The sequence below is a fragment of the Pseudomonas sp. Irchel s3a18 genome, from assembly GCF_900187535.1.
Classification (GTDB): Bacteria; Pseudomonadota; Gammaproteobacteria; order Pseudomonadales; family Pseudomonadaceae; genus Aquipseudomonas.
Genome location: NZ_FYDV01000006.1, coordinates 115,343 through 173,013, shown reverse-complemented (window position 1 = coordinate 173,013; position 57,671 = coordinate 115,343). Strand labels below are relative to the sequence as shown.

Annotated in this window: 45 protein-coding genes, 1 tRNA gene and 2 pseudogenes (2 of these 48 running past the window's edge); 13 read left to right on the top strand and 35 right to left on the bottom strand. The window is 58.4% G+C overall.

Annotation, left to right across the window (positions count from 1 at the left end; genetic code table 11):
- From CKW29_RS11215 to CKW29_RS11205, 3 genes are all read left to right on the top strand, one after another.
- Window positions 1-163, top strand: partial view of an ABC transporter permease gene (locus CKW29_RS11215; protein WP_095145032.1) — the final stretch only. It extends 491 nt beyond the left edge of the window; 163 of the gene's 654 nt are visible here — the last part of the coding sequence; the start codon falls outside the window, past its left edge; the stop codon is at window positions 161-163.
- A complete protein-coding gene (locus tag CKW29_RS11210; protein ID WP_095148485.1) occupies window positions 160-1,317 on the top strand; it encodes a betaine/proline/choline family ABC transporter ATP-binding protein in 1,158 nt (385 codons plus the stop codon). The genes CKW29_RS11215 and CKW29_RS11210 overlap by 4 nt, the downstream gene beginning before the upstream one ends.
- Before the next feature lie 471 nt (window positions 1,318-1,788).
- Window positions 1,789-2,952, top strand: coding sequence for a type III PLP-dependent enzyme (locus CKW29_RS11205; protein ID WP_095145034.1), 1,164 nt, complete (start codon window positions 1,789-1,791; stop codon window positions 2,950-2,952).
- Window positions 2,953-3,001: 49 nt separating this feature from the next.
- Here the strand turns inward: CKW29_RS11205 and CKW29_RS25790 are convergent.
- Together CKW29_RS25790 and CKW29_RS25785 are read right to left on the bottom strand one after the other, a co-directional pair.
- A pseudogene (locus tag CKW29_RS25790) lies at window positions 3,002-3,192 on the bottom strand (integrase core domain-containing protein); the annotation flags it as partial.
- Window positions 3,191-3,427, bottom strand: a complete 237-nt coding sequence (locus CKW29_RS25785; protein WP_176465307.1) for a hypothetical protein — start codon at window positions 3,425-3,427, stop codon at window positions 3,191-3,193. The pseudogene CKW29_RS25790 and the gene CKW29_RS25785, both read right to left, overlap by 2 nt.
- Before the next feature lie 319 nt (window positions 3,428-3,746).
- On the opposite strand from CKW29_RS25785, the gene CKW29_RS11195 reads away from it, so the two are divergent.
- Window positions 3,747-4,928 (top strand): alpha-xenorhabdolysin family binary toxin subunit A, encoded by a 1,182-nt coding sequence (locus tag CKW29_RS11195; RefSeq protein WP_095148484.1) that lies wholly within the window; start codon window positions 3,747-3,749, stop codon window positions 4,926-4,928.
- A gap of 61 nt (window positions 4,929-4,989) precedes the next feature.
- A complete protein-coding gene (locus tag CKW29_RS11190) occupies window positions 4,990-6,003 on the top strand; it encodes an alpha-xenorhabdolysin family binary toxin subunit B (protein WP_095148483.1) in 1,014 nt (337 codons plus the stop codon).
- Window positions 6,004-6,125: 122 nt separating this feature from the next.
- Here the strand turns inward: CKW29_RS11190 and CKW29_RS11185 are convergent, their stop codons facing one another.
- A complete protein-coding gene (locus CKW29_RS11185; RefSeq protein ID WP_095145037.1) occupies window positions 6,126-6,893 on the bottom strand; it encodes a tetratricopeptide repeat protein in 768 nt (255 codons plus the stop codon).
- Entirely contained in the window at window positions 6,890-7,570 is a 681-nt protein-coding gene (locus CKW29_RS11180) for a Fe2+-dependent dioxygenase (RefSeq protein ID WP_095145038.1), read from the bottom strand. Before CKW29_RS11180 ends, CKW29_RS11185 begins: the two co-directional genes overlap by 4 nt.
- 207 nt (window positions 7,571-7,777) lie before the next feature.
- On the opposite strand from CKW29_RS11180, the gene CKW29_RS11175 reads away from it, so the two are divergent.
- Both CKW29_RS11175 and CKW29_RS11170 read left to right on the top strand, forming a co-directional pair.
- Window positions 7,778-10,111, top strand: a complete 2,334-nt coding sequence (locus tag CKW29_RS11175) for a TonB-dependent siderophore receptor (protein ID WP_095148482.1) — start codon at window positions 7,778-7,780, stop codon at window positions 10,109-10,111.
- 209 nt (window positions 10,112-10,320) lie between these two features.
- Window positions 10,321-12,852, top strand: a complete 2,532-nt coding sequence (locus CKW29_RS11170) for a sulfite reductase flavoprotein subunit alpha (RefSeq protein ID WP_095148481.1) — start codon at window positions 10,321-10,323, stop codon at window positions 12,850-12,852.
- A gap of 71 nt (window positions 12,853-12,923) precedes the next feature.
- Here the strand turns inward: CKW29_RS11170 and CKW29_RS11165 are convergent, their stop codons facing one another.
- From CKW29_RS11165 to ptsP, 4 genes are all read right to left on the bottom strand, one after another.
- Window positions 12,924-14,465, bottom strand: coding sequence for an alkaline phosphatase (locus tag CKW29_RS11165; RefSeq protein WP_095148480.1), 1,542 nt, complete (start codon window positions 14,463-14,465; stop codon window positions 12,924-12,926).
- 129 nt (window positions 14,466-14,594) lie between these two features.
- Window positions 14,595-16,331 (bottom strand): PTS fructose-like transporter subunit IIB, encoded by a 1,737-nt coding sequence (locus CKW29_RS11160; RefSeq protein WP_095148479.1) that lies wholly within the window; start codon window positions 16,329-16,331, stop codon window positions 14,595-14,597.
- Between the two features lie 11 nt (window positions 16,332-16,342).
- Complete coding sequence (pfkB, locus tag CKW29_RS11155) at window positions 16,343-17,284, bottom strand: 1-phosphofructokinase (RefSeq protein WP_095145043.1); 942 nt, start codon at window positions 17,282-17,284, stop codon at window positions 16,343-16,345.
- Window positions 17,284-20,145, bottom strand: coding sequence for a phosphoenolpyruvate--protein phosphotransferase (ptsP, locus tag CKW29_RS11150; protein WP_095148478.1), 2,862 nt, complete (start codon window positions 20,143-20,145; stop codon window positions 17,284-17,286). Before ptsP ends, pfkB begins: the two co-directional genes overlap by 1 nt.
- A gap of 307 nt (window positions 20,146-20,452) precedes the next feature.
- On the opposite strand from ptsP, the gene cra reads away from it, so the two are divergent.
- Window positions 20,453-21,448, top strand: a complete 996-nt coding sequence (gene cra / locus CKW29_RS11145; protein WP_095081616.1) for a catabolite repressor/activator — start codon at window positions 20,453-20,455, stop codon at window positions 21,446-21,448.
- Window positions 21,449-21,451: 3 nt separating this feature from the next.
- The gene (locus CKW29_RS11140; RefSeq protein WP_095148477.1) at window positions 21,452-22,228 is read left to right on the top strand and encodes a TatD family hydrolase; all 777 of its coding nucleotides are present in this window, start codon (window positions 21,452-21,454) and stop codon (window positions 22,226-22,228) included.
- 42 nt (window positions 22,229-22,270) lie between these two features.
- Here the strand turns inward: CKW29_RS11140 and CKW29_RS11135 are convergent, their stop codons facing one another.
- The 4 genes and pseudogenes from CKW29_RS11135 to CKW29_RS11120 form a co-directional block, all read right to left on the bottom strand.
- Window positions 22,271-24,301 carry a methyl-accepting chemotaxis protein gene (locus tag CKW29_RS11135; RefSeq protein WP_095148476.1) on the bottom strand — a complete coding sequence of 677 codons (2,031 nt, stop codon included), beginning with the start codon at window positions 24,299-24,301 and terminating at the stop codon, window positions 22,271-22,273.
- A gap of 176 nt (window positions 24,302-24,477) precedes the next feature.
- Entirely contained in the window at window positions 24,478-25,314 is an 837-nt protein-coding gene (gene ampE / locus CKW29_RS11130) for a regulatory signaling modulator protein AmpE (RefSeq protein ID WP_095148475.1), read from the bottom strand.
- Window positions 25,311-25,871, bottom strand: coding sequence for a 1,6-anhydro-N-acetylmuramyl-L-alanine amidase AmpD (gene ampD, locus CKW29_RS11125; protein ID WP_095148474.1), 561 nt, complete (start codon window positions 25,869-25,871; stop codon window positions 25,311-25,313). Before ampD ends, ampE begins: the two co-directional genes overlap by 4 nt.
- 163 nt (window positions 25,872-26,034) lie before the next feature.
- Window positions 26,035-27,000 (bottom strand): annotated as a pseudogene (locus tag CKW29_RS11120) (DUF1631 family protein); the annotation flags it as partial.
- Between the two features lie 332 nt (window positions 27,001-27,332).
- Here CKW29_RS11120 and nadC point away from each other — a divergent pair.
- Window positions 27,333-28,181 (top strand): carboxylating nicotinate-nucleotide diphosphorylase, encoded by an 849-nt coding sequence (gene nadC / locus CKW29_RS11115; protein ID WP_095148472.1) that lies wholly within the window; start codon window positions 27,333-27,335, stop codon window positions 28,179-28,181.
- 76 nt (window positions 28,182-28,257) lie between these two features.
- On the opposite strand, the gene CKW29_RS11110 is transcribed toward nadC, so the two are convergent.
- Window positions 28,258-28,563 (bottom strand): DUF6388 family protein, encoded by a 306-nt coding sequence (locus CKW29_RS11110; RefSeq protein ID WP_095148532.1) that lies wholly within the window; start codon window positions 28,561-28,563, stop codon window positions 28,258-28,260.
- Between the two features lie 305 nt (window positions 28,564-28,868).
- Between CKW29_RS11110 and CKW29_RS11105 the strand changes: the two genes are divergently transcribed.
- Window positions 28,869-29,279, top strand: coding sequence for a hypothetical protein (locus CKW29_RS11105; protein WP_095148471.1), 411 nt, complete (start codon window positions 28,869-28,871; stop codon window positions 29,277-29,279).
- A gap of 229 nt (window positions 29,280-29,508) precedes the next feature.
- On the top strand, window positions 29,509-29,712 hold the full coding sequence (locus CKW29_RS11100) for a PLD nuclease N-terminal domain-containing protein (RefSeq protein ID WP_256584870.1): 204 nt from the start codon (window positions 29,509-29,511) through the stop codon (window positions 29,710-29,712).
- Between the two features lie 1,752 nt (window positions 29,713-31,464).
- Here CKW29_RS11100 and CKW29_RS11095 read toward each other — a convergent pair.
- From CKW29_RS11095 to CKW29_RS11085, 3 genes are all read right to left on the bottom strand, one after another.
- Window positions 31,465-35,277, bottom strand: a complete 3,813-nt coding sequence (locus CKW29_RS11095) for a hypothetical protein (protein WP_095148470.1) — start codon at window positions 35,275-35,277, stop codon at window positions 31,465-31,467.
- A gap of 694 nt (window positions 35,278-35,971) precedes the next feature.
- Window positions 35,972-38,305, bottom strand: coding sequence for a YecA family protein (locus tag CKW29_RS26030; protein ID WP_095148469.1), 2,334 nt, complete (start codon window positions 38,303-38,305; stop codon window positions 35,972-35,974).
- A 426-nt stretch (window positions 38,306-38,731) separates the two neighbouring features.
- Window positions 38,732-39,166, bottom strand: a complete 435-nt coding sequence (locus CKW29_RS11085; RefSeq protein WP_095148531.1) for a hypothetical protein — start codon at window positions 39,164-39,166, stop codon at window positions 38,732-38,734.
- 924 nt (window positions 39,167-40,090) lie between these two features.
- Here CKW29_RS11085 and CKW29_RS11080 point away from each other — a divergent pair.
- Window positions 40,091-40,375: a DUF3892 domain-containing protein gene (locus CKW29_RS11080; RefSeq protein WP_095148468.1), complete on the top strand. Its 285-nt coding sequence runs from the start codon at window positions 40,091-40,093 to the stop codon at window positions 40,373-40,375.
- A gap of 169 nt (window positions 40,376-40,544) precedes the next feature.
- On the opposite strand, the gene CKW29_RS11075 is transcribed toward CKW29_RS11080, so the two are convergent.
- From CKW29_RS11075 to nusA, 19 genes are all read right to left on the bottom strand, one after another.
- Window positions 40,545-41,042, bottom strand: a complete 498-nt coding sequence (locus tag CKW29_RS11075) for a hypothetical protein (RefSeq protein WP_095148467.1) — start codon at window positions 41,040-41,042, stop codon at window positions 40,545-40,547.
- Window positions 41,043-41,385: 343 nt separating this feature from the next.
- Entirely contained in the window at window positions 41,386-41,748 is a 363-nt protein-coding gene (locus CKW29_RS11070) for a hypothetical protein (RefSeq protein ID WP_095148466.1), read from the bottom strand.
- Window positions 41,745-42,611: a hypothetical protein gene (locus tag CKW29_RS11065; protein ID WP_095148465.1), complete on the bottom strand. Its 867-nt coding sequence runs from the start codon at window positions 42,609-42,611 to the stop codon at window positions 41,745-41,747. Before CKW29_RS11065 ends, CKW29_RS11070 begins: the two co-directional genes overlap by 4 nt.
- A gap of 277 nt (window positions 42,612-42,888) precedes the next feature.
- A complete protein-coding gene (locus CKW29_RS11055; protein WP_095148463.1) occupies window positions 42,889-44,694 on the bottom strand; it encodes a DUF927 domain-containing protein in 1,806 nt (601 codons plus the stop codon).
- Complete coding sequence (locus CKW29_RS11050; protein WP_095148530.1) at window positions 44,681-45,640, bottom strand: toprim domain-containing protein; 960 nt, start codon at window positions 45,638-45,640, stop codon at window positions 44,681-44,683. Before CKW29_RS11050 ends, CKW29_RS11055 begins: the two co-directional genes overlap by 14 nt.
- Before the next feature lie 6 nt (window positions 45,641-45,646).
- A complete protein-coding gene (locus tag CKW29_RS11045) occupies window positions 45,647-45,955 on the bottom strand; it encodes a hypothetical protein (protein ID WP_095148462.1) in 309 nt (102 codons plus the stop codon).
- Complete coding sequence (locus tag CKW29_RS25780; protein WP_177452427.1) at window positions 45,955-46,161, bottom strand: hypothetical protein; 207 nt, start codon at window positions 46,159-46,161, stop codon at window positions 45,955-45,957. The genes CKW29_RS11045 and CKW29_RS25780 overlap by 1 nt, the downstream gene beginning before the upstream one ends.
- Window positions 46,162-46,463: 302 nt before the next feature.
- On the bottom strand, window positions 46,464-46,940 hold the full coding sequence (locus tag CKW29_RS11035; protein WP_095148461.1) for a Rha family transcriptional regulator: 477 nt from the start codon (window positions 46,938-46,940) through the stop codon (window positions 46,464-46,466).
- Entirely contained in the window at window positions 46,937-47,230 is a 294-nt protein-coding gene (locus CKW29_RS11030; protein ID WP_095148460.1) for a helix-turn-helix domain-containing protein, read from the bottom strand. Before CKW29_RS11030 ends, CKW29_RS11035 begins: the two co-directional genes overlap by 4 nt.
- Window positions 47,231-47,482: an AlpA family transcriptional regulator gene (locus CKW29_RS11025; RefSeq protein WP_095148459.1), complete on the bottom strand. Its 252-nt coding sequence runs from the start codon at window positions 47,480-47,482 to the stop codon at window positions 47,231-47,233.
- 117 nt (window positions 47,483-47,599) lie between these two features.
- Window positions 47,600-48,568 (bottom strand): hypothetical protein, encoded by a 969-nt coding sequence (locus CKW29_RS11020; RefSeq protein ID WP_095148458.1) that lies wholly within the window; start codon window positions 48,566-48,568, stop codon window positions 47,600-47,602.
- A gap of 168 nt (window positions 48,569-48,736) precedes the next feature.
- Window positions 48,737-49,948, bottom strand: coding sequence for an integrase arm-type DNA-binding domain-containing protein (locus CKW29_RS11015; RefSeq protein WP_095148457.1), 1,212 nt, complete (start codon window positions 49,946-49,948; stop codon window positions 48,737-48,739).
- Window positions 49,949-50,156: 208 nt separating this feature from the next.
- Window positions 50,157-50,232: transfer RNA gene (locus CKW29_RS11010), tRNA-Thr, on the bottom strand.
- A gap of 261 nt (window positions 50,233-50,493) precedes the next feature.
- A complete protein-coding gene (gene pnp / locus CKW29_RS11005; RefSeq protein ID WP_095145053.1) occupies window positions 50,494-52,599 on the bottom strand; it encodes a polyribonucleotide nucleotidyltransferase in 2,106 nt (701 codons plus the stop codon).
- A gap of 196 nt (window positions 52,600-52,795) precedes the next feature.
- Entirely contained in the window at window positions 52,796-53,065 is a 270-nt protein-coding gene (rpsO, locus tag CKW29_RS11000; RefSeq protein WP_003197723.1) for a 30S ribosomal protein S15, read from the bottom strand.
- 259 nt (window positions 53,066-53,324) lie between these two features.
- Window positions 53,325-54,242, bottom strand: a complete 918-nt coding sequence (gene truB, locus CKW29_RS10995; protein WP_095148456.1) for a tRNA pseudouridine(55) synthase TruB — start codon at window positions 54,240-54,242, stop codon at window positions 53,325-53,327.
- A 3-nt stretch (window positions 54,243-54,245) separates the two neighbouring features.
- Window positions 54,246-54,647 (bottom strand): 30S ribosome-binding factor RbfA, encoded by a 402-nt coding sequence (gene rbfA / locus CKW29_RS10990; RefSeq protein WP_095145055.1) that lies wholly within the window; start codon window positions 54,645-54,647, stop codon window positions 54,246-54,248.
- 159 nt (window positions 54,648-54,806) lie between these two features.
- Window positions 54,807-57,335, bottom strand: a complete 2,529-nt coding sequence (gene infB / locus CKW29_RS10985; protein ID WP_095145056.1) for a translation initiation factor IF-2 — start codon at window positions 57,333-57,335, stop codon at window positions 54,807-54,809.
- Between the two features lie 27 nt (window positions 57,336-57,362).
- Window positions 57,363-57,671, bottom strand: the 3' end of a protein-coding gene (gene nusA / locus CKW29_RS10980; protein ID WP_047537517.1) for a transcription termination factor NusA. 1,173 nt of this gene lie beyond the right edge of the window; the window shows 309 of its 1,482 coding nt (coding positions 1,174-1,482); its start codon lies off the right edge, out of view; it ends in the stop codon at window positions 57,363-57,365.

Sequence of the window (57,671 nt, the reverse complement as noted above, 5' to 3'; positions counted from 1 at the left end):
CGGTGCCGGTGGCCTGGGTGTGCTCATTCTCGCTTCCATCAGCCGCAGCGACATGTCGATGCTGATCGTCGGCGCGGTGCTGGTCAGCTTGCTGGCCATCTTCGCCGACCTGCTTCTGCAGTGGCTGCAACGCTCGCTGACTCCAAAAGGACTGCTTAAATGATCGAACTTCAAAACCTGACCAAGACCTTTCAAAGCAACGGCAAAGACGTAAAGGCCGTGGACTCGGTGAGCCTGACCGTCAACGAAGGCGAGATTTGCGTATTCCTCGGGCCGTCGGGCTGCGGCAAGAGCACCACGCTGAAGATGATCAACCGCCTGATCAAGCCGACCTCGGGCAAGATCCTGATCAACGGCGAAGACACCACCGACCTCGACGCAGTCACCCTGCGTCGCAACATCGGTTATGTGATCCAGCAGATCGGCCTGTTCCCCAACATGACCATCGAGGAAAACATTGTGGTGGTGCCGCGCCTGCTGGGTTGGGACAAGCAGAAATGCCACGATCGCGCCCGCGAGTTGATGAGCATGATCAAGCTTGAACCCAAGCACTACCTGCATCGCTACCCACGCGAATTGTCCGGCGGCCAGCAACAACGAATCGGCGTGATCCGCGCCCTGGCCGCCGATGCCCCGTTGCTGCTGATGGACGAGCCGTTCGGTGCGGTCGACCCGATCAACCGCGAGATGATCCAGAACGAGTTCTTCGAGATGCAGCGGGCGCTGAACAAGACCGTGATCATGGTCAGCCACGACATCGACGAGGCCATCAAGCTCGGCGACAAGATCGCCATCTTCCGTGCCGGCAAGCTGTTGCAGATCGACCATCCGGACACGCTGCTGGCCCATCCTGCCGATGAGTTCGTCAGCAACTTCGTCGGCCAGGACAGCACCCTCAAGCGCCTGCTGCTGGTGAAAGCCGAAGACGCGGCGGACAACGCGCCATCCGTCAGCCCGGACACCCCGGTGGCCGAGGCACTGGAGTTGATGGACGAACATGACCGTCGCTATGTCGTCGTGACGTGCGCCGACAATAAGGCCCTGGGTTACGTGCGCCGCCGCGACCTGCACCGCCAGAGCGGCAACTGCGGGCAATACCTGCGTGAATTCAACGCCACCGCAGCCTATGACGAACACTTGCGCATCCTGCTGTCGCGCATGTACGAGTTCAACCGCTCGTGGCTGCCGGTGATGGATGCAGAGCGGGTGTTCCTGGGGGAAGTGACACAGGAGTCGATTGCCGCCTACCTGAGCTCCGGACGTTCCCGGGGTGGCAAGACCAGCATTGTCTCGCCAGCCGAGGCTGCGCTGGCCTGATTGAAACTGTGGAGCAGCCGGTCGACGCTCGAGAGCTCGCGATGGACTTGAAAACGCCGCGTTTATTCAGACAGCACGCGTTATCGTTAACCACCATCGCGAGCAAGCTCGCTCCTACCCACTCCTGAATCACCTTAAATAGCCCTTTAACGGGAACATCACACTGTCACGCAGGTCGGTTACATCAGTAGCTGTCCGGGACCGCACGACGGAAGCGTGCAAAAACGCGACATTTTTTGTTGATCTCAAGCCCCTCACGCCCTAAAGTTCGCGCCGAACGTCCATGCTGGAAACGATCCATCCGGCTCAAGTACTGACGACGAGACAGCAAGGCCAAGGGCTGCACCGCCTCCCGTGGCCTTTTTGCTTTCGGCGACATGCCTTGGGAAGTAGGCGAACCAAAGTGGGGATACGGAGGACGTTCATTTGCACCCATTGATTACTAACGTTTGCCAGTAGGAGCTCCCAAGTATGTCGATCCAGGTCGAAGACTATTTCGCGCGCGAAACCTTTCAAAAAATGAAGGCGTTCGCCGACAAGCAAGAAACCCCGTTCGTGGTGATCGATACTGCGATGATCAGCCAGGCCTATGACGACCTGCGTGCCGGTTTCGAATTCGCCAAGGTCTACTACGCGGTCAAGGCCAACCCGGCCGTCGAGATCATCGACCTGCTCAAGGAGAAAGGCTCTAGCTTCGACATCGCCTCGATCTATGAGCTGGACAAAGTACTCGACCGTGGCGTCAGCGCCGACCGGATCAGCTACGGCAACACCATCAAGAAATCCAAGGACATTCGCTACTTCTATGAGAAGGGCGTGCGTCTGTACTCCACCGACTCCGAAGCCGACCTGCGCAACATCGCCAAGGCCGCACCAGGCTCGAAAGTCTATGTGCGCATCCTCACCGAAGGTTCGACCACCGCAGACTGGCCTCTTTCGCGCAAGTTCGGCTGCCAGACCGACATGGCCATGGACCTGCTGATCCTCGCTCGCGACCTGGGCCTGGTGCCCTACGGCGTGTCGTTCCACGTGGGCTCGCAGCAGCGTGACATCAGCGTATGGGACGCCGCGATCGCCAAGGTCAAAGTGATCTTCGAACGCCTGAAAGAAGAAGACGGCATCCACCTGAAGCTGATCAACATGGGCGGTGGCTTCCCGGCCAACTACATCACCCGCACCAACAGCCTGGAAACCTACGCAGAGGAAATCATCCGCTTCCTCAAGGAAGACTTCGGTGACGACCTGCCGGAAATCATCCTGGAGCCAGGCCGCTCGCTGATCGCCAACGCCGGCATCCTGGTCAGCGAAGTGGTGCTGGTCGCGCGTAAATCCCGTACCGCGGTAGAGCGTTGGGTGTACACGGATGTAGGCAAGTTCTCCGGCCTGATCGAAACCATGGACGAAGCCATCAAGTTCCCGATCTGGACCGAGAAGAAAGGCGAGATGGAAGAAGTGGTCATCGCCGGTCCTACCTGCGACAGCGCCGACATCATGTACGAGAACTACAAGTACGGCCTGCCGCTGAACCTGGCGATCGGTGATCGTTTGTACTGGTTGTCCACCGGCGCCTACACCACCAGCTACAGCGCGGTTGAGTTCAATGGCTTCCCGCCTCTGAAGTCGTTCTACGTTTAAGTCCCGCGCGTATATCCAGTCCTGAAATAGGTTTACACCTATTTCAGCCTCAAAACGCCCGATGCACCGCATCGGGCGTTTTGTATTTCAGGGACAAATGCGGTCGCTCTCCGTTTATAGATCATCACCGACTCATCCACCCTTTGCTTCGCTTGCGCCAGATCCTTTGGATCGGTGCAGCAAGAGTTCCCTCTTCAGAATCCCGTTTACCCTCTCGGCCATAGCGTTCTGATAGCCGTCAACAAGTAACAGGCAAGCCCTGGTGATGCTCAGGTCTTCGATTTGCCCTTGCGAGAGGACTTGCCGAGTCGTTTTTTACGACGGAAATACCGTAGCCGTTTATAAAAATATTGACGACTGCTTCGAAAAACTGAGTCTCTTTATAACTCAACTCGCCTTTTACGACCTGTGCGACGAGCGACAGTTTAAAAACACAGCGTGTAATCCCGCTACTGCGCCTTTTACCTGAATCCATTGTGTCCTCCTGAGAACAGGTCATAAGGGATACACCTTATTCATGGCGGGACAGCAATACAAAAAACCCAGTAAATATTCACAGGTTGTTTTATTTCCACCTCGCCCATGTTTATTAGCATTTCAAAAACAACAACCCCACACACTTATTGACCACACATTAAATACAGCCACCTGATAAACCGGCCTGACAATCAGCAACACCTCCCGCCCGACACATTCTGAAAACATTATTCGCTTAACCTTTATTATAATCACCATTACTTTTCCCTAACAGAAAGAGCGCATCACAACAACGCTAAAACATAAAAGGGATTTTCATGTTAGCCACTCAAGACCTAAACATCACCGCCAAAGAAATTAATTCACTCACTTCTGATTTCATGAGTGCAGTTTCCGGCACCCTCGCAGGTGTCGAGCGCGAACAAGGGTTACTGATCACAAACGACGACATTAAAAAAATCAAACGCTACGTCAGTGCCGGACTGGCACTGCCTACCGACATAAATGAAATAGAACAGATACATAAGTACGACCAACTGGATATCGCCGGACTTAAATCAGCCGATATGCAGGTTCTGTATAAAGCCATGAAAAATCACGCTGAGACCTGGTCTGCACTTGAGTCCAGCATGAAAACGGTCGGCTCGGATCTTTACGTCTTTGCTGACAACTTTACTTCCAGCAGCAATTCCATCATCAACTACCTGAAAACACTGCCAAGCTACATCAGCGGCATCGGGAAAATCGGAAATTTGACCCCAGAGGAAATCGACAAGCTTCCAGAAATACAATTAACCGGGGAGGAGAAACAAAAAATCCCGGCCTTATTGGAGTTGGTCAGCGAGCTAAAAACAGTCATCACCGAACACAGCCAAAGCACACAAACCACCAAAACCAAAACAACCGAATTCAAGCGCACAATTACCAACACCCTGAAGCCAGCACTGGGTTTGAAAATAGCGCTTATCAATAGCCGCAACGTCAACAAAGAAATAAAAGAGCTCAACGAAAGACTCGACATCCTCAATCAACGAATCAACGAAAAAAATGCGGAAGTCGAGAAATATTCCCAGAGCAAATGGTGGGGACTGTTCGGAGGTGTAGTCGGTTTTATCGTCACTTCTACGATTTATGGTGACAAGGCCCAGCAGGCCCGACATGAACTTGGCCAGCTCACAGATGAACGACGAGACATCGAATCGAAAATTGCAACGACCCACGAGATCCTTGCCTCGTTGCTTGCGTTCGAAACCAGTCTCCAGGACCTGCAAGTCAGAGTGGAAGGCGCCGCTGGCAGCTCATCGAACCTCGAAAGCCTCTGGGAGTTAATACAGACGTATGTCGATTCTTCCAGCAAAAGACTGGATGGCGTTACCAATGCCATGTACCTGGTTTCTTTTGTTTCCAGGTTAACCTCGATGATGGAAAACTGGTCGGCGATAAAAAAACAGGCGGGCGATTTATTGACTGCCTTTAACAATGCCACGAGTAGCTCCTGACATTACCGAACGATACTCAAACACATTTACCACCACCTACACATTTAAAGGCAAGACAACCATGACCCTCCATACTCTCAGCACTTCATTCCAATACCCTGCACCCGACCTGAATAAAATTCAGAAAAGCAGGGAGGAACTCAATTATAAAATTCGCACCTTGAGCACTATTTATTTACCCGTCCTAGGGGAAGAGTTGAACGCGCTACAGATGGAAATCAATTCCACCGACGAACAGACACTGAAAGCCATCACCCAGGTACCCGCCGCACTACAAACCAGTGAAATTCAGAGATTTCATACCGTCATTGAAAAACTACAGCACGAAACGCCCACACCAGAACAGCAGGAGGCCATTGATAGTTACTACGGCGAAATCAAGTTACTGATTGAGGCCGGCACATCCGAAACATTGAAACTCGCGACAGGACTGAACAACAACCTGGCGAATTTGAAAGCAACCACACTCAGTGACAACCAATATCGGATCAGTGAACTGGATGTTTCAATCAACAATACCACTCCGCGCCTGGCCGAAGAAAAGCTCGCCATCGAGAAACTGGTGAAAAATGAAACAGAGCTGAACGAAGCGATCAAAATCATTGAAGCGACGGACACCTTCGCGCTGATCAAGGAACTTTTGCTCACTGCCGAAAAACTGTCCGCACTTAATCTATCAGCCCCTCAACTTGAACTCGTCAAGGCAGGCATTGCCGCAGCAGGTAAAGTCCTGGGGTTGATCAGCGACGCTATCAAGTATGACAATCTGATTGAGGCCAGACGTCAGATACAAACGCAGCTAGATGACCGCCGCAAGAGCTCGTCTCTCATTGACAAAAACATAGAAACCCTTCAAGACCGAAAAAAACAATTAACTGAATTTCAGGCAATAAAAACTCCGAGAGAAGATTACACACGTGAAATGAGCATCATCGCCGAATCCATTAATAAATTTTTGGAGCTTACCAGGCATGACGCTTCCGACGAACTGAAGTCTGTCGTTAAACAGTTCATCGAACAGTCAAACGTCTTCATCAAGCATTTGGATAACCTTCGCAAGGAGTGGCGCAGCTAAACCGGGCGCCATCCAGCTCGGTGGAACACACAGATTAAGGCGAGGGGGAAAGTACTCCGTGCTTTTTCCCTCGCCTTGGTGGCCATCGCGGCCCCTTGACACTCAGTCCCACACTTCTCTGCCTAGACCGCAAGCGCCTGTTTTTGCAATTGAACGACGCGCTGTTGATAGCGCTGCGCCAGTGCCCGGAAATCGGGATGGGGAGCATGCAACAGTGCCTGGCTACTGACTCGCAAGAAGTTCAAATTCCCTGCCGCCAATACCTTATGGAGCCACACTAAGGCCTCCTCGACTTTCCCCGCGTTCGCCAGAACAGCCGCATAGCTGAATTGCCCGCGAAAATCTCCGCCCTCGGCAGAACGCTGATACCACTGAAGGGCAGCAGCAGGATCGGCCGGGCAGTACTGGCCGTCTTCAAGGTAACGGCCCAGCAGGTTCATCGACTTCGCATGACCCCGTTCGGCTGCGCGGCGATAGAGACTCAATGCTTGCAACTGATCCTCAACCACGCCGCGTCCGGTGGCCAGCAGGTTGGCGTAGTTGTACATCGCCCAATCCAGCCCGCCCTCCGCTGCGATCCGGTAGTGCCGCGCTGCAACCGAAGCATCGGCAGCACAACCCCAGCCATGTTCATGGCAACGGCCAAACATGTTGCGCGCCATCAGGTGCCCTTGTCGGGCGGCAATGTCGAACCAACGCAGTGCCAGCGGTTGATCCTGGGCGATGCCCTGCCCGTCCAGCAGGATCTGCCCGAGCAAGGCCTGGGCCTCGAGTTCGCCTTCCCGGGCTGAGATCAGTATCGCCTGGGCCGCCCGCGCAGGGCTTTCCTTGAGCATGGCTTTGAGCCGATCACCGTCGAGGACTTCCTCGCGGCGCAGTTGATAACTCATACCTCGACCCAGCGACGCAGCAGGTTGTGATAGGTGCCGGTAAGGCGAATCAGCGACGGGTGATCGGGCATGTCCCGGGTCAGTTGCTGGATCGCTTCGTCCATCTCGAACAGCAAGGCACGCTGGCTGTCTTCGCGCACCAGGCTCTGGGTCCAGAAAAACGACGCATAACGCGCACCACGGGTGACGGCATTGACCTTATGCAGGCTGGTCCCCGGGTAGAGCACCAGATCGCCGGCCGGCAACTTCACCCGTTGGGTACCGAAGGTGTCCTGGATTTCCAGTTCGCCACCGTCGTACTCGTCGGGGTCGCTGAAAAACAGCGTGGACGACAGATCGGTGCGCACCCGCTCGATGCTGCCCTTGGGCTGGCGCACGGCGTTGTCGATATGAAAGTCGAAGCTGCCACCTTCGGTGTAGCAATTGATCAGCGGCGGGAAGACCTTGTGCGGTAACGCCGCGGACATGAAGCGCGGGTTCTTCCACAGCCGCTCCAGCATGGCGGCGCCGATTTCCTTGGCCAGTGGATGGCCTTCAGGCAATTGCAGGTTGTGCTTGGCCTTGGCCGATTGATAGCCGGCGGTGATCTTGCCGTCGGCCCAATCAGCCTGCTCCAGAGCCTCGCGAATGCGCTGCACCTCTTCACGGGAGAACAAGCCGGGAATATGCAGCAGCATGGGGCGGTACCTGAAAGCGAAGGGATCGTAATGGTATTGATTCTTATTGACTATGTAAAATCGCCATGACGAACGAGACTGTAAAAACCGTAAGGACAAATTGTAAAGAATGTAAATTCAATGCAAATAGCAATGTATCTCAATTGATACAAATACGTATTTACCCTATATTCCGCCGCCTCAAATCCTTGGGGAGGGGAATTCACCATGTCACGCCAACCACTACAATCACCCGTTAGCTCACCGCGTTTGCTCGCTTCTGCCATTGGCATGGCGATCACCGCCAGCTCCGCAAGCCAGATGGTTTTCGCGGCCGAGAAGACTGACGAGAAAGCACCGAGCAATGCGATTGCTCTGGATGCCACCAGCGTGACCGGTGAGGCCCAGGAATCGACGTCCTACCAGGTAGAAAAAGCCTCTTCGCCCAAGTACACCGCGCCGTTGATCGATACCCCGCGTTCGGTGACCGTGATCCCGCAACAAGTCCTCAAGGACACGGGCGCCCTGAACATGCAGGATGCGCTGCGTACCGTGCCGGGTATCACCTTCGGTGCCGGTGAAGGCGGTAACCCGCAGGGCGACCGTCCCTTCATCCGTGGTTTCGACGCCCAAGGCGATACGTACCTGGACGGCGTGCGCGACACCGGTTCGCAAAGCCGTGAAATCTTTGCCGTTGAATCCATCGAAGTCAGCAAGGGCCCGAACTCCGCCATCGGCGGTCGTGGCGCGGCGGGTGGCAGCATCAACCTGGTGAGCAAGAAAGCCCACCTGGGCGACTCGCTCGACGGCGGCTTCACCTGGGGCTCCGACCAGACCCAACGCTACACCATGGACGGCAACTACCAGTTCAACGATACCGCTGCCGGCCGCCTGAACCTGATGAGCCACGAAAGCAACGTCGCCGGCCGTGACAGCGTCGACTACGACCGTTGGGGCGTCGCGCCATCCCTGGCCTTCGGCCTGGGCACCGACACTCGCGTCAACCTTGACTACTACCACCTGGAAAGCAACGACACGCCGGATTCGGGTATCCCGTATACCGTGCCGGCGTCAGGCAAAACCGCTGACCGCACCAAGAGCAACCCGGACAAGCCCTACGCTGGCGGCGACAGCAGCAACTTCTACGGCCTGACCGATCGCGACTTCCGCAAGACCCGTACCGATACCGCGACCTTCGCCATCGAGCACGACCTGAGCGACGCGCTGACAGTCAAGAACACCCTGCGCCACGGCAGCAGCATGCAGGACTACATCCTGACCCAGCCGGACGACAGCAAGGGCAACGTGAACAACGGCACCGTGTGGCGCCGCGCCAACACCCGGGTCAGCAACACCGACACCACCACTAACCAGACCGACCTGTTTGGTGACATCTACATCGCGGGCTTCAAGAACAGCTTCTCCACCGGCATCGAGTTCAGCCGCGAAGAAAGCGAGAAGTCCTCGTACAACGTCAACACCGACACCGTGCCGGGGGGCAGTGCCAACAGCAATTGCACCCCATCGATGATCGGCGCGCCAAGCGGCTACAACTGCACCTCGCTGTCCAATCCGACGCCGAGCGACCCATGGAACGGTGCGATTTCGCGCAACTACGCCGGGACAGACACAAAAGCCAATACCCGCGCCATCTACGCGTTCGACACCCTGGAACTGTCGCAGCAATGGCTGGTGAACATGGGCCTGCGTTACGACCACTTCAACACCAAGTACCGCACCTATGACGCTTCTGGCGCGACGCTCGTGACCAAAGGCAACGCTGCCAAAGGCGAGGACACCAGCGAGTTCATCACCGGTCAATTCGGCGTCATCTACAAGCCGGCCGAAAACGGCAGCATCTACGCCTCGTATGCCACTTCCGCCACCCCACCGGGCAACTTCGTCGGCGAGGGCATGGAAGGCAACTCGTTGCCGGGTACCACCGACCGTGCCGGCAACCTGCTCAACAGCGACATGGAGCCGGAAACCACCAAGAACTACGAAATCGGTACCAAGTGGGACCTGCTGAATGATCGCCTGTCGCTGACTGCCGATATCTTCCGCACCGAGAAAGACAACGCCCGCGTCCAGGTCGATTCCACCACCTATGAAAACGCCGGTACAACTCGCGTCCAAGGTATTGAGCTGTCGGCCACCGGCAAGCTCACCGACAAATGGCAAGTGTTCGCCGGCTACGCCTACATGGACAGCGAGCAAGTCGATGGCGGCCCGATGAGCGTGACCGATGGCAACGAGCTGCCAAACACGCCTAAAAACAGTGCCAGCGTCTGGTCGACCTACCAGGTCACGCCGAAGCTGACGGTCGGTGGCGGCGCGTTCTACGTCGATGACGTGTTCGGCAGCGTGGCCAACACCACCATGGTTGATTCCTACGTTCGCTACGATGCCATGGCCGCCTACAAGCTGACCAAAAACATCGACCTGCAACTGAACGTGCAGAACCTGACCGACGAAACCTACTACGACAAAGCCTTCTCGACCCACTTCGCCAACCAGGCGGCGGGCCGTACGGCATTGCTGAGCACCAACTTCCACTTCTAATGGAAGCGGTTAGTGGCCTGTGTGGCCAGTTCTGTTAATCAACTTCGGCGCCAGCATCCGAATTTGAGCTAACGAACTAGCCGTACAAGCCACAAGGCCCCGTTCATCCTGATGAGCGGGGCTTTTGTGCGCAAGAAGGAAGGCTTCTCGACAACTCACGGCATAATGCGCGCCGTGAAACACATATTTGAACGAGCAAGGCGGTCGACGTGTTGAAGAAAACCCTGTTCCAGTTGCATTGGTTCTTCGGCATCAGCGCAGGCCTGGTGCTGGCCTTGATGGGCATCACCGGTGCCGCGGTGTCGTTTCAGGACGAGATCCTGCGGGCCCTCAACCCACAGGTCCTGCAGGTGGAAAAACGCCCGGCCGGTGTGCTGCCGCCCGTGGACCTGGTGGCCAGCGTCGAAGCCATCGAAGGCAAAAAAGTCGCGATGCTCTGGGTCGAAACCGACAGCGGCAACGCCGCGCGCGTGTACTTCACCCCGCCCCCCGGCGAACGCCGCGGGCAGATGCGCTACTTCGACCCCTACACCGGCCAGTACATGGGCGATGCCGTCGGCCAGGGCTTCTTCGACCTGATGCTGAAACTGCACCGTTTTCTGGCCATGGGCGACACCGGCCGGCAAATCACTGGTGCCTGCACCCTGATCCTGATCTTCTTCTGCCTGTCCGGGTTGTACCTGCGCTGGCCGCGGCAGTGGCAAAGCTGGCGGGCCTGGCTGACCCTGGACTGGAAGAAAAAAGGCCGCGGCTTCAACTGGGACCTGCACTCGGTCGCCGGCACCTGGTGCTTGCTGGTGTACCTGCTGGCCGCCCTGACCGGCTTGTCCTGGTCCTATGAGTGGTACAACAAGGGCCTGAACAAACTGCTGTCCGACTCGCCGCAGAGCGAGCGCGCAGGCAAGGGGCGTGGCGCTAAACCGCCGGCAGGTCCGGCACCAGTGGCTGATTACAATGCCATCTGGAGCAGCATCTACAGCACGGCAGGCCCGGGTTTGAGCACCTATAACGTGCGCATGCCGCCAGTGGCCGGCCAACAGGCGACGGTGTTCTACCTGCTGAAGGATTCACCCCATGACCGGGCACTGAACCAGATCAGGCTCGACCCGGCCACCGGCGTCATCCAGCGGCATGATCGCTACAGTGACAAAAGCTTCAAGGCGCAACTGCTGACCAGCATCTACGCGCTGCACGTCGGCAGTTACTTCGGGATCGTCGGGCGGATCGTACTGATGGTCGGCGCCGCGCTGATGCCGCTGTTCTTCATCACCGGCTGGTTGCTGTACCTGGACCGTCGGCGCAAGAAACGCCAGGTCAAACAGGCGCGCAAAGACCTGGCGCCCACCACCGGCAATGCACCAGCATGGTTGATCGGGTTTGCCAGCCAGAGTGGTTTTGCCGAACAACTGGCCTGGCAGACCGCCAGCCAATTGCAGGCCGCAGGGCTGCCGGTCAAGGTGCAGCCCCTGGCCAGCGTGAGCGAACAGGACTTGCGCGATTCAGGCAATGCGTTGTTCGTCGTCAGCACCTTTGGCGATGGCGAGGCGCCGGACAGTGCCCGTGGTTTCGAGCGTAAAGTGCTGGGCCAGGCAGCAACGCTTGCCAGCCTCAATTACGCGATCCTTGGCCTGGGTGACCGGCAGTATCAGCACTTCTGTGGCTTCGCCAGACGCTTGCACGCGTGGCTGGCAGAGCATGGCGGCACCACGCTGTTTGCCCCGGTGGAAGTCGACAGTGGCGACCCCTACGCCCTGAGCCATTGGCAGCAGCAACTCGCTCAATTGACCGGACAAGCACCGGTCGAGACCTGGAAAGCGCCCGGTTACACCCACTGGACCTTGAGCGCCCGTGACCTGCTGAACCCCGACAGCGCAGGCTCCGAAGTCTATTTACTGAGCCTGACCCCACCCGACACCAGCAGCTGGCTGGCCGGCGACCTGGTGGAAGTGCTGCCACGCAATTGCCCGTGGGCGGTTGAGCACTTCCTGGACGGGCTGGGTATCCCCGGCAACACCCAGGTGCAACTCGATGGCTTGCCGGAGTCCCTGGAACAAGCGTTGACCAGCCGCCAATTGCCGGGCAATCGCGCTCACTTGGTGGGCCTGCACGCTCAGGCACTGGTGGATGCCTTGGTGCCGCTGGCCATGCGCGAGTATTCGATTGCCTCGATTGCCGCCGACGGGGTATTGGAACTGATCGTGCGTCAGGAGCGTCATGCCGATGGCAGCCTGGGCATCGGCTCTGGCTGGCTGACCGAGCACGCCGCCGTGGGTTCGTCGATCAGCCTGCGGGTCCGGCGCAACAGTGGCTTTCATCTGCCCGCCTCCCCGGTGCCGATGATTCTGCTGGGTAACGGCACGGGCCTGGCCGGCCTGCGCAGCTTGCTCAAGGCGCGGATTACCGAGGGCCAGACCCGCAACTGGCTGCTGTTCGGCGAACGTAATCGCGCCCATGACTACCTGTGCCGCGATGAGCTGGAAGGCTGGTTGATCGAGGGTGACCTGGAACGCCTGGACCTTGCGTTCTCACGGGATCAGGCCGAGAAAGTCTACGTGCAGGATCGCCTGCGCCAACAGGCCGTCGAGTTGCAGAAATGGTTGGCCGAGGGCGCTTCGATCTACATCTGCGGCAGCCTGCAAGGGATGGCCAGCGGGGTGGATCAGGTGCTCAACGACGTGTTGGGTACAGAAGCGGTCGAACGGTTGATCGAACAAGGGCGCTACCGCCGCGACGTTTACTGACACCCGCCAGCCGATGTGGGAGAGAGCCAGGCGACGTTCCGCTGGCTCGCTCCCTGCATCAGGTCCGGCGCTCACACCGGCTGCAGCTTCTGCTCAAACACCCCCACCCCATCCAGATCGCGCAGCACCACGCTCATCTCCCCCGTCTGCCCATCGATGTTCACCTCGCCAAAAAACTGAAAACCGGCAAAGGGTGAGATGTTCTGCGCAGGCGGCGCTTTCTCGAACACCACTTGCGGGCCGAAGGTTTTATCCAGCGGGTTGGGCCCGAAGCTGCCCGCGTTCAAGGGGCCGGCGACGAACTCCCAGAACGGTTCGAAGTCCTGAAAGGCAGCACGATCCGGGTGGTAATGGTGCGCGGCGCAGTAATGCACATCGGCCGTCAGCCAGACAACGTTGCGCACGGTCTGCGCCCTCAAGAACCCCAGCAGCTCTGCGATTTCCAGCTCTCGGCCCTGAGCCGGGCCGGGGTCACCGTTGGCCACCGCTTCCCAGCGCGGTACACCAGGGCTCACTTCGCCGTCCGGTACACTCAGGCCAACAGGCATGTCGGCGGCGATGACTTTCCACTGTGCGCCGGACTGCTTCAGCTCACGCTTGAGCCAGTCCAGTTGCTCACGCCCCAGGAAAGGTTTCTCTGCGCCCAGGTTGTCATCGTTGGTCCCGCGATAGCTGCGCATGTCCAGCACGAACACGTCCAGCAGAGGTCCGTAACCCAGCTTGCGGTAGATGCGCCCGCCGTTGTCGGCTGTTTGCAAACGCATCGGCGCATATTCGAGCCAGGCTTGTCGCGCCCGACCGACCAGGCTGTGGATATCTTTATCTCTGTAGCGTTCGTCCAGCAACTTGCCCGGCGACCAGTTGTTGACCACTTCGTGGTCGTCCCACTGCCAGATCTGCGGCACTTCGGCGTTGAAGCGACGAATGTTTTCGTCCATCAGGTTGTAGCGATAATTGCCGCGATACTCATCGAGGGTTTCAGCGACTTTGCTCTTCGCCTCGCTGGTGATGTTGCGCCACACCCGGCCGCTTTCGGTAGTCAGTTGCGCCGGCACCGGGCCGTCGGCGTAGATGGTATCGCCGCAGTGGATGAAGAAGTCCGGCAGGCGCAAACGCATGGCCTCGTAGATACGCATGCCGCCGATGTCCGGGTTGATGCCGAAGCCCTGGCCGACAGTGTCACCGCTCCAGACAAAGCGGATATCCCGACGACTCTGCGGCACGCTGCGCAGGTGACCGAACCAGGGCTCGCTGGCCACACCGGTCCGGGCGTCTTCGAAGGACACACGGTAGAAAATCGCCTGGTCGGCGGGCAGTCCGGTCAACTCGACGCGCGCCGTGAAATCGGTGCGGGCGTCGGCCAGGGGCGAGACGAACCGGCGAGGGTTGTTGAACAGACTGCGGGTGTCCCACTCAACGACCATTCGCGCCGGACGATCGCTGCGGCTCCAGATCATTGCCCGGTCGCCCAACAGGTCACCGGACTGTACCCCGTCGGTCAGCTGCGGACGCTCCTTGACCGACGCGATGACCGCCGGAGCCAGGCCAGGCAACAACAGCCCGGCGCCAACGGCTTGCATGACTCGACGACGTCCCGGGTCGAATTCGCTCATGGTGTTCTCCCTGAAAAGGGAAACTTAAGCATGCCCGAATGAAACCGTTGTGACAGGCACACATCTGCGTGGCGAGGGAGCTTGATCCCTCGCCACAGGTCAATAGCAGCCGCCGAAACCGCCGACCTGTCAGGCCTTGGCGGGCTCCAGCGCCAGTTCGGTCACTTCCGGGCGCTTGACCACGGCATAGACCACCGCGGTCAGCAGACTGCCGGCGACAATCGCCAGCAGATACAACAACGCGTGATTGATCGCGTTGGGGATCAACATCACGAACAACCCACCGTGGGGCGCCATCAGCTTGCAGCCGAAGTACATCGACAGCGCGCCGGTCAACGCGCCGCCGGCAATGCTCGCCGGAATCACCCGCAACGGGTCCTTGGCGGCGAACGGAATCGCTCCTTCGGAAATAAAGCACAGCCCCAGCACCAGCGCTGCCTTGCCCGCCTCGCGCTCGGTCTGGGCGAACTTGCGCCGGGCGATGAAGGTGGCAATGCCCAGGCCAATCGGCGGCACCATGCCGGCGGCCATGGTCGCGGCCATCGGTGCATAACTTTGCGAGGCCAGCAGCCCCACCGAGAACGCATACGCCGCCTTGTTGATCGGCCCGCCGAGGTCGACGCACATCATCGCGCCCAGTAACACACCCAGCAGAATCGCATTGGTGGTGCCCATGCTGTCGAGGAAGTGCGTGAGCCCGGCCAGCACCCCGGCCACCGGTTTGCCGACCACGTAAATCATGATCAGGCCGGTGAACAGGCTGGCCAGCAAGGGGATGATCAGAATCGGCTTCAACGCTTCCAGGCTTTGCGGCAAGCGCGCATAACGATTGATCGCCTGGGCCGCGTAACCGGCGATGAAGCCGGCAATGATCCCGCCAATGAAACCGGCCCCCAGGGTACTGGCCAGCAGACCGCCGATCATCCCCGGCGCCAGGCCCGGACGGTCGGCAATCGAGTAGGCGATGTAACCGGCCAGCAAGGGCACCATCAACTTGAACGCGGTGTCGCCGCCGATCTGCATCAGTGCCGCGGCAAGCGTGCCCTCTTCCTTGAACGCGGTGATGCCGAACACAAACGACAAGGCGATCATCAGACCACCGGCCACCACCATGGGCAGCATGAACGACACGCCCGTCAGCAGGTGTTTGTAGACACCGGTCTTCTCTTGAGCGGCCGGCCCCTTGGAGCCGCTTGAGGCCGCTTCCTGCTTGCCTTCCGCCAGGGCCTTGTTCAGCGTTGCTTCGGCGTGCTTGAGGGCAATGCCGGTACCGCAATGGTAGATTTTCTTGCCGGCGAAACGCTCGGTGGCGACTTCAATGTCCGCCGCCAGCAGCACCACGTCGGCATCGCTGATGGCTTGCGCGCTCAATGGATTGCGCGCGCCGACCGAGCCCTGGGTCTCGACCTGCAAGTCATAGCCCAACCGCTTGGCCGCTTGCTGCAGGGCCTCGGCGGCCATGAAGGTGTGGGCCACACCCGTCGGGCAAGCCGTGACCGCCACCAGACGCGGGGCCGCCTGGCGGGTCGCCAGCGGTTCAGCCGCCGGCGGGGCAACGTAGACCTGGGCCTCTGAAGCGCCACGGCGCAGCACCGCGTCGACGTCCTGCAAGGCCTGGGACGGCGTGCTCTGGAACACGCGCTTGCCGACAAACCGCGACATGTCCAGCGGCCCGGTGCTGACCAGCAACACCCACTCGGCCTCCTCAAGGGTCGCGGTGGACAACTGGCGCTCCGGGTGTGCCGGGTCATGCACTTCGACACTGGTGCTCCAGCCCTGGCGCTGCGCCGCCGCCTCCAGTAACCGGGCGCACAGCACACTGGTGACCATGCCATTGGGGCAGGCCGTAACGATGGCTAACTTCATGACCTACCCTCTTATTGTTCTGTCAGGGGATGAACGCGCACCCCCTGTTCGAGCCGCGCCAACTGCGCCGCATCGCCGATGCCAAAGCCGATCTGGGTGACCGCCATGGCGGCAATCGCCGTGGCGGTGCGCAACGTCTGTTCAGGCAGATCGGCACTGAGCAGGCCGTGGAGCATTCCGGCCAGCAATGAGTCACCCGCCCCGACCGTACTGGCCACACGAACCGTCGGCGATGAGGCATGCATCGCCGAGCCGACACTGAACCAATTCACGCCATCGGAACCGTGGGAAATCACCACATGCTCGATGCCTTTGGCGTGCAGGCGGCTCGCGGCTTGGGCTTGGGCGGCCACTGAAAGCGTTTCGTAACCCAGTGCATCGGCCAACTCCTGGGCATTGGGCTTGATCAACCACGGGCCGGCTGTCAGACCAACGCGCAAGGCTTCGCCACTGGTGTCGAGCGCCACTTTCAAGCCCAGTTGCTTCAAACGCACGATCAAGGTCTTCAACCAGTGCGCACTGACGCCTTGGGGCAGACTGCCCGCCACCACCACCGCGTCATGTCCTGGTGCTATCTGCTCCAACCGCGCCAGCAGCGCCTGCTGCGCCACCCCACTGACCACCGGTCCCGGACCGTTGATGTCGGTGATGCGCCCATTGGCTTCGGCCAGCTTGATATTGCTGCGGGTCTCTCCCGGCACACGGATAAAGCCATCGACAAATCCACGCTCGGCGAACAACGCCTCGAAGGCCTGGAGATTGTCCTCGCCAAGAAATCCACTGACGGTCAGTTGATGACCCAGATCGGCCAGTACCTGTGCCACGTTCACCCCCTTGCCGGCAGCATGGGTGTGCATGGTTTCACTGCGGTTGAGCTGACCGGGCTCCAGGTGCGACAGCTGAACCGTGAGGTCCAGCGCCGGGTTGAGGGTCAGGGTTAGAATCTTAGCCATTACAGTGCCTCCACTAACGCGCGCACTTCCTGTGCGCTGCCCACGGCCAATGCCTGTTGGGCCAGATATGTTGCCTGCTCAAGACTCAACTCGCGAACCCGCGCCTTGACCTCGCCGATACTGCGCGCCCCTACGCTCAACTCATCCACCCCCAGCCCCACCAGCACTGGTACCGCCAGCGGATCGGCCGCCAGCTCGCCACAGACGCCGACCCACTTGCCATGAGCATGGGCGGCCCGCACGGTGATGTCGATCAATTGCAGGACCGCCGGGTGCAATCCATCAGCCTGTGCCGATAGCGTCGGGTGACCCCGGTCGATGGCCAGGGTGTATTGAGTCAGGTCGTTGGTGCCAATGCTGAAGAAGTCGACTTCCCTGGCCAGCACCGGCGCCAGCAATGCCGCCGACGGCACTTCGACCATGATCCCCAGTTGCAGGTCGGCCACCGGGATTTCCAGACGCAGGCGTTCGGTCATGTCCCGCGCCTGGCGCCATTCGTCCAGGCTACCGACCATTGGAAACATGATTCGCAACGGGCGGTTGCCAGCAGCGCGCAGCAAGGCGCGCAACTGCGCCTGCATGACGTGCGGGCGCTGCAGGGTCAGGCGAATGCCGCGCACACCCAGGAACGGGTTTTCTTCCTTGGCAATCGGCCAATACGGCAGCGGCTTGTCACCGCCGACATCAAGGGTGCGCACCACCAGCGGCCGCCCGGCCAGGCCATCGAGCACCCGACGATACTCGGCTTCCTGAGTGGCTTCGTCCGGTGCTTGTGGGTGCGCCATGAAAATCAGTTCGGTGCGCAGCAATCCAATGCCTTCGGCGCCCTGCTCCACTGCACTGTGCACGCCCGCGCTTTCACCGATGTTGGCGAACACTTCCACCGGATGACCGTCGAGGGTCAGCGCCGGTTGATGACGTTGTTCAGCGGCGACCTTGAGCCGCTGCTCGCGGCTGTCGCGTTCTTGAATCGCGCGCTGCAGGGTCGCGGCGTCGGCATCGACATGCAGTCGGCCGCGCTGGCCATCCAGCAGCAACGGGGTGCCCGGTGTCAGCAACAACACTGCCGCGCCCGCGCCGACCAACGCCGGGATACCCAGCGCCCGGGCGACGATAGCACTGTGGGCGGTGGCGCCACCCCGTGCGGTAAGAATGCCGGCGACCCGGGCCGGATCCAGCCGCGCCACATCGGACGGCCCCACTTCATCCATCACCAGAATGTACGGTTGCGCAGGCTCGCTCGGGGTTTCAATGCCGCACAACTGCGCCAGCACCCGGCGGCCGATATCGCGCAAGTCTGCCGCGCGTTCGGCGAGCAAGGCGTCCTGCAAGGACTCCTGTTGCCTGGCTGCCGCGTCAATCACCGCCATCCAGGCCGCTTGCGCACTCTCCCCCTGCTTGAGACGGGTATCGACCTCATCCGTCAATTCCGGGTCGTCGAGCATTTCCTGGTGAGTGATGAAAATCTCACGAATGGCCTTGGCCTGGCTGCGCTGGATCAGCCCTTCAATGCTGTGGCGCACCTCAGCCAGCGCCGCTTTCAGCCGCTCGCGCTCGATCGCGGAGGACTCGCCACGCAATGGGTAATCAATGGCTTGCTGAACCTGTATATGGGCCGGACCAATGGCAATCCCCGGCGCGGCGGCAATGGCCTGAACCAGGCTGCCCGGGCTCGGCGCGACGATCTCCAGGGTGTCTTCAGCAATCACCGCTGGGTGCTCGATCGCGGCCGGCAAGGGTTCAATGTCTTCCCCCAGCCCCTCTTCAATGGCCGCCAACAAGGCGGGTAAGGCATCGGCGGCAATGCTCGGCTCGGCGATCAGCTCCAGCACCTGCCCACGACGGGCACCCAGGCTCAGCAGTTTGCTCAGGCTTTTCACCGACACCGCACTGTCCTGGCCATCGACGATCCGCACGCGAATCTCGCCGTCAAAGCGCTTGGCCAGTTGGGCGAGGATTTTCGCTGGCCGCGCATGCAAACCGTGGGCGTTGGCCAGCGCGATGCGAGCGCTGGGCCAATCAGCCGGCAACTCGCCACCGAGCACCTCCAGGACTGCGCGACGGCTGGTGGCCCGTCCCAGTTCATGGCCGCGACCTTCAATCAACAGGGCGCATAACCGCTCAAGCAATGCTTGGTGCGCTTCGCCCAGGCTGGCCAGGCAGAACAACCCGCTCAGTGGCTGGCCAAGGTAACGGATCGGTTTGTCCGGCGTCACGAACGCCAAGCCCGGGCGCTTGACCGTTTGCTCGCTGTGCAACCACCACAAGCCATCGCCCAGGGGCAGCGCTTCAACCTGCTGCAGGACGGCCGAAAAACCGTTGCCCACACAATCGGCCTGACGCAACAACCGCGCGCCCCGCCAGACCAGCTCTTCGAAATCTTCGGCACAGACCCCCAGACCGATCATCTGGGCATCCAGCGCCAACTCCTGCGGGGCGCTTTGCAACAGCTTGAGCAAGGCTTCGGCAGAACCGGCTCGACGCAATGCCTGGCCCAGGTCGGTTTCACCCAAGGCGCGAGTCAGCAGTTGCAGCAGGTGTAAATGCTCGTCGGACTTGGCCGCGATGCCGATCGCCAGGTAAACCATCTGACCGTCGCCCCAGTCCACCCCGTCAGGGAACTGCAACAGACGCACACCCGTGGTGTGCACCAGATCACGGGTTTGCGGGGTGCCATGGGGAATGGCAATACCTTGACCGAGAAAGGTCGAGCCCTGGGCTTCACGTGCCTGCAACCCGCCAAGGTAACCCTCGGCCACCAGACCGTCGGCGACCAGGCTATCAGCCAGCACACGCAATGCAGCGGCTTTATCCACAGCCGACTGGCCCATGGATATCTGCTCTATAGTGAGCTCGAGCATGCTTTCTCCTTTTGGGTACGGGGGCCGCACCAGGTATTGTTTTGAATGAATAAGCTTAGGCTTTAATCCGCGCACTCTCTTTCAGGGCATCCTTTGGCGGTTTCACGGCAGTCATGGCCAAAGGCGCCAATGAAGAAGAAAATACGCTTGCTGAAACGTTTAATCTAGATGAATTGGCACGTTACTCGATAATCGCTCATGCTTGAAGTCCAACCGGTCGGATGCTTGCGACATTGGTCGCCTGCCGTAATCGGGTAGGATTGGCCACAATGTCGGGGCAAGCTCGAACAAACAAGGAATTCCCGGGTTGAAACTCAGTGATATTGCCCAGCTGGCCGGTGTGTCCGTGACCACCGCCAGCTATGTCATCAATGGCAAGGCCGAACAGCAGCGCATCAGCAACGCCACGGTCGAGCGTGTCCGCGCGGTGGTCGAGCAGCACGGCTTCACGCCTAATCCTCAAGCCGCCGGGTTGCGCAGTCGGCACACCCGCACCCTGGGCTTTATCCTGCCGGATCTGGAAAACCCCAGCTACGCACGGATTGCCAAGTTGCTGGAACAAGGTGCCCGGGCGCGCGGCTATCAGTTGCTGATCGCCAGCTCCGACGACGCCCCGGACAGCGAGCGGCAATTGCTGGCGCTGTTTCGCGCCCGGCGCTGCGATGCCCTGATCGTTGCCAGTTGCCTGCCGGCTGGCGATGACAGCTATCGCCAATTGCAGGCCAAAGGCTTGCCGATCATTGCCATCGACCGGGTCATGGAGCCTGAACATTTCTGCTCGGTGATCAGCGATGACCGCGAAGCCAGCCTGCAACTCACGCGAAGCCTGTTGCAACCGGCCCCCAGGCAGATCGCCCTGATTGGCGCGCGGCCCGAACTGAGCATCAGCCAGGAACGTGCCGCCGGTTTCAAACAGGCCTTGGTCGAGTTCGAGGGCCAAGTGCTGATCGAACACGGCGAGTCATTCAGTCGCGACTGCGGTCGGCAACTGATGGAAGAACTGCTGCAACGCCTGGGTCACTTACCGGATGCGCTGGTGACTACCTCCTATGTGCTGCTGCAAGGCGTGTTCGATGCCTTGCACGACTTCCCGTTGAAGACCCGTCCACTGCGCCTGGGCACCTTTGGTGACACCCAGTTGCTGGACTTCCTGCCACTGCCTGTCAACGCCATGGCCCAGCAGCATCGACTGATCGCCGAAAAGGCCTTGCAACTAGCCCTCGCCGCCATTGAGCAAGACCACTACCAACCCGGCGTACAGGCCATTGCGCGGACGTTCAAGCAGCGCATTCACCAGGACTGAACCGTGGAGCTGATCGACAGCCACACCCATCTGGATTTTCCGGATTTCGACGCCGATCGTCAGGCGCTGCTGGCCAAAAGCCGCGCCCTGGGGGTCAAGCGGATGGTGGTGCTGGGGGTTTATCAGCGCAATTGGCAGCGGGTCTGGGACCTGGTGCAAAGCGATGCGCACCTGTATGCCGCATTCGGCCTGCACCCGGTGTATCTCGACGAACACCGCCCCGCCGACCTCACGGAACTGGCCGGCTGGCTGACCCGCCTAGCCGGCCATAAGCAATTATGCGCGGTGGGTGAAATCGGTCTGGATTACTTCCTGGAGTCCCTGGATCGCGAGCGCCAGCAAACATTGTTCGAAGCACAGTTGCAGCTGGCCGCCGACTTCCAGCTACCCGCCCTGCTGCACGTTCGGCGCAGCCACGCGGCGGTGATTGCCACCTTGAAGCGCTTCAAGCTCAAACGTGCCGGGATCATTCACGCCTTTGCCGGCAGCCGCGAGGAAGCCCGCGAGTACATCAAGCTCGGGTTCAAGCTGGGATTGGGTGGCGCGCCGACCTGGCCGCAAGCGCTGCGCCTGCACAAGGTGATCGCCGACTTGCCGCTGGAGTCGGTGGTACTGGAAACCGACTCACCGGACATGGCCCCCGCCATGTACCCCAACCAACGCAACAGCCCTGCCCACCTGCCGGCGATTTGCTCGGCCCTGGCACCGATCATGGCCATCAGCCCGGAACAACTGGCAGCCGCCAGCACGGCCAACGCCTGCGAAGTGTTCAACTGGTAATCAACCGCAGCGGCCCTGTGCAAACGACCGTCGTGGCGGCCTTCAGACTCGAAAGGCGCTGATCAAGTGCTTCAACTGCACGACCTGGGCTGACAGGGCGCGGCTGGCGTCTTCGGTCTGGTGCGCGCCTTCGGCGGTGCGCTCGCCGGCGCGGTTGATCTCGACAATGTTTTGGTCGATATCGTGCGCCACGGCGGTCTGCTGCTCGACGGCGGCCGCAATCTGCTGGTTCTGGTCGACGATCATGCCCACCGCGCCGAGAATGTTTTCCAGGGCCTGCTGAACCTTCTCCGATTGCCCGACGGTGCCGCTGGCCATCTGATGACTGACGCCCATGGCCTTCACCGCGGCCCCCACGCCAGCGTGCAGCCTGGCGATCATCTGTTCGATCTCTTCGGTCGATTGCTGGGTGCGCTTGGCCAGGGTGCGGACCTCATCGGCCACCACCGCAAAACCACGTCCCTGCTCACCCGCCCGGGCCGCCTCGATGGCGGCATTGAGCGCCAACAGGTTGGTCTGTTCGGCAATACTCTTGATCACTTCCAGCACGCGACTGATGGACTGGCTGTCGCTGGCCAGTTGATTGATCACCAGCACCGACGCGTCGATCTCGCTGGCCAGTTGAGCAATGCTGCCTTGCTGCGACTCGACCAACCCACGCCCGCTGATGGTTTCGTCGTTCACGCTGTGGGCGCTGCTCACCGCGGCGGCGGCACTGCGCGCCACTTCCTGGGAGGTGGCCGACATCTGGTTCATCGCCGTGGCAACCTGCTCGATCTGCGTGCGCTGACCGGCCACCGCCTGATTGCTCTGGGCTGACACCGTTTGCACCTGGCCGGCCTGACGCTCGACCTCATTGACGGTTTTGCCGACCCGTTCGATCAGGTCATGAATCTTGGCCACCGTGCCGTTGAACACGTTACCCAGCTCACCCAGTTCATCACGGCTGTGGGCAGTGAAGGTCACAGTCATGTCTCCGGCCGCCACTTTGTCCATGACCCCGCCCAGGCGTTTGAGCGTGGTCCGGGTGGAGGCGTAGAAGCCGCCGTAGAGATAGAAAATCAGCACGAACACCACACTGAGCGCTACCGCTTGCAGCACCATGTGCGTACGGTTCTGCTCCAGGCGTTGTTGCAATTGAACCGCGAGAAACTTCAGCATCGCGTCGTTCAACTGGTAGGTCTGCGCCATCAGACCGGTGACCTGGTCGTAAAAACCCTGCCAAGGTGCATCGAGGGTGTCGGCCATCACCACCTGGTCTTCGAACAGTTCGCTGGCTTGCTTGAGCGTGGCCTGGCTGGCATTGGCTGCCGGCTCCAGCACCTCGCGCGCGGCTTTGCTGGCACCCAGCGCATCCTGCAGTTTGAGGGCATATTCAGCCTGCAGCCTTTCCATCTGCGCCAGCAGTTCATCGAAGCGGGTGGACGACGCGGAATTCAGAAAGCCCTGCCCCAACGAGAACGCGCCCATTGCCCGGCCATCGCCGAGGATCTGCGTGACTCGGGGGGTGACGTTGGTGAGCAGTTCACTCAGCTGACGGATGTCGCCCTGGTTGTCCCGGCTCAAGCCGGACTGGCTGGTGATGATCTGGCCGAAAATCTGCGCATTGCCGAGCAGCTTGCCGATCATCGCGCTTTTGCTCTGCAGGGACTTCTCCGTCTGCTGGGCCTTGAACGCTGCGATCATTTCATCGCGCTTGGCATCGAACACGCTGACCTGTTCCGGGTCGCTGGTCATCGCGTTCAGCGCTTGCAGGCGCTCCAGCACGCTCTGCTCAAGGGCACTGATCTTCGACTCGATATCCCCCGCCTTGCCGGACTGGCCGAGGCTCGTGTTGATCTGCACCAGATTGTTCAGGGTTTCCAGGTCGCGCCGCAGGGTCAGGCCGCTGCCCAACAGGTCGAGACTTTGCAATTCAACCCGCGTCCCCTGGAATTCACGATACGAATCGCGCACCAGATAGAAGTTGGTCACCAGCATGGGTAGCAGGAACAGCACGCTGATCAGGCTGAACTTCATGCCGAAGCTCAGGCGATTCATCAGTGCAATGGCGGGATAGAGCAAGCTCTTCACTGGAAGTCTCCCTTGGATTTCTTATTGTTATTGGCAGGCACGCAGAGACGGCAGATAGCCACCATGGCGCGCTACTGCTGTATAACTTAAATCGGCGGAAGGTTTTGTAACTTAAGGTTAACGGCAGGAAGCTGTGCAGGCCTGTAGCAACTGGCGGCTACAGGCCCACGGGGTCTTCAGAGCAGGACAGTCCAAAGGGCAAAACCGGCATACCAGACCACTGCCGCCCGCAGCAACAGCTCCCAAATCTGATCCAGGTTGTTGAGACCGTCAGGTCCGGTCACCGGCGGTGGAATTTCTCCCGCGACCATGCCGGCCTTCTCGATCAACTGCGCGGCGCTGATGTTCCAGTTCAGCAGCTCATGGAGCATGACCCGACTGACGGCGACAAAATTACCCACCAGGGCGAAACTTACCGCCAGCAAGCGCACGGGCAACCAGTCAAAGGCGTGCCGCAGTTGCGCAGCACGCTCCACCAGTGCCGGGCTCTGGCCGTGCTCCGCGGCCAGGGCCAGCAAGCGATAGCTCAGGGCCGCCACCGGACCGAGCAGGAAATACCAGAAAATCACCGCGAAAAAACCCTGGTATGCTTCCCACACCAAATAGCCTTGCACCCGTTGCAGCAATTGCTCACCACTGTCAGCGCAAACATCCAGATCGCGCTGGGCGACATGGGCGGCCGCTTGCAGGTCTTCCCGGCGCCAGGCATCACGAAAGGGTCCCAGGCCACCGAGCAAGTCACCCCGACCCAGGCTGTAGATCACCACCAGCAAATGCACCGGCAAGGCCAGCAACCCATAGGCCACCGGCTCCAGTGCCAGTAGCAGCAAGCCAAGCACGGTCACCGGCAACAGCACCAGCAGCGCCAACACCACCCATGGCCGATCAGTCAACCGCGAGGTGCTTTCCAGCCGGGTCAGTTCACGCAACCACCCACCGTCACGCTGCACCCGGTGTCGCAGCGCCGAGAACTTCTCGATCCAGACAGCCAGCAGTAACACCAGAAAACTCATTGTCCTTCCCCTTTTTCCAACGCCGCGCGATAGCGTACCCAATCGAACGCCGGCCCTGGGTCAGTTTTGCGTCCTGGGGCGATGTCACTGTGCCCCTGGATACGTTCCTTTGTGATCGCCGTAAAGGCGGCCTGCAACTGGTTGGTCAGTGCCGTTAGCGCCTGATACTGGGCATCGGTGAACGGCAGGTCATCGGTGCCTTCCAGTTCGATGCCCAGCGAAAAATCATTACAGCTTTCGCGCCCCTCAAACCTGGAAACACCGGCATGCCAGGCCCGCTCAAGACAAGAGACAAACTGCGTGATCGTGCCGTCACGCTCGATCAGAAAGTGCGCCGATACGCGCAGGTCGGCGATCCCTGCAAAGTAGGGATGTTCGGTGACATCCAGACGGTTCTGAAAAAACTCCTGCACCTTGCCCGTGGCGAACTGCGCCGGGGGCAGACTGATGTTGTGAATCACCAGCAAGGAAATTTCGCCCGAGGGGCGCGCATTGAAGTTGGGGGACGGGCAGTGACGCACCCCGTCAAACCAGCCACTCGCGAGGTCCAGCTGCATACAGGTTCCTTCAACAACGGCTTTGACAGGCTTCAGTATGCCGTGATCGCCCCCAAGGTTGCGATCACTTGCCGCGATTGAGTCGGTGTAACTGGCCAATGACCGACTCCAGGGCCTGATCGAACAACACGCTCTCATCCTCGGCCAGGTACAGGGAGGGGGTCTCAAGCGGGCTGCACCGGTCCAAATCGTTCCGGGCATACGGTGTCGGTTCGTACTGCTGCAAGTGCGAGCGCAAACGCAGTAGGTCGCGAGTCGAGAGGGGTTGCGGCCGGGTACGGGTTTCGAGCCCCGGCGCGGCACTGCCACGCAGGTGACACAACAGGTGCTGCAAGGCAACGAAGACCTCCTGCACAGGTACATCGACCTGAGGGCTGCCTGTTGCACGGGGCTCGACACACCGGTGAATCAATGAAGGCTCCTCCACAGGGCACGCCACAGCGGCGTTGAGCTCCGGTAGCACACCAGTGGCGATCAACAACTGGTTGGCGTGCGCGTAGATCTGGGTGGCTTCGCTCAGCACGTAGCGCTCGAACAAGGTGAGGATGATCAGCTTGACCCGGGTCTCCACCCCCAGATTGCGCCCGGCCCGCAAGAAATACTCGCACAGCATCGTCGGTCCCAGCGGGTTGCGCGCGTCGTCCAGCCGCTTGCCCAGCAGCGCGCTCAGGCGCAGGGTCAACTGGCGCAGGGCCAGGCCATCGCGGTTGAGTGCTCTGGATACCATGGCGTGCAGCGCCACCTGCCGCTCATGGTCGTCCTGGCGCTCGACCGGGTCGACAGTCATGGTCAGCGGCAAGCTGGCATGTGCGGGAACGTACTGGATCAGCCCGGCAAAGGCCTCGTAGAAGCACTCAAGGAAGCCGCGCTCGATGTTCTTGCGTTTGAGGCGCAAGTCGCGCATGGCTTCAAAGAAAGTATTTTGCTCCGAGTTGTCCCGGGCCCGGTCAGCCATTTCAAACAGGGTATCGTCGGCGTTATCGAACAGCACCTGCAAACCCTGTCGCAATTGCTGCGTGGCCTTGTCGCGAATCTGAAGCGCAATCACCGGCAGGCGGGCGAGCGGCGATGGACTCGCCTGATCGGTAGTGCCCTTATGCAAAGGCACCACATTCCCGTCGTTGTGCATCCAAGCCTCCTGAAAGGGATAACGCTGCGGTCCGGTATCACCGTGAAACCCATGGCAAACGCTCGCACCCCGTGCGCAGCGGTACGCGTAATGCACACCATCAGGTTTCGATGTTCGGGAGGGAGCCGGACTCGTCAAAGCTATGACGTCAATCTCAAGGCGCGATTATCTGGCAAAAGTCGCTCCGAGTGCCAGCGGACTCTGCTCGCGCCCTTGAAATAGCGCTTGGGTCGAGCAAACGCGCAAGGGAGTACACCCTCAAGGCATTTGCCGCCTTGGGTTCGCTCCCGGCATGGCCCTATAATCGGGCCACTTTGTTTGTGGAGCCCGTTATGCCGAATCTACGCCTCGCCGATTTGACCGCCGAAATCGAAGCCAACGTGCGCCGTGCGTTGCTGGAAGACATCGGCAGCGGCGACATCACCGCACAACTGATCCCGGCCGAACGCCTGGCCAAAGCCACCATCATCACCCGTGACGCCGCCGTCATCAGCGGTACTGCCTGGGTTGATGCGGTGTTCCGCCAGCTGGATCCACGCGTGGCCGTGCACTGGCAAGTGCGCGACGGTGAGCACGTGAGCCCCGATCAGATCCTGTTTCACCTTGAAGGCCCGGCCCGCTCGCTACTGACAGGCGAGCGCAGCGCGCTGAACTTCCTGCAATTGCTCTCGGGGGTAGCCACCCGCGCGCAGTTCCTGGCCGACTTCGTCGCCGACACCCAGGTCAAGCTGCTGGACACCCGCAAGACCCTGCCTGGGCTGCGCCTGGCGCAAAAGTATGCGGTGACCTGCGGTAGCTGCCACAACCACCGTATCGGCCTGTATGACGCCTTCCTGATCAAGGAAAACCATATCGCCGCCTGTGGTGGCATCGCGCAGGCCATCGCGGCCGCGCACAAGATCGCCCCGGGCAAACCGGTGGAAGTTGAAGTGGAAAATCTGTCGGAGCTCAAAGAGGCGCTGGCAGCAGGTGCCGACATCATCATGCTCGATGAACTGAGCCTGGACGACATGCGCGAAGCCGTACGCCTGAACGCCGGCAAGGCGAAGCTGGAGGCCAGCGGCGGTGTCAACGAAAGCACCTTGCGGCCAATCGCCGAAACGGGCGTGGACTACATCTCGATTGGTGCGATGACCAAGGACGTGAAGGCCGTGGACCTGTCGATGCGCCTCAGTCTCTGAGGAGCAGCGGCGAGCGACAAGCTTCAAGCGGCGCGGCTTTGTCTTGTAGCTTGCCGCTTGAAGCTTCTAGCCGCTCCTAGACCACCAGATTGTTCATCTCGCAGTACTCTTCCCATTCGACACCCAGTACTTCAGCCGCTTCCTTGTGCAATGCAAGGCGCGTCGCTTCGTACTCTTCTGGCGTCGAGGTGTACTTGAGGGTCAGCTCCCACGGCTGCAAGCCCTGGGCTTCGGCTTCATCCTCGAACGCCCACTGGATCTGATCTTTCTGATCATCAGGACTCAAGTCCTTGATCTCGTCCATCAATTCTGGCGCATCAAGCATGTACTTCTTGAGGGCTTCTGCGTGCCTGTCTTGCTGGGTCATTTCTTTCACGGTCATGGCGTTCTCGCTGATCATGGGAATGGAAGATGGATCTGGATCATCAAGGATCTCTCTGACGCAGAAAAACCGCTTCAAGCTTGGTTTATCTGGCCTTCAGAACCATTCGGGATCATCTGAAAACTGCTGGGCGATGCTCATGCAGATACCAAATATAGGATGTTTGGCCGACGATTTACACGGCTCTTTGCATCTATTCCATAAAATGCCGTGCACATCAGGTGCAGCAACCTTCGGGAACATAAATCCGCCTCCCGGGTCATAGCGATATGCCATATCGACACTTCACCAGGAGCTCCACAGCGATGCGCAGTTTCTCGAAGCTTTCATCCACCCTGCTGCTCGGCGCCCTGACATTGGCCAGCATTACCCAAGCCGCGGTTGAAGTCTCCTCTGGCCCGGCGTCTTACGACGACAAAATCCCTGCCATCCACAGCTCATTCGATAAGGACACGCTGGTCAGAAGCAACGTCAGCATCACTGATCTGGAAAACCTGCAGAAAACCGTGAAGGTCAATGTCGACAAACTGGAAACCCAGAAGCGCACCATCGGCGACCAGGCCCGCCAGATAGAAGAACTCAAGCGCAACAGCGGCTCAAGCGCCAACTCGAACAACAGCGAAATCTCGAACCTCAAGCAACAGATCAGCGATCAAGATCGCACGATCGATCAACTCAAGCGGATCGTCGAGGAATTGAGCCAGAAGGTGAAATAAGGGGAGTGGCGTCGAATCTTACTGTGCCAGTTCAACCCGTGCCACCGCTAGAATCTGGTCACCGGCTCACGCCGCTTTCGGCGTCCGCTGTGCTACCGGTATCCCGGTTGAATCCACAGGCGGATGCGGACATTGACAGGCATCATGACCGAAAGTCGCTGGTGCGCCTTGGATCAGCAAAGTATTTTGCTTATCATCAGTAACAATCCAATTACATATGAGTATTTCCTTGGGCTCTATCTTGTTCGACCTCATCGCCTTCGTCATTTTTGCCCTGGATATCTGGGCGATCTTCAATGTGGTGAAAAGTAATGCAGATACCCTGAAGAAAGTTCTCTGGGTGGCACTGGTTGCATTTCTCCCAGTACTCGGCCTGATCATCTGGGCTCTGACCGGCCCACGCGGCAACATTCGTCTGCCCTCATCCAACTGAGGCACAGCGCACGAGCTTAGCGTGATTGATCTGGAGCCGAACACCGTAGTATCCAACGGCCCAGACCAGGCCTGACTGACGTCGGGCCTCGGATTGCCTGTACCACCGTCCGCTGAAACCCTCCCGAGATGAGCCCCCCCCCCACTGACTTCAAGCAGTATGCGTGCATGGCAACAATTCCACGCCATGACCATGGGTTGACCTGACATATAAGCGAATGAGTCGTTTGCAAAAACGCACCATGAGTGACCGTTGCAACGACTGCTCCTGATCAGGAACCATGGTAACGCCCTGGAAGATTACCTTTGCGCCCGTTGATCTCAGTCTGGTCGCGATCAGATCGAGATTCCTTTCGTACCCATCCAGCAGAACCGCGATTACCCCTCGACAGACATAGTGGCAGGGGGTGTCGTTTTGAGGCATGCCCCCTCTGGGGGCGTACCACTTGTAGTGGGTCAAGGCGAAGTGGCGGAGCCTCACTTTGAGCCGGACGGTTTAAACGTGGGCAATGGTCAGCCCCCAAAACCTTGGGCTGGCAAGGAAAGCCTGGGAAACCATAGACAACAAAAAGCCCGCACCAGGCGGGCTTTTTGTGGGATTTCGGGTGGTTTAACACCACCTGAAATTAATTAATGGTGCCGAGACAGGAATCGAACAATGGTTCTGAAGGGCGTGACTTTAAAGGGTTTGCTTAGTTGTGCTGTATGAATCTACTCACAAATCTACTCCCTTTTTAAAATGTCACTCCGTTTTGATTATGCATGCAGGCGATCGAGAGAATACTGTTTTTTGCTCTGCCGATCCCCGACTGACGCAATGGGGGGGTAGGTGTCGTTTTGAGGAATGACACCCTTATCGCAATGTGATGGGACAGGCGCACGGCTTGTGGGAATGAGACTTCCGCCCTGTCGCGATTGTTAGTCATCCAATGTGTGACTGATTTCAAAAAACGGGGGAACGGGGGAACAGTGGGAACAGCCAATGTTTCCGGGGGTTTGAGCGGGGGAATTTGTACCCCAGTGTTTTGGGGGGGGAACAGTCAGAACGGCGGAAAGATCGGCTGAGAAGGCAGCTCATCAGCAAGACCAAAACACGGCGCAGTCTCCGCGTTAGGGGGAGTCGTTTTGAGGAACGACACACCCGTATATTCCCGTTGTAATTGGTCGAGGTGAAATGACAGATCACCTCCGCGTTTAAAACGCGGGAGTGAGCGCGAGCTATCACCGGAAAGCACTGGCGGCTATGCGCAGATAGCCAATGAACTATTTGAAGCCGCCGTCACAATCGTCAACATCCTAGACTCACGCTTTATCGACCATTCAGACGAGCCAAGACAATTGTGTTCATCAGGGCGGATTGCCCGCTGGTAACGAGTAATCCCCCAGTTTCGTCCTCGTCAGCTGTCAACCTTGTCAACTTACTTGACAAGGTTGACAGGCATTTTGAGCGACTGCTCAGGGTTAACAGACGACGCCGAGACGCACGCCGCACCTAGCATTGGCGGGGGTTGAACGGAAATCGGCTTCGCGTTGCACGCACCTAGGAGCTCGAAATGCAGGGTTTTCTCGTCAACCTGTCAACTAACTTTCAGACACTGTCGCTAATGCGATCACGCGAGTCTTCGCACCCGTCCCTCGACCAAACTGCCAGGGTCCCCGGCGTATTTTAGAGAGGGCTGGTCGCTGCTTGGTGTGGGCAACCAAGTGCGACCATATACCCAGCGTAGCCATCAGTCGGACCGTCAACGGTTTGTCATGCAGGGCTGGTCCCGATTTCCGCGGGTTCTGCATCGACGATGCCACGCGGTGCGGCGTTAGATCGCAGCCAAGCGTCTAGGGTGTCTACCTGCACAAAACGCGTGGGTACCTCATACGGCGGAAACCTCAACCAAAAGTGCATATCCTTCGACACATAGAGTTCCGTCAGCGAGAACGGTTTATCCGCGGGCGCTGGCCATCCCAGCAAGGTCCGCAGCATGTCTGCATTCTGGGCTAAGAAGTCGCGACGACGTTCGATTTTTCCTATTTGGCCGAGCTCACCGCCTCGCCCGAAAATCCGATCCCGCAGTCGGCGTGTATCCTTCAGGCAGAAGGCCGGTTGGTTGTACTTACACTCAGCGGTCAACCACTGGTTCTTCTCCGGTCGGTACGCCAGTACGTCGAAATCACCCACGTCCGGAAATTGCTGCTTCGGAAACCGGTGCTTGAAGTCGATGCCTTTGATAGCGTAAGGCATAGCGCGGACACAGACTTCGTGCGCGCGGTCCTCCAGGCCATCTTCCAGTTCTTTCTTGAGTTGGCCGACAGCCGCACGCACCGCCGGCCAGGGGTAGTCCGCCGGCAGATAGCCAGCCGAGATTGATCCCATCCAGATGCGTTTCGTCCGCTCCACCGCCGCCGCGCCCCATAGCACCCGACCATCAGGTAGCTCGATCAGGGGCCGGATGGTGTGACGACTGCCGCGTTTGGAGTGCTCCCAAACCGGAACATCGTCTTCAATGACATCCTTGCCGATCAGGCGCCAGGCCTGGTCTGGCGCAAGCAGGAGGAACTCGATGACCGCCAATGCGGCGTCCAGCGGCAGGCTGGGATGGGCGGCCACTGCCCGCTCGGCCACGGATTGCCTGCCGCTGATGTAGCCGCAAGCCAGTTCCTGCGCGCCACCGACTGACACCCACTGGATGAGTGTGGAGAGTACTTGCAGCAAATGTGAGTAGGTGAATCGAAGATCTTTCGCGAAGGCAGCGTCCAGCACCTCCATATATGCCTGCATCGACAGCGACGTCGTGACCTTGTCTTCCTCCGCAACGTTGAGGCCCAACCGCAGGGCTGCCATCTCCCGCCCAAACACTTCTTCTTGCGCGTCACGCGTCTCCGAGTAGAAGACTTCCGGAACGTACTGGTCGTCCAGTCGCAGGCCGCCCACGTCAATACCGTTATGCAACACATCGCTGGCACCGTACAGAACAAAGAGCCAGTCGACCATGGCCAGGATAGAAAGGACCGTCTCAGCACGTACAGGCGAAGCCTCGGGAGAGGTCAAAACCAGCGCGCTCTCCAGCAGGTACCGGTAGTTCCTGCTCTCGCGGACAAACTTTTTGTGGGTTTCGGCCAGAGACTGCTCCCGGTCGTAGTCGACCTCGTGGCGAAGACTCTGCTTGACCCGTAACTCGTCCCGGTCGTAGGAAGCGATCAAGGCGTCGTACTGCTCGATGCAATACCGCAGCAGGCTTTCACGATCCAGCGCGCGAATGCGCTGGTGTACCGCGTCCCGGTAAGCCACGCGGGCCGGGTTGATCAGCGCCTTGGCGGCCTCAAGCATGTACGTTCCCGGGTCCACTCCTTGAGCTTTCAGCAGGATGGCCAAGTCACGTCGGGCTACTTTGTAGTCCTCGAGCCTAGGTATTTGCGGCCGGGTGAAGTCCGGCACGTCCACCATACGCTGCATGTGGTTGAGGGTGAAGCGCGGCGGGCGGGCGGCTGTGTCCGCCAAGGATTCGCGTAGCAAGGTCGGCATCGGGCTGCCCAGTACCGCGAATAGGCGCTCGACGACCGCCTCTGCACAGGCGACCTCGAAACGTGCATCTTCAGCATCTTCCAGGTCTTGCACCAGTTTCGCCAGATTGACCGTGAGTCGGGCTTGGTAGCTGTACGCATCTGAGCGCGGCGTTTTCTCCCATTCCGTGATGAGGGGCATGGCCATCGCCCGCTGAGTTTCTTCATCCCCAGCGGATGCCAGCAGGTGGTTCGCACTGAAGCAATGCAGATTGACCCGCCGTAAGGGAAGCTGCAGGAACGGCGCGATAATCGACGCCCGCTCGGCGATGCTGTCAGCGGCGCAATGCACAAAAAGCTCAAGCAGCGAGCCATCCTGCGATCCCAGACCGACGGCGTCGACATCGAGGATAAAGTTCAGGGTGGTTGTCCCGATCGTCGACGACCATGCGAGTTTGGGGGCATTCTTGGCAGTGACCCATGTCAGTGCACTCACGCCCTCGCGCTCATGTGTCTCCCAAGCACTGTCCTCGTCCGGGAAGACGAGTGGCGCCTGCTTCCAAAATGCCTTGAGCTGTTCGTAACGCCAGGACGCGCCCCAATGGGGGTCCAAACCCAGAAAATTCGGGACCAGTGCGCCTTCAACGATTTGAGCATGGACGTCACGAAACGACCCGAACAGATCACTCAGGTCGCTGAACGGACTGCCACCAAACTCTCCCAGACCGTCGACGTAGTTCCAGAACCGCGCCAGTTCATCCACCGACTCAATCGAATCAAAAATCGTGCACGCATCCACTAGGCTCATTAGGCGCGCGTCGGCACTTGGCGGCTTGATTATCGAAAGCCCGGTGGAAACCAGTGTGTTCACCAGTATGATTTTCACGGTCGCGGGGCTAGGCACCGCGCCTTGCGCATCACAAAGCTGGAAACCGTCAGAGGTCCCGACGACCTGGAGGCCCCAGTCCCCGCCTCGCATGACACGGCGCATAGCGGTCACCGTCTTGCCGGCGTAGGCCAATTGGCCGGGTGGCACGGGTACCACCAGAAAGTAGTGCGGACCGTCGACAAGGACGGCCGCAATAGCAAGCGGCACTCGCTCGGAGCGCGACCGCAACTGCAGCGGACCAGTTAGGCATGAGTTGCCCTCGATCCGCTTCGCCAGGTAGGTACCCAATCGCGCCGCGACTTGGTCCGGAGCATCCTGCGCAGCCTTGGCCCAGGTTTCGATCACGACCGTTATCGCATTGCGCAGGGAAACTGCCCGGAGCGATCCGTCTATCCGTACAGCCAACCATGGCAGCACCGCGCCGGTCATCACTGCGTCGCCGAAGCCGTTCGCGTCCTTCCAAGAGGTAGGTTGTCCCAGCTCCACGACGTACTGAGCCCGAAGCTGCTTGGCCGCCGACAGTTGCGTCAAGGCCGGCATGATGACTTCCCAAAAAGACGCCGGCGGCAACTCGACGTATCCGGGAATCAATTCGTCCGATTGATCACCATCATTCCATGGTACCGCCCAAAGGAGCTCGCCCTGCAGTCGGATTGCGCCCTCCAGATCGGCCACGGCCTGGGGGTCATTCCCATGGCAGATTTGGAATGCTTCAACATGGTCGACGATGCGCTGCACAGGGCCGCCGTGCAAGATGGCAACCGGCTCCTGCCCGAGGAGGACCTTCACCTCACCCCAATCCGACTCCGGTACATAGTCCTCCAGCATGGGAAAGTCCGGCAAAGCCTCAATCAACGCGATGCAGAACCCCGAGAAGTCCTCGTAGGTGGCCATGCGGGCAGGTGAGAAACTGTCGGCCGGCGTGGACACCAGCAGGGCGAAGGCAAGTTGGTGCTTGACCTGGCTAGCGCGATTCGGCTGCCAAAGGTCCGAGATATTGACGGCCGTGAGCACGTCACCCGGATGGAACCGCGTGAGGACCTCGCGCACCCGGCCACAGGATAGCTGGAAGGCCTGTTCAAACATTTCCCGTCGTCCGTCCATAGCCCGCTGCGTCTCGACCGGTAGGTGCGGCTTTTTGGCCGGCGCGCCAAACGGCTTCTTGCGCTTCTTTTTACTCAATTGACTTCTCCTTGTGTCCCTATCTGGTCGGATGAGATCGCGGTGAAAACCGTGGTCCTGGGATTATCCCGGATACCGCTGTGTACCTTAGATATTTTCAAATCCTCGCCTATGGTTGTTTTCTGAAAGACCTTGCAGGCCCTGATCTATAAGGCTTTCAGAGGATTACCAGAATCTCCGAATCTAACTCCCGTCTACACGAGCCGTGACCAAATTGACCCCGTATCTAACGACCCAAACGGAAATCGATCAGTCTGGCCCTCCCCTGAATGGTTGTTTTCGTCATCGTGGGCAGTCAATCGGCGATACACCAACCAAGGCCACTCACCCATCAACATGGTTGGCCTGAGTCGTTGTGGTTAACAGGGCCGCAAAACCCATAGGGTGCGGGGCTTGCGGTGATCGACTAAACAACAACCAACCACCGAAAAAAGGTCATATATACCGAAGACGCTGGGCCCGAATTACCCCTAGGCCCACTCCCTCGGGAGGACCCATTGATTTTTTCTGAATGTCTGGCATGTCGCGTGAGGGCGGATGGCGTTCGAGGCTGTCTTTGCTGTTGTACATCATCTACAGCGAAAAACAGTAGCTCACGAGGGGCCACAAACGACCCAAACCTGTCTTCCGCCCCCTCTAAAGTTCGAACGTCAATTAGCCGTCGAAAGCTGACATAAAGGGCACCGGAGTGCTTTTAACGGCCGTGACACTTTTTAAATTTTGCACCACTACCGCATGGGCACTGATCATTCCGCGCCGTTTTTTTGATTCTCAAGGGAGGGATGTCGTTTTTCGGCTGTTTGAGGTTTACCGTCCGCATGGATTGAGCCATTCGCTCGGCGTCTTCATAAATATGGGCGTTTTCTTCCGTTCGCTCTGTCGGTATATGGACCTTGAAAGATTGCACCCGGTGGTAGGTTCCATCGGTACTAACCTCTGCCACGATGCCGATGATGTTAGAGGCCTTGACGGTCAACGCTGCTGCGCTGGCCTTGTCATTTACCTTGGTCCAGTTAATTTGGTGGTCGTGTAGTTGAAGCCAAACGAATATCGGTTCGCTACCTTCGGACACTAGAAAGTAACGAGCGGGATGCTGGTTCAGAGTTTGGCGAAGGTCGAACAGCATCTTGGCCAGATTATTCCGGTTTTCCCCTCCTAGATCACGGATATGGCTCTCCGCTGAAAGCCATCCGCGTGTTCGGCTGGCGTCAAGCGCTTCAAGCAGCTTCCGCACCTCCTCCGGGAACTCCTGCGTCGGAAACGGCCTGCTTTCCCAGTCTTCACTCTCGAAGCTCTTGTCGACAATGTCACTCATGCCATGCCAGATGAGCATGTTCACCTTTCCCCGCTTCAGTTGGTCGGCAATGTCCTGATCGAAACGGTTCTTCTTTAGGTACGCGCCCAGGTGGTCGAACTCATCGAAAAGATGAGCATGGCGTTTCCCCGCCACGGCCTGCCGCACCTCCATGTAGTGGGCGAACTCGCCGGGCGTGGGTAGGAAGCGCTTGAGCACGAACAGGTCGTCGATGGACAGCGAAACGAAGGCATGCTTTCCAAGTAGCGGCTCGATCTGCGGCAGTTCCTTGCAGTACGCCGAGAAAGGAGAGAACGACTCGACCGTCAGCCCAATCGGCACCATCACGCGGTAGTTGGAGCGGCGGATACGGCCACACTCTTCGTATTTGCCGTTCGCGAGGTGGTAGAGCGGCACTTCATCCGCAGAATTAAGATAGTTGAAGAAGCGCTCACATTGCTTGTAAGCCTTGAGTACCAAGTCCTGCACGGACTGGGCGTGACGGTCGAAATCAAGCGCAGGCGATGCGATGGTCGCGGCCGCGCCGGCTTTGGCTTCAACTAGGAACAGCACGTCATCGACCAGGATGAGGGTGTCGTTTTCGGACCATTTCTTGCTGGCAGGGTCTTTGTAGTAGACCTCCTGGAAAATCGCCGCGCCGGGAAGTTGGGCGGCCAGGATGTCGGCGAAGGCAGCTTCGCTCATCGTCTTCTGCCGATTTTCAAAGGTCTTCTTGTAGTCCGACTTTCGCAGAAGAAGGTTGTAGAGAAGCGCACGATACCCAGCATCGCGGGCGAAGCATGGGTCGACGGCGTAGTAGTCTGACCCTAGCTGGATTAGTGGTTTCTTTCGGGCAGGCAGTGTCCGGTAGGGTGTCCCCGCGTAATCACCCGCGGCGAAGAACTCGGTTTCTTCGCCGCGCCGGTACGCTAGGTCCGCCAGCAGCGTCGACGGCAGCTTCGTGTGAAGGCTCACGTTGGCTATGCCGCCCCGAAACATGTCTTCCACCGCCTGCCCTGCGACTTTCGTTTGTTCCACATTGCCCGCAACCCACGCCTCCATGACCTGCTCCAGAGGCTTACCTTGCGCCAAAGCGAAGTCCTGGGCCGCCTCAAACTGCTTCACCATCACCGTGATTGCGTTGGCATGCCCTGAACGCGTGGCGTTGGCCATGGCCTGGAAGCCTTCCGCGATATCGGCGGCACTAACACCGTACACTTCTTTCAGGACATCATCGTGAGGCGCCAGAACGTAGCGGTAGAACTCGCCTTCCAAGACTTGGTAGCGGTTCCCGCGTAGCATGACCCAAGTGAATTTTACGCGAAATTCAATGTCGGCAGTATCGGGACCAAAGATGCCGTCTTTGGTATCCGACGACGTGACCATGGCAAAAAACATGGCCTGCTCTCGTAATTTGTGGCTGAGTTTAAGCAGTTCGGCGCACTGGGCTTCGTCGAAAGTTACGTCCGCAGGGGCGACGTCTGATGCGAGAACCGCATGCACGTACTCCAGCAGGAACTGATTTTCGTTGATCAGATCATCCGGACCGTCCGCTTCGTGCGGTACCTGAGTGACGCTTTGGTCTGCCATCACTTTCATCATGTGTTGGGCGTAGATGTATCCGAGCAGATCATGTGGAGGCATGACGACAATCAACTCGCGCATGCGGGCGGCGGTGGCTTCCATGTCCTTTAACAAGGAAGCAGCAGCCTCTTTCCTTTTTTTCTCGTCCATAACTATTTATGCCTGAGGTTGCTGAAGCCTCGAACCATACGGAGTCGATTCCAGGCGTACTGCAAGTAATTAATAAAAAATTAAGTGAGCAGTTCTATACCCTAGCTCAAACGTCCGCGGCTAAAAGAGGATATTTGGCTGGAAAGTTCACAGACGAGCAATCACCGACAAGCAGGTACAGCCACTAGCTTGACGGTAGCCTCGAAGGCGGAGAGTGATTTTTTCTGAACGTCCGGCATGTCGTGTGAGGGCGGATGGCTGTCTTTGCTGTTTTGCATCATCTACACCAAAAGCAATAGCTCACGAGGGACCACAAACGACCCGAAAGAGCCGTTGAAATTATCCGATAGCGGCCGTTCTGATCAGATGACTGAGAAGCGCCGCACCAATCTATTTTCCGTGCTCGCCAGCGGTCGACACCGACTGTCACAGGCACGGAGAAAAGTTGCGTTTACGACTTATAGTGCTCAATCTGCGCCAGTCGACGGTGAACTCGTGCTCACCCAAATGGATGCTATGAGCTGACGGCCCGGCGATTATTGCGTCCGCTGGCGCAGTGGTTTCCATGATCACTCCGCCTTTACCCATAGAGTTCAACCCTCTAGCGAACATTTGGGCTATCTGCTCTTTATCGCTCCATGCGGTTCCAATCCTTCCGCGTTCGAGTCGATCGATATTTTCTCCACGATAGAGCAGCAGGTCGGGCCCCTTATAACGAGGCAACCACGTCCAGAGCATGTCCATCAACAACTCGTCGTCGTCGACAAGCTCTCGGATGTAATGGTGGGAGACATGCCAATTGGTGTGAAAGCGATCGGCAATGGCACCGTCCCTGGGAGCACACGCGGTCAGCTCCCTCATGAGCGTGCCCCATTCTTCCCTATGCCTATCGACGTTCGGCCCCTTCAGGAGTGGCCCGTATTCTTTGCCATTGAGGATATGGCTGAGGAGGGGCGGGTAACCCGCTAGCACAAGGTCATTCGCTAACAAACCGGCTCCTGAGATTTTCATAATTTTTGGGGGGGCATAACGGAGAGACCTGCAGTCTGCGCAGGAGCTCGCAGGTTTATCTTCTGATTGTCAACGATCTAGGCGAAAGTGTCGAACGGCTGAAACTGGCCGATTGCCGTCGGTCATGATGTGGTTTTTGGTCGCGTCCAGCAGAAGCTAGGTCTGTCGATGAAACCTGACACTCAGCGATAGTCGCTTTTAAATCCTCTCTTATGGTTGTTTCTTGAAATGCTGTGCAGGCCTTGTTCTGTAAGGCCTCCAGAGGACTACCAGAATCTCCGGATCTAACACCGGTCAACCTGAGCCGTGACTGCAAAGCCCTGCTGTCTGCATCGTGGGTAAGCTTCGCCTGGATGCTAAAAATGGTCTCAGCTGCCATTTTTAATCCTCGACTATGGTTGATTCGTGAAGTGTCTTACAGCCGTTATGGGGCGTGGCCTCCAGCGCATTACCAGAATTTTTGCTTCTACCCCCCTTCAACCTGTGAATCAGGGCAAAACCTTTACCGTCTGAAACCACCCCCCAAAGCCGCAGGTGGTGACAGGCAGAAATCGGCTGTCATTCCGTGTGCCTACCAAAACTAAGGGCGATTCAGCGTGATGGGCATGCTGGTGTACATCGCTGCAGCGATGAGGGAGCAGGTGTTGGAGGTCAAGAAATGCCTTATAGGTCCCGAAAAACTAAAGGAGTATTGACCAGGGCATCATTAAGCCAGTACAAGAATTAGTGTAGTCAGATTGCTTAGTAAATTTTAACCGTGAAAAGGAAATCAAAATGGCCGACGCTCAAGTAACGTGCATTACTAAACCGAATGTAAACAGCTCCCATGAACACATCACTCATCTTGGCAACCCAACAAATCAATGGCGTTGGACTCGCGAGCAAGTGATTGCCAGCATTGATGCTGGAACGAATACTTTTTATGTGATCGATCCGGCAAGTGGTGCCCGTGCAAATATTGGAGTTGTACGCGAATCTGGTCGTGCGCCTTATTTGCGTACATATGCAGATGGGCAATGGAATAATAACTTGTTGTCGCTCAATCAGTGCCCTATCTGATTAAGCACTGAATACCCACTAATTTTATAGACATGTCTGAGTGACAGCTTTTGGCCGATCAACCCGCCATGACAGGCGGGAATCGGCCAATTGCAGTCGCTGACGAACGTTAACCTAAAGGGACGGCTTCGCCCTCTTAAGGAGGCGAAGCGAATGGCTTTAACCACAATCATGCGCTTCCGAATAGTTGGCTGTATAACTCATGTATAGTTTTCAACTCAACAAAACTACCTTTGTTCAACATGCGGATATTTGGCCTTTCTGACTTTAACCCGGTAGCATCACCTTTTGTATGCTTGGCGGTTTTTAGATTTTCTAGACTAGCTAGTGGCTGGCCTGGGCTAGCGCCAAAATAATAGTATGGCCCGAGATCAAGTGTTTCTTTATTGAAGTAAACTAAAACTACGCAGCCAGATGGTTTCTTTGCCAGCGAAATATGGATTTTATGTGTTGCCGTAGTCGACCCTATAAATGTGGCTTTGAGTTGAATGTGTCTAATAATGCCATTTGCTTCGGCAATAATATCGTAGCCAGATCTGTCGACCTCGGGTTTAGATATTTCGAGACTCAAATTTTTGGTTTTCCATGAAAATTTCAATAACTCACCAATGAGCAAATGCTCGATTAGCTTTTCACGATATGAAGAGTGCAGCGAGTGTTCAGTCATTTAGGGGGTGCCTACGATCGAATAGGGCCTAATGGTTGAGCTAGGGGTCCGGCTTCGTCAATAGCAGCCCTGTGTGAGGGGCAGCTTTGGGTCGTTACGCGCCTCTCAGTTTTGATGTCGGGTCGCTCATGCCCACTGCAAAGGCTTGGTCAGGTCTATGCAAGCGCATGGTCAAGTGTGCTTCAATTTGAACAGGTGGCCGATTCAGCGGAAGAGCATCATCAGATTTACACCGCCGATGAAAGCCAACTGAGTGATACGCAGGTATTGTTAGTTTGTGCATATGAAAAAGGCCGCCAGGGGTGAGCCCAGCGGCCTACGGTCACCTCAAAGCCAGGGGGGATTAATCCGGCGCTGTCGCGTACTTGGCGGCCAGTTCCAAGGTCACCACATCATCCATCACCGAGCGCTCGAAAACCTCCATCTGAGCAGCCTCGACATCCTTCTCGCTGATCTGGCGTAGCAGTGCATACACTCGGCCAGGGTAATGCGTGGTCAGCACCTGCGCCGCCCATTGCGCCTTTTTCTCGGTGGAAAACGGACGAACAATACTCCGCTCACCGCCTGACTTAACCGCCTCCCAGCAGACCGCTGACCAGAACACGACCTTCTTGCCCACGGTTTCAAAATTGCGGCACAACGGTCGTTCGACGGCATTGGCGACCCACGTCCGGTACGGACTCACCTTCTCTACGGCCGGCTTCATCCGTGCAGCACCCGCGAATCATCGAGCAGGCTGCCATAATGAATTGAGATCCAACGGTCGGCCATGTTGGGGATTTTCAGAGCGCGTAACGCATCGCCACCGCCGAGGTTCACCAGTTGGCGGCCAATGGTGACCAGTGCCAGCGTCTGTTGATCCCAGGCATCCTCCAGCTTCGCGATCTGCGACGTCAGGACTTTTTCCCGGGCGATGCCTTGCTCCTCCTGCGCACTCGCAATCTGCGCGTTGATCGCTTCGGCTTCGGCTCGCAAGGCGTTCAGCAGGGGCTCATCATTCTCCTTGGCCTGATGTGCACGCTGGCGGTCTGCTGTCGCTTCCTGAGTCGCTTTCTCCGCAGCGCTATTGCCTTGAGCATTACCCGTGGCCGTTGCTCGGGCACGTGCCTGCACAGCCAGTTGCAGCGCCGCGTCAGCACTTTTTGCGGCGTTTTCGTGCTTGGCTTCAATGTCAGTGATGGAACTCTGCACACGCTCTGCCCCCTCCCGGAGTCGGGCAATCTCTGCCGTCAGTTCCTGGTCCCGTTTGCCGCCAGCCGCAATTTGCTTGTCGGCATTGAGCAGCGTGGACAGGCGATGGATTTCTTTATCCAGGTACACCAGTTGTGTGCCGAGACTCGAGACGGTTTGTTCCAGGGGGAAGACTTCATTCTGTAACTGAGTCCGTTTCTGCCACTGGTCGTAAGTGCAGTCTTCATAGCGCAACGGGATGTTATCGAGTGTCTCCCGCAACGGCTCGATCTGCGCCTTGAGCACTTTCCGCTCACGCTCCATCTTCACTTTGCGGCTCTCCAGTTCCTTCAGCAATTTGGCGTTGTCCGGCTTTGTGGCTTGAGTGTTTTCAATCATGGGTGGTTCTCCAAATAATAATGAGGTGAGGTGGATCGACGGCTGGCCACGCCCTATGTGCCGAGCACCTCCCACTGAACCAGGTCCCGCGACAACGGCAGCCAGACAAGGCCAAGGCAGGGTCGTTTATTGAAAAACAGGTGTGTGTTCCCCCTGTTCCCCAACATCTCTATAAGGGGGAACGGCCTAAAGCCCCGGAAACATTGGCTGTTCCCACTGTTCCCCGCGTTCCCCACAAAACTAGGTTCCTGTGAAGTTGGCGATTGGTGTTGGCTGGTCATACGCTGGCGGCCTCCATGTCCATGGCTTCGGTATCGACGACATACAGGCGTGCAGACCCACCACCGGGCAGGCGATATTTCTTGGTCTTGCGGCTCTCTCTATCGGTGTCGCGCTTGGCGAACGCACCCGCGCCGTCCAGCGCCTTGACCACACGACTTAAGCCGTAGCCGTTGGCTGCCTCGACCAGTGCCGACTTGTTAAACAGGTACAGGCGTTTTCCCATGGATAACTCCCAGTACCCGGCCCGGTTGAACACCTTGGTGTCTGGTGTGTGGTCATCCACATCGGAGAAGCGACTGCTGCCGTGCTTGTCGATAAAGTCGAGGATGCCGGCGAGGATCTGCCGGTCTTCGGCATTGCCGCCGCCGACCCGGGCCAGCCACTCGCCATACAGCAACTGGCAGTCGGTCAGGGCGTTACCCGGTGCCCAGGGCAGCAGGCCATAGGCGATCGCCATTTCCCCGGCCAGGGCAATCACAGCGAAGCGGTCGGCCACTCGGCCGGCTTGCGCGTTGTCCTCAACGAACTTGGCGCGCACGTTGGCGAAGTCTTCCAGTAGGCCGACGCGGTCGTCGCTGGCGAGCAACTGCTCGACAAAGGCGGACCCCAGGTGGCCATGGTGGGCACTCACGGCCACGGTGAGCAGGCGGTGGAAGTCGGCCCCCTCCAGGCCGTGCAGCTCATCAAAGGCCCGGTGTGTGCGCGTACCGGCATTCACGTCGACCATGCGCAGCTCGGCCCCCGCGTGGGCGGCATTGCCGGAAATGGCGGCGTGTTCGGACAAGGAGCGTTCGCCGCTAGACAGGGTGAGCAGGCGCCAGCTTAGTTTGGCCCGACCTTCGCGCTCGCGGGTCATGGTGCCCTTGCCTTGGCCGTTGGCCAGCGAGTAGGCCATCTCCTGGACACGCTTCGGATCGGCGCGCTTGATTTCGTCCAGTGGCAACAGGGTGTCATTGCGTCCGGCAGCCTCGATCTCCAAGCCACCCTTGGTCATGTCCCAGCTGGCGGCGAACACGCCGGGGTCACCCCACACCGACGAGCCAATCAACTGCGCCAACGACTTGCCGCTGGAACTGTCGCCCACCAGGTGCACGCCACCGCCCAGCACGCCAACCAAACTCAGCAATGGCCCAGCCAGCGCGCAGCCGATAGCCAGGGTCAGCACCGGGTTGCCCGCGCACTTGGCGGCGACTTCGGTTTGCCAAAGCGCCAGCTCGCCACGCACGCTGAACAGGTTCTGGCCTTTGCCGCTGGCCTGATAACGCACCTGGTCGCTGCCGAGGGTGCGGCCAGGCAAGACAAAGGCGCCTGACTCATGCCAACCCGGACGGCCCGTGGTGGCGAACACCTCATCGGGGCGCTGGTCCAGCAGGTACTCCATAAAGGCGGCCCGTTTCTTCAGCGCGATGATGACGCCCATGCCGAACAGCTGGCGACGGGCATCCTCGCCACTGCCGCCGAACACCTCCATGGGAATGATCCATTCCTTGATACCGCTGTCGGTGAACAGGCGCAGCAAACGCCCCTCGCTGCCGTCATCGCTATTGGTGGTCCGGGCTGTCACGGTCACCGGGCTGGCGATCCATTCATCGATGATCGGGCGGTCGTTGGTGTCGTTGTCGGCGTCGTCCTCATCTTGGCCGGCTGCTCGCTTGAACCCGTGGCGGTATACACCCGGGCGCAGCTTGCGACCCTTCTCATTAGTCACCCAATGCTCGTACACCGCCCAGCAGGGGCGCTCAGGCGCAATGGTCGGCGCATCTGGCCGAAGGCTGATGACGTTGCTGTCAGGCTGGGGCATTGGCGAGTTTCCAGTTGGCGAGGTCGTTGAAGTCGGTGAGGTCTGCGGGGGCGCCTTCCGGCCACTGTGGGAACGCCACTTGGCCACCCACGAGCGCGGCGACGGCATTGGCGGCCGTGCGTCCCGGATTACCGTCGGTGAGCCGGTCGTCGTCGCCGGCGATGATGATGTTCAGGTCTGGGTATCGGGCGCGTAGCGCCAGTGCCACGGCCTTGAGGTTCCCGCTGTTCATGGCGCAGGCGACGGCGTAGCCGTGTTGGTGCAGCGTGGCGCCCGTGGCCCAACCCTCACAGATGCACAGCGGTTGACCCGGCACGATGACGCCCAGGGGCGAATAGCTTCCCTTGACCCGGCCACCCGCCAGAAAGCGCTTGCTGCCGTCGCTGGCAATGCGTTGCAGGTTGACCAAATCGCCCGCCACATACAGCGGCACCAGCAATGCATCACCACACTGGCGCAGGCCATACGGACTGACGCCCTTGGCGATGAGGTACGGGTGAGCTGGATCAGCACGGCGGGCATCGCGCCACCAGCGCTGAGCACGGGTCGCGGCCTTGAGCTGACGCTGTTGTTGCTCGGCTTCGCGCTGGCGCTTGGCCTGCTCGATGCGCTGGCGCACCTGCTCGGCTTCGCGCAGATCGGCAGGTTCACGGCTGCACCAGGTGCTGGTGCCGCCCGTTTTCCAACTGCCAAACGCGCCCGAAGCGATGCCATCGACGAACAGGATGTACCAGCCGTTGTGGCTGCCGGGCTTGTCGCCGGGAACGTGGAAGCGATGAATCAGACCGTCATCCACGGGCAGCCAGTCGAGAGGCCCATAGAGCGCCTGAAGCGCTTCACGGAACAGGATCGGCGCGGCCTGTTGATGGCTGACATAAGACGGCCCGGTGACTTTTTCCAGGCAAGCCGAGGGCGCCACCGCCAGTTGGCAGTGTTGAAAATTCATCATGAGTTAGGCCCTCAGATCAGGGTTGCAGCGAAACATCTGCTGGCTTGCTTCACCGCGCACATAGGCACGCCCGAACAACGCCTTGTTGGTGTAGGAGCAATCAGTTAACCAACGGTCATGATCTGGGGCAGACCCGACGGCTTGTTCTTTCACCCAATGAGGCAGCTCACCACGGCAGCGCATTTCGTTGAGCATCGTCCACCAGTGGGAGGCGTGATTGCGCTCGACTTCAATGAGGTCGATCAGCGTGCGGCGTTGATCGCTGTTCAGGTCGACAATCGAGTTATCAGGCGTGCAGTTGAGGGTGTTCATTAAGCCCCCTCGACGGTCAGCGAAGTGGCGAGTGCAGCGCGGTCGGTACTGGTCAGGACGCCAAGGGTATTGGCCATCTGCACCAGGCCAAGAAGGTGGGCACGTTGCTCAGGCAAGCGGTTGACGCGATAGGCGATCAGTTCGGCGCCGATGATGGCGATAGCCAGGCTGTTGCTGGACGGACTGAGGGCGTGGATATGCTGCATGGGTGTAGCTCCTGTAAGTGAGGAGCTGCCACTGATCGTCGCCAAACGAAATTGGGTGGCAGCTGTGCGCAGGTTGGCGAACCGGGCATACAGGACCCCGGCAGACCCGAAGGTCTCCCACGCACAGCCACCATAAAGCTGGAATGCGGACACAAAAAAAGCACCGACATTCAAGATGGGGGCGCTTGGTGTGCGCCTGTATGTACTCGGGTCGCCAAACCCGATCGCTGAATTTGCAGCGACTGACAAACCATAACGCTTACGGGATTGCATGGCAAGTGGAAGAAATGATTGAGCGGTACTCATGGGCGCACATCCTCCGGGCCGAGGGTGAGCTGCAGTTGTTCCCGCAAGTGGGCAACATGCTGATAGGCCCCTGGCTTTTCATAGCGCCAGTGAGCCAACCGGCGACCGCTCTGGCTTGCTTCCTGTTTGCGAGCCTCCAGCGCCTGGCAGGCCGTGCCGTAGCGTGCTTCGCGAAACGCCATGACCAGGCTCGACTTCAGTTCCACAACACGCTCGGTGTTACGTGACAAGGCGAGCAGAAAGTACGCCTGATCCTCGTTGAGCAGGGCGTACCGCTGATGCTTTGCACCGCGAGCGCCCGGCTTTTTCACTGCCTCCGTTTGAAACGGAAGATCCCCAAATTGCAGGACCTTGCTGGCATAGCGCTCGATCAGCTCCATCGTGTTCTTGTGTTGATTGCCCAGCCGCTCGGCAAGCACACGACTGTCGGCACGAGCCTCGCCTTGAGATTGGATCAGGGTAATTGCGCTCATGCTGCCACCTTCTGCGGTGGCTCGCCGATAAGGGCGTACAGCGCGATATTGCCGTGAACGCGACCATACTCGTCAGTGATCGTGATGCGCTGGGTGTGGAATGTGTAACCTTGGTTTTTCAGCTCCTTGATGCGTGCGGCAGGCATCAGAATGTTGAGGTCGCGGCGGGCAGTGAGGGTGTCGATTGGGCCACTGTTGCGCATCCAGTCGAGCAACCAGCGCCGCTGAGCCGAGCCGTTGTTATCAATGAGCTGTGCGTTGTTCTGGTTGGACTTTTCTGTATCGGACATTTAGGCGGCCTCACCACGGCTTTCGGCGATGCGCTCATCACACCAGGCCAGAACCTCGGCCTCAATCCAAACGACACACTTGGGGCCGAGGGTGACTTGTTTGGGGAAAGTTCCTGCTGCCATTCGGCGATAGATCTCGCTCTGACTAATGCCCGTCACGGTTTTAACTTCGGAAACTTTGATGAAGCGGATCGTTGGCTTAGCGCTGGGGATAAGTACGGCTTGATTTGTAACGGTAATGTTGCGTGCCATCGTCCGTGCCTCCTGGGGCGTTGTGGGAAACGATGGAGACAATGCTGGCAGCGTAAAGCAGCACTTAAAATCGCTAGACGGGAGCCGAATAATTGAATATCCGGCCGGGGGTATGATTTATTTTTTTAGGTTGTTCTTTGATGGTCGCCCTTTTCTCTTTGCCGAGGGTGGCGCGGCATCAGCTGTCAGCCATCGCGCAAGAACGGTGTCGGTGTCAGGTAGGCTTTTCCCGTGCTCTACTTCTGTTAAACGCCTTACTAGTGTTGTCATTTCCATTGTTCGATAGTTGACAAAGTCGGGATGTGCCCACATCGCCTTAGCCAAATCGCTTACGACTTTTCTTGTTGTACCTTTAGCTTGGTTTCGGATCTCCACATTCGAAAGACGCAGACGTTCAGCCTGCTGTATTGCGGGTTGCTGAGAGGTGGCGGGAGAGGCTTTGTCAGCGCGCGCCTTTCTCAGCTGATCGTTCTCCAGCGTAAGGGTTTTAACCATTCTGGATAGCGTGACACTCTCGTCAGTCGCCGCCATTTTTTCCGCTACAGCAACAGCCAGAAGTCCTTGCAGGCGCTCTATCTCAGCATCTCGTTGATCGTCTGGCCCAATCATCAGGTTTCGCGCTAAGCGAACATTTAGCTTGCGCAGTTCGGCGCGAGCAACCTCCGGAGTTTGATTCTCAAGCGGTGGCAATATTGGAGTTACTGTTCCGCCTTTGGAGGCGAAAGACCGAAGTTCGATCTCTCGCATGACTTCGGGTTGGCGAGCGGCTTGTGCGCGCTGGTCAAGTAGCCATTCCCGATTAACCTTTACATGCTCAGATGCAAGAACGCCTGACTCGACCTCGATGATCACCGAAGCGTACTTACGCACGGCAATGTCCAGGTAAGCGCCAAGTTGTCCGTATGTGATGGCGAAGCCTGAAATGCTTTTCCCGTGCTTAATACCGGTAACGATGCCCTGGTTGAACTCTGTGCATGGATCAAATGAGTTAATGGCCTTGGCAATGGCCTCTAACACTTCCGGAGATTCGCGCTTGAGTAAGGCTATCGCGCCTTCAAGCGATACGTACTGTTCAGGTGAAGGCATTCGCTTGCCCCAGGCTACCGTTATGGATGGATATGCCTTCTGGGCGAATCGGATATTCGCTTTCTACCCAGTCAGGCAAGGTTGGCCGAAACTCAATAACTGTATAAAAACACAGTTATCGCCGTAGTATAACGGCCATTGACGGTTGCGTGTGGGTGTTTGTGGGAATCATCGTGCTCGTTGTTTGATGCTCACCACATTAGCGTCAGTGCACAATGCATCTATCGAGTCAGCCCAGGCTTGCATCATCCCGCGGCGCTGCTCCAGGTAGTTAGCATGGTTGTACGTGTCGCGGATGCCGTCAGAGTCACCGTGAGCAAGTTGGCGCTCGATCCAGTCCTTGTTGTATCCGCGCCCGTTCAGCTCGGTGGATAGCAGATGGCGAAAACCGTGGCCGGTCTGGCGGTTCTCATAACCCATCAGGCGTAACGCTTTGTTGATGGTGTTCTCGCTCATCGGGCGGTCGGGGTTTTGTTGACCGGCAAACACCAGCGGGTACTTACCAGTAATCGGCTGGAGCTGGCGTAGGATCTCGACAGCCTGACTTGGTAGCGGTACCGCGTGCGGACGACGGGCCTTCATCCGTTCCTTGGGGATTGTCCAGGTCGCGGCGTCCAGGTCGAACTCTGCCCACGGCGCGGTTCGCAGCTCACCAGGTCGAACGGCGGTCAGCACCAGTAGGCGAATGGCGCAACGAGTCAGGATGTTGATGTTGGCGCTGTCGCACTTGGCCAGCAGCTCGGGTAGTTCGGATAGAGGAACGTGTGGATGATGGCGGGGCGCTTTCGTCGGCGCGGCCACTACGTTTAGATCTGTGGCCGGGTTTACGTCCAGCGCCCCCTTGGCCAAACCATAACGGAATATTTGGTGCAGCCATTGACGGATCTTGCCGGCGGCGTTCAGTGTCCCCCTCGCCTCGACCTTGCGTACCAGTTCCACCAGATCTGGGCGGGTGATGCCTTTCAGCGGGCGAGAGCCGATACCGGGAATCACGTCATTCTCAAGGTAAAGCTTGGCCTTGTAAGTGGTGCTCTCTGCCCAACGGGGTGCGTTGTAGGCAAACCACTCCCGTGCCAGCGACTCAAAAGTCAGCCCTTCCACCTTCTGAGCCTGTTTGGCGGCTTTCTTGTATTCGGCAGGGTCTCTGCCCTCAGTCAGCAGAGTGCGTGCTTCGTCGCGCTTCTGGCGAGCTTTCAGCAGAGTGATAGCCGGGTATGTGCCAAGCGCCAGCATCTTCGCGTTGCCGTTGAAGCGATATCGATACCGCCAAAGCTTTGAGCCGGATGGGGTGACTTCCAGGCACAGGCCATTGGCGTCGGTCAGCCGGTAAAGCTTGTCCTTCGGTTTTGCAGTGCGGATGGTGGTATCTGAGAGTGGCACGCAGTCTCCTTGTAGGCCGCGCCAAGTGGGCATATTGCGGGCAAGATGTGAGTAGATTTCTAGACCAAACTGAATCTACTCACCAATCTACTCACATATGTTTGGGCTTACAAGGCAACGACTGGGAATCACTGAAAGCAAAAATCCCGTACTAGACTGGATTCCTGTGGGATTTTGGGTGGTTTTGGCATCATATGAAAACGAAAAGTGGTGCCCGAGACAGGAATCGAACCTGCGACCTTCGCGTTACGAGTGCGCTGCTCTACCGGCTGAGCTACACGGGCGGTGGGCTAAACCTAGCACCGCTTTTGAGGTCCGGCAACCTGTGGCGAGGGAACATGCTCGCGCTGGGTTGCGAAGCAACCACCAAGGCGCTCGAGCAGGTCCACTGCGATTGACGACTTACGACTGCTGCGCCCGAACGCGGACCGGCCGGCGGGAGCAAGCTCCCTCGCCACGGTACTTTCCTACAGACAAAAAAATGCCCCGCGGCTTTCACCGTGGGGCATTTTTACAGCGTTGAAGCAGTCAGCCTACGGGAGTGATTAAACGCCCGAAGCCTTGGCTGCTGCCACGTCTTTGATGGACAGCTTGATACGGCCGCGGTTGTCCACGTCCAGTACCAGTACTTCCACTTCCTGACCTTCTTTCAGGATGTCGGTCACTTTCTCAACGCGAGCATCGCTCAGCATCGAGATGTGAACCAGACCGTCCTTGCCAGGCAGGATGTTGACGAATGCGCCGAAGTCGACGATGCGCTCAACCTTACCGACGTAGATCTTGCCGATCTCGGCTTCTGCGGTGATACCCAGAACGCGCTGGCGTGCCGCTTCAGCCGCTTCCTTGGTTTCGCCGAAGATCTTGATCGAACCGTCGTCTTCGATATCGATCGAAGCCTTGGTCTCTTCACAGATCGCACGAATGGTCGCGCCGCCTTTACCGATGACATCACGGATTTTGTCGGTGTCGATCTTCATCGCGATCATGGTCGGAGCGTTTTCCGACAGTTCGGTACGCGACTGACCAATGATCTGGTTCATCTGGCCGAGGATGTTCAGGCGCGCTTCCAGGGCTTGGCCCAGAGCGATTTCCATGATTTCTTCGGTGATGCCCTTGATCTTGATGTCCATCTGCAGCGCGGTCACACCTTTGGCGGTACCGGCTACTTTGAAGTCCATGTCGCCCAGGTGGTCTTCGTCACCCAGGATGTCGGTCAGGACGGCGAATTTCTCGCCTTCTTTAACCAGACCCATGGCGATACCGGCAACCGGTGCCTTCATCGGAACGCCGGCATCCATCAGGGCCAGGGACGCGCCGCAGACCGAAGCCATGGAGCTCGAACCGTTGGACTCGGTGATTTCCGACACAACACGAATGGTGTACGGGAACACGTCGGCAGCCGGCAGCATGGCCTGAACCGAACGGCGGGCCAGACGGCCGTGACCGATTTCGCGACGACCAGCGCCACCCATGCGACCACACTCGCCTACCGAGAACGGAGGGAAGTTGTAGTGCAGCATGAACGGGTCTTTTTTCTCGCCTTCCAGGGTGTCCAGCAGTTGTGCGTCACGGGCGGTGCCCAGAGTCGCGACTACCAGAGCCTGGGTTTCGCCACGGGTGAACAGTGCCGAACCGTGGGTCTTCGGCAGAACACCGACTTCGATGTTCAGCGGACGTACGGTGCGGGTATCGCGACCGTCGATACGTGGCTTGCCGTTTACGATGTTTTCGCGAACGGTGCGGTATTCGATTTCACCGAAAGCCGCTTTGACTTCGCTGGAAGAAGGCTGGCCTTCTTCACCGGACAGCTTGGCAACTACCTGGTCTTTCAGTTCGCCCAGACGAGCGTAACGGTCGGCCTTGATGGTGATGGTGTAAGCCTGGGAGATCGCTTCGCCGAACTCGGCACGGATAGCGCCCAGCAGTTCGGTGGCTTCAGCCTGGGGAGCCCAGGTCCAGGTTGGCTTGGCAGCTTCGGCAGCCAGCTCTTTAACCGCGTTGATCACAACCTGGAACTCGTCGTGAGCAAACAGTACCGCGCCCAGCATCTGGTCTTCGGTCAGCTCTTTGGCTTCCGATTCAACCATCAATACCGCTTCCGAAGTACCGGCAACGACCATGTCCAGGCTCGAAGCTTTCAGTTGTTCGTAAGTCGGGTTCAGCAGGTAGCCGGTGCTTTCGTGGAACGCAACGCGGGCAGCGCCGATCGGGCCATCGAAAGGAATGCCGGAGATGGCCAGGGCAGCCGAGGTACCGATCATCGCAGCGATGTCCGGATCGGTCTTCTTGCTGGTGGAAACGACGGTGCAGACAACCTGCACTTCGTTCATGAAGCCTTCCGGGAACAGCGGACGGATCGGACGGTCGATCAGTCGGGAAGTCAGGGTTTCTTTCTCGGAAGGACGGCCTTCGCGCTTGAAGAAACCGCCAGGGATCTTACCGGCAGCGTAAGTTTTTTCCTGGTAGTGAACAGACAGAGGGAAGAAGCCCTTGCCTGGATCGGCTTGCTTGGCACCGACTACGGTCACCAATACGCTGACGTCGTCGTCAACGGTGACCAATACTGCGCCGGAGGCCTGACGGGCGATACGGCCAGTCTCGAGGGTAACGGTCGACTGACCGAACTGGAATTTTTTGATTACCGGGTTCACGGTGTCCTACCTTCTTTGTGGCTCTTGGGGAACTGGTTTTCTTGCGAAATTCTTGGGCAATGTCGGGAATCGGCCCGGCGTGTATTGTCCAGGTAAAACTACTGTCCAGATAAAACTTGAGGCTGGGAGCCTGCCATGTGCCAGCGGGAAACCCGCTGACGCACGACAGACAACCAACCTCTAGCGCAATCGCTTATTAGCGACGCAGACCCAGGCGAGCGATCAGAGCGCTGTAACGGCTCACGTCCTTGCCTTTCAGGTAGTCCAGCAGCTTACGACGCTGGTTTACCATGCGGATCAGACCACGACGGGAGTGGTGATCTTTACCGTTGGCCTTGAAGTGACCTTGCAGTTTGTTGATGTTGTGGGTCAGCAGTGCAACTTGCACTTCTGGAGAACCAGTGTCACCAACAGCTTGCTGGTAGTCAGCTACGATTTGGGCTTTTTCTTGAACGTCGAGAGCCATGAGGCAATCCTTTTATCAGGAAACTGTTTCAGAAAAACAGCTTCAACAGGCCAGGGACAAATCCCTGTATCTAAAAATGAGTAGTGACCGTGCCTGTTAACAGCCACCCTCGCCAGCCTGCTTAAAAGCTGCTGCGCTCGGTAATACTGCGTCAAAAACCGGCTCGGAATGCTCATTGACAGCAGTCAACTCCGCTTCCTCGCCTGTTTTTTCCTTGTCTTCCCTTCGCTCGCTACGCTTTTACGCAGACTGGTTTCGGTCATTCTGACCGAATCAGTCGACGTGGCGCGATGCGCCCGTCTTCGCTCACTTCACCGATTCCGATGAAGCGACCATTGTGATCCTGTACCCGTACCATGCCGAACTTCGGTGCATCCGGGGCGCGTACCGGCTGGCCGTTAAGCCAGTAGAACGAGCTGTGCTCCGAGAATTGCAGCAGCGGCCAATCCAGCAGACCACTGTCCGATGGCATCAGGAAGCGATCGACTGCTTCGTTGCCGCCTTCGGCATGTACCGCTTCCAACTCTTCCAGCGTGACCGTCTGGGCCAGGCTGAACGGACCGGCCTGGGTACGTCGCAATTCAGCCACGTAAGCGCCACAACCGAGCTGTTCACCGATATCTTCCACCAGGGTACGGATATAGGTGCCTTTGCTGCAATCTACGGCAAAGCGCGCAGTATCACCTTCAAAGGCCAGCAATTCCAAGCGCGCTATAGTAACAGAACGCGGTTCGCGCTCCACCACTTCACCTGCACGCGCCAGCTTGTACAGTGGCTGCCCATCACGCTTGAGGGCTGAGTACATCGGCGGTATCTGACTGATTTTCCCACGAAATTTTGGCAAGACCGCTTCAATATCGGCGCGACCAACGGTCACGGGGCGCTCCAGTAAAACATCACCCTCAGCATCTGCCGTGGTGGTGGTCTTGCCCAATTGCGCCAGGGTTTCATAACCCTTGTCGGAATCGAGCAGGTATTGCGAGAACTTGGTGGCCTCACCGAAGCACAACGGCAACACACCGGTGGCCAGCGGATCGAGGCTGCCGGTGTGACCGGCCTTCTCGGCATTGAGCAGCCAGCGAACCTTCTGCAAGGCCGCGTTGGAAGTGAACCCCAGTGGCTTGTCGAGCAGGATAATGCCGCTGACGTTACGACGGATACGTTTGACCTGAGCCACCGATTACTCCTTGGCGTCCTGGGCTTGGACCGCGACCGGGTGCTGATTGTCTTCAGCCACCGCGCGCTCGATCAATGCCGACAGGTGCGCGCCACGCACGACGCTTTCGTCGTAGTGGAAGTGCAACTGTGGAACGCTGCGCAGTTTCATCTCGCGAGCCAACTGCATGCGCAGGAAACCGGCGGCGGAATTGAGCACCTTGATGCTCTGGGCGATATCTTCGGCGCTGTCCTGCCCCATCACGGTGATGAAGATCTTGGCGTGACCGACGTCACGGCTGACTTCAACAGCGGTAATGGTGACCAGGCCGACGCGCGGGTCTTTGACTTCACGACGGATCAGTTGTGCCAGCTCGCGCTGCATCTGATCGCCGATACGTTGGGTACGGCTGTATTCTTTTGCCATGTCTTGTTACCTGTTACTGCCTCACGGTGAAACCCGTGTGGTCTGAAAGCGGCAAACGCCCGGCCTGACAGAAGCCAGACCGGGCGTTGCGTTTAGAGTCCGGGTGATGCGCCGTGCATTTGCATGCGGCTGCCCATCACGGCTCTTGAAGTGCGCGAGTTAGAGGCTGCGAGCAACCTGAACTTTCTCGAAGACTTCGATCTTGTCACCGACCTTGACGTCGTTGTAGCTCTTCACGCCGATACCGCATTCCATGCCGGCACGTACTTCGGAAGCGTCATCCTTGAAGCGGCGCAGGGATTCCAGCTCGCCTTCGAAGATAACGATGTCTTCACGCAGTACACGGATTGGACGGTTACGGTGCACAACACCTTCGATAACCATGCAACCGGCGATCGCGCCAAACTTCGGCGAACGGAACACGTCGCGGACTTCAGCAATACCCAGGATGTTCTCCCGGACGTCGCTGCCAAGCATGCCGGTCAGGGCTTTCTTGACGTCTTCGATGATGTCGTAGATCACGTTGTAGTAACGCATATCCAGACCTTCCTGCTCGACGATCTTGCGAGCGCCAGCATCGGCACGCACGTTGAAACCGAACAGTACAGCGTTGGAGGCCAGTGCCAGGTTGGCGTCGGATTCGGTGATACCACCGACACCGCCACCCACGACACGCACTTGCACTTCGTCGTTACCCAGGCCGTTCAAGGCACCGTTCAACGCTTCCAACGAACCACGGACGTCAGATTTGAGGACGATGTTAAGCGTCTTCTTCTCTTCCTGGCCCATGTTTTCGAAGATGTTTTCCAGCTTGCCTGCGTGAGCGCGCGCCAGTTTGACTTCGCGGAACTTGCCTTGACGGAACAGAGCCACTTCACGGGCTTTCTTCTCGTCGGCAACCACGCTCATCTCGTCGCCAGCGTCCGGGGTACCGTCCAGGCCGAGGATCTCGACAGGGATGGAAGGACCGGCTTCCTTGATTGGCTTGCCGTTCTCGTCGAGCATGGCGCGAACGCGGCCATAGTTCGAACCGACCAGGACCATGTCGCCTTGGCGCAGGGTACCGTCTTGAACCAGAACGGTTGCCACCGGGCCACGACCTTTGTCCAGACGCGATTCAACCACGACGCCACGGCCAGGAGCCGAAGGAGTCGCTTTCAGTTCGAGAACTTCAGCTTGCAGCAGAACAGCTTCGAGCAACTCGTCCACGCCAGTACCGACTTTCGCCGAAACCGATACGAACGGGGTGTCGCCGCCCCACTCTTCCGAGGTCACGCCGTGAACCGACAGTTCGCTACGGATGCGATCGAGATCGGCGCCCGGCTTGTCGATCTTGTTCACTGCAACAACCAGTGGAACACCGGCCGCTACTGCGTGCTGGACAGCTTCAATGGTCTGCGGCATCACGCCGTCGTCCGCTGCAACTACCAGGATCACGATGTCGGTCGCCTTGGCACCACGGGCACGCATGGCGGTAAACGCGGCGTGACCTGGGGTGTCGAGGAAGGTGACCATGCCGCGCTCGGTTTCAACGTGGTAGGCACCGATATGCTGGGTGATACCGCCGGCTTCGCCAGCCGCTACCTTGGCACGACGGATGTAGTCGAGCAGCGAGGTCTTACCATGGTCAACGTGGCCCATTACGGTCACGACTGGCGCACGGGAGAAAGCCTCACCTTCAAACTTCAGGGACTCGGCCAGGGAATCTTCCAGGGCAGTGTCGCTGACCAGGGTCACTTTGTGGCCCAGCTCTTCAGCTACCAGTTGAGCAGTTTCCTGATCGAGTACCTGGTTGATGGTCGCTGGAGTACCCAGTTTGAACATGAACTTGATGATTTCAGCAGCCTTCACCGACATCTGCTGAGCGAGATCGCCAACAGTGATGGTTTCGCCGATCTTCACTTCACGCACGACAGGGCCGGTTGGGCTCTGGAAACCGTGAGCGTTGCGTTTCTTCAGCTTGGCCTTGCCGCGACCACCACGACGGAAGCCATCGCTTTCTTCGTCGGTAGTACGTGGCGCAACGCGTGGCGCAGGCGCTTTTTCCTTGACCGAAGCACGATGCGGAGCGTTTTTGCGCTCGCCATCGCCACTGCCACGACGATTGCTATCGTCGGCGCGTGGTTTGTCCGGACGGCGCTGTTCGTTCTGCTTGTTGCGAACGTCAGCAGACGGTGCTGGAGCAGCTGCAACGACTGGCGCGCTTTCGCGCACTGGTGCGGCAACTGCCGCCGGCGCTGCAACAGCGTCGTTAGTAGCGGTTTGCGCAGCAGCAGGCTGGCGACGCGCTTCTTCTTCGGCGCGACGCTTGGCTTCTTCTTCAGCCTTCTGACGAGCAGCATTTTCTACTGCGCGACGTTCTTCCAGTTCGCGTTTGCGCTCGGCTTCGATTTCTTCCGGGCTGCGCTGTACGAAAACTTTCTTTTTACGGACTTCAACGCTGATGCTTTTGCTGCCAGCAACCCGCAGGGTGCTGGTGGTTTTACGCTGCAGCGTGATCTTGCGTGGTTCTTCCACTTTCGCCTTGTGACTGCTTTTCAAGTGAGTCAGCAAAGATTGCTTCTCACTGTCAGTCACATGTTCTTCGGCGGCGGTGTGCGGCAGACCTGCCTCACGCATCTGCTGCAACAGGCGCTCTACCGGTGTTTTGACCTCATCGGCCAGTTGTTTCACCGTGACTTGCGTCATGCACTTCTCTCCTCAGGCCGCGCCTAATTACTCGAACCAGTGGGCTCGGGCGGCCATGATCAACTTGCCGGCACGATCATCGTCAATGCCGTCGATGTCGAGCAGGTCGTCAATAGACTGCTCGGCCAGGTCTTCGCGGGTAATTACGCCGCGCACCGCCAGTTCCATCGCCAAATCCTTGTCCATACCCTCAAGCGAGAGCAGGTCTTCGGCCGGATGGGCGTCTGCCAGCTTTTCCTCAGTAGCGATGGCTTTGGTCAACAAACGATCCTTGGCCCGAGCGCGGAGCTCGTTGACGATGTCTTCGTCAAAGCCGTCGATGTTGAGCATTTCTTC

Coding starts and splice junctions, on each gene's coding strand:
- CKW29_RS11210 (WP_095148485.1), top strand. CDS start 160: ATGATCGAACTTCAAAACCTGACCAAGACCTTTCAAAGCAACGGCAAA.
- CKW29_RS11205 (WP_095145034.1), top strand. CDS start 1,789: ATGTCGATCCAGGTCGAAGACTATTTCGCGCGCGAAACCTTTCAAAAA.
- CKW29_RS25785 (WP_176465307.1), bottom strand. CDS start 3,427: ATGGATTCAGGTAAAAGGCGCAGTAGCGGGATTACACGCTGTGTTTTT.
- CKW29_RS11195 (WP_095148484.1), top strand. CDS start 3,747: ATGTTAGCCACTCAAGACCTAAACATCACCGCCAAAGAAATTAATTCA.
- CKW29_RS11190 (WP_095148483.1), top strand. CDS start 4,990: ATGACCCTCCATACTCTCAGCACTTCATTCCAATACCCTGCACCCGAC.
- CKW29_RS11185 (WP_095145037.1), bottom strand. CDS start 6,893: ATGAGTTATCAACTGCGCCGCGAGGAAGTCCTCGACGGTGATCGGCTC.
- CKW29_RS11180 (WP_095145038.1), bottom strand. CDS start 7,570: ATGCTGCTGCATATTCCCGGCTTGTTCTCCCGTGAAGAGGTGCAGCGC.
- CKW29_RS11175 (WP_095148482.1), top strand. CDS start 7,778: ATGTCACGCCAACCACTACAATCACCCGTTAGCTCACCGCGTTTGCTC.
- CKW29_RS11165 (WP_095148480.1), bottom strand. CDS start 14,465: ATGAGCGAATTCGACCCGGGACGTCGTCGAGTCATGCAAGCCGTTGGC.
- CKW29_RS11160 (WP_095148479.1), bottom strand. CDS start 16,331: ATGAAGTTAGCCATCGTTACGGCCTGCCCCAATGGCATGGTCACCAGT.
- pfkB (WP_095145043.1), bottom strand. CDS start 17,284: ATGGCTAAGATTCTAACCCTGACCCTCAACCCGGCGCTGGACCTCACG.
- ptsP (WP_095148478.1), bottom strand. CDS start 20,145: ATGCTCGAGCTCACTATAGAGCAGATATCCATGGGCCAGTCGGCTGTG.
- ampE (WP_095148475.1), bottom strand. CDS start 25,314: ATGAGTTTTCTGGTGTTACTGCTGGCTGTCTGGATCGAGAAGTTCTCG.
- ampD (WP_095148474.1), bottom strand. CDS start 25,871: ATGCAGCTGGACCTCGCGAGTGGCTGGTTTGACGGGGTGCGTCACTGC.
- nadC (WP_095148472.1), top strand. CDS start 27,333: ATGCCGAATCTACGCCTCGCCGATTTGACCGCCGAAATCGAAGCCAAC.
- CKW29_RS11110 (WP_095148532.1), bottom strand. CDS start 28,563: ATGACCGTGAAAGAAATGACCCAGCAAGACAGGCACGCAGAAGCCCTC.
- CKW29_RS11105 (WP_095148471.1), top strand. CDS start 28,869: ATGCGCAGTTTCTCGAAGCTTTCATCCACCCTGCTGCTCGGCGCCCTG.
- CKW29_RS26030 (WP_095148469.1), bottom strand. CDS start 38,305: ATGGACGAGAAAAAAAGGAAAGAGGCTGCTGCTTCCTTGTTAAAGGAC.
- CKW29_RS11085 (WP_095148531.1), bottom strand. CDS start 39,166: ATGAGGGAGCTGACCGCGTGTGCTCCCAGGGACGGTGCCATTGCCGAT.
- CKW29_RS11080 (WP_095148468.1), top strand. CDS start 40,091: ATGGCCGACGCTCAAGTAACGTGCATTACTAAACCGAATGTAAACAGC.
- CKW29_RS11075 (WP_095148467.1), bottom strand. CDS start 41,042: ATGACTGAACACTCGCTGCACTCTTCATATCGTGAAAAGCTAATCGAG.
- CKW29_RS11070 (WP_095148466.1), bottom strand. CDS start 41,748: ATGAAGCCGGCCGTAGAGAAGGTGAGTCCGTACCGGACGTGGGTCGCC.
- CKW29_RS11065 (WP_095148465.1), bottom strand. CDS start 42,611: ATGATTGAAAACACTCAAGCCACAAAGCCGGACAACGCCAAATTGCTG.
- CKW29_RS11055 (WP_095148463.1), bottom strand. CDS start 44,694: ATGCCCCAGCCTGACAGCAACGTCATCAGCCTTCGGCCAGATGCGCCG.
- CKW29_RS11050 (WP_095148530.1), bottom strand. CDS start 45,640: ATGAATTTTCAACACTGCCAACTGGCGGTGGCGCCCTCGGCTTGCCTG.
- CKW29_RS11045 (WP_095148462.1), bottom strand. CDS start 45,955: ATGAACACCCTCAACTGCACGCCTGATAACTCGATTGTCGACCTGAAC.
- CKW29_RS25780 (WP_177452427.1), bottom strand. CDS start 46,161: ATGCAGCATATCCACGCCCTCAGTCCGTCCAGCAACAGCCTGGCTATC.
- CKW29_RS11035 (WP_095148461.1), bottom strand. CDS start 46,940: ATGAGCGCAATTACCCTGATCCAATCTCAAGGCGAGGCTCGTGCCGAC.
- CKW29_RS11030 (WP_095148460.1), bottom strand. CDS start 47,230: ATGTCCGATACAGAAAAGTCCAACCAGAACAACGCACAGCTCATTGAT.
- CKW29_RS11025 (WP_095148459.1), bottom strand. CDS start 47,482: ATGGCACGCAACATTACCGTTACAAATCAAGCCGTACTTATCCCCAGC.
- CKW29_RS11020 (WP_095148458.1), bottom strand. CDS start 48,568: ATGCCTTCACCTGAACAGTACGTATCGCTTGAAGGCGCGATAGCCTTA.
- rpsO (WP_003197723.1), bottom strand. CDS start 53,065: ATGGCTCTCGACGTTCAAGAAAAAGCCCAAATCGTAGCTGACTACCAG.
- rbfA (WP_095145055.1), bottom strand. CDS start 54,647: ATGGCAAAAGAATACAGCCGTACCCAACGTATCGGCGATCAGATGCAG.
- infB (WP_095145056.1), bottom strand. CDS start 57,335: ATGACGCAAGTCACGGTGAAACAACTGGCCGATGAGGTCAAAACACCG.